The 55,689-nt window shown below is 74.5% G+C and carries 54 protein-coding genes (2 of these 54 running past the window's edge); 20 read left to right on the top strand and 34 right to left on the bottom strand.

Features of this window, described 5'->3' with window-relative positions:
• The 5 genes in view from ACVCAH_RS03650 to ACVCAH_RS03630 are tightly spaced (at most 47 nt apart) and all read right to left on the bottom strand, a layout consistent with a single transcriptional unit that may run on beyond the window.
• A protein-coding gene (locus tag ACVCAH_RS03650) for a complex I subunit 1/NuoH family protein (protein WP_447134597.1) crosses the window boundary here: on the bottom strand, positions 1 to 923 show its 5' portion. Its footprint begins 40 nt before the window's first position; only the first 923 of its 963 coding nucleotides appear in the window; the start codon lies at positions 921 to 923; the stop codon falls past the left edge of the window.
• Positions 923 to 3,364, bottom strand: a complete 2,442-nt coding sequence (locus ACVCAH_RS03645; protein ID WP_447134596.1) for a hypothetical protein — start codon at positions 3,362 to 3,364, stop codon at positions 923 to 925. The genes ACVCAH_RS03650 and ACVCAH_RS03645 overlap by 1 nt, the downstream gene beginning before the upstream one ends.
• Before the next feature lie 47 nt (positions 3,365 to 3,411).
• On the bottom strand, positions 3,412 to 3,729 hold the full coding sequence (gene cutA, locus ACVCAH_RS03640; protein ID WP_447134595.1) for a divalent-cation tolerance protein CutA: 318 nt from the start codon (positions 3,727 to 3,729) through the stop codon (positions 3,412 to 3,414).
• 9 nt (positions 3,730 to 3,738) lie between these two features.
• Entirely contained in the window at positions 3,739 to 4,755 is a 1,017-nt protein-coding gene (locus tag ACVCAH_RS03635) for a 1-acyl-sn-glycerol-3-phosphate acyltransferase (protein ID WP_447134594.1), read from the bottom strand.
• Positions 4,755 to 5,588 carry a patatin-like phospholipase family protein gene (locus tag ACVCAH_RS03630; RefSeq protein ID WP_447134593.1) on the bottom strand — a complete coding sequence of 278 codons (834 nt, stop codon included), beginning with the start codon at positions 5,586 to 5,588 and terminating at the stop codon, positions 4,755 to 4,757. The genes ACVCAH_RS03635 and ACVCAH_RS03630 overlap by 1 nt, the downstream gene beginning before the upstream one ends.
• 130 nt (positions 5,589 to 5,718) lie before the next feature.
• Between ACVCAH_RS03630 and ACVCAH_RS03625 the strand changes: the two genes are divergently transcribed.
• Positions 5,719 to 7,179, top strand: coding sequence for a protein kinase domain-containing protein (locus ACVCAH_RS03625; protein WP_447134592.1), 1,461 nt, complete (start codon positions 5,719 to 5,721; stop codon positions 7,177 to 7,179).
• A 21-nt stretch (positions 7,180 to 7,200) separates the two neighbouring features.
• Here the strand turns inward: ACVCAH_RS03625 and ACVCAH_RS03620 are convergent, their stop codons facing one another.
• The 9 genes from ACVCAH_RS03620 to ACVCAH_RS03580 form a co-directional block, all read right to left on the bottom strand.
• Entirely contained in the window at positions 7,201 to 8,262 is a 1,062-nt protein-coding gene (locus ACVCAH_RS03620; RefSeq protein WP_447134717.1) for a glycosyltransferase family 4 protein, read from the bottom strand.
• Positions 8,263 to 8,437: 175 nt separating this feature from the next.
• Positions 8,438 to 9,109 carry a BON domain-containing protein gene (locus tag ACVCAH_RS03615; RefSeq protein WP_447134591.1) on the bottom strand — a complete coding sequence of 224 codons (672 nt, stop codon included), beginning with the start codon at positions 9,107 to 9,109 and terminating at the stop codon, positions 8,438 to 8,440.
• 112 nt (positions 9,110 to 9,221) lie between these two features.
• Positions 9,222 to 10,853, bottom strand: coding sequence for a trypsin-like peptidase domain-containing protein (locus ACVCAH_RS03610; RefSeq protein ID WP_447134590.1), 1,632 nt, complete (start codon positions 10,851 to 10,853; stop codon positions 9,222 to 9,224).
• 62 nt (positions 10,854 to 10,915) lie between these two features.
• Positions 10,916 to 12,478 carry a sensor histidine kinase gene (locus ACVCAH_RS03605; RefSeq protein ID WP_447134589.1) on the bottom strand — a complete coding sequence of 521 codons (1,563 nt, stop codon included), beginning with the start codon at positions 12,476 to 12,478 and terminating at the stop codon, positions 10,916 to 10,918.
• Positions 12,475 to 13,176 (bottom strand): response regulator transcription factor, encoded by a 702-nt coding sequence (locus ACVCAH_RS03600; RefSeq protein WP_447134588.1) that lies wholly within the window; start codon positions 13,174 to 13,176, stop codon positions 12,475 to 12,477. The genes ACVCAH_RS03605 and ACVCAH_RS03600 overlap by 4 nt, the downstream gene beginning before the upstream one ends.
• Positions 13,177 to 13,274: 98 nt before the next feature.
• On the bottom strand, positions 13,275 to 13,889 hold the full coding sequence (locus tag ACVCAH_RS03595; protein ID WP_447134587.1) for a PadR family transcriptional regulator: 615 nt from the start codon (positions 13,887 to 13,889) through the stop codon (positions 13,275 to 13,277).
• On the bottom strand, positions 13,886 to 14,716 hold the full coding sequence (locus tag ACVCAH_RS03590) for a DUF4097 family beta strand repeat-containing protein (RefSeq protein WP_447134586.1): 831 nt from the start codon (positions 14,714 to 14,716) through the stop codon (positions 13,886 to 13,888). The genes ACVCAH_RS03595 and ACVCAH_RS03590 overlap by 4 nt, the downstream gene beginning before the upstream one ends.
• Before the next feature lie 91 nt (positions 14,717 to 14,807).
• Positions 14,808 to 15,692, bottom strand: a complete 885-nt coding sequence (locus tag ACVCAH_RS03585; protein ID WP_447134585.1) for a lysophospholipid acyltransferase family protein — start codon at positions 15,690 to 15,692, stop codon at positions 14,808 to 14,810.
• Positions 15,689 to 16,462 (bottom strand): GNAT family N-acetyltransferase, encoded by a 774-nt coding sequence (locus ACVCAH_RS03580; protein ID WP_447134584.1) that lies wholly within the window; start codon positions 16,460 to 16,462, stop codon positions 15,689 to 15,691. The genes ACVCAH_RS03585 and ACVCAH_RS03580 overlap by 4 nt, the downstream gene beginning before the upstream one ends.
• A 183-nt stretch (positions 16,463 to 16,645) precedes the next feature.
• Here ACVCAH_RS03580 and ACVCAH_RS03575 point away from each other — a divergent pair, with 183 nt between their 5' ends.
• The 7 genes from ACVCAH_RS03575 to ACVCAH_RS03545 all read left to right on the top strand — a co-directional run bounded on the left by ACVCAH_RS03575 (position 16,646) and on the right by ACVCAH_RS03545 (position 26,735).
• Positions 16,646 to 17,302, top strand: a complete 657-nt coding sequence (locus ACVCAH_RS03575) for a hypothetical protein (RefSeq protein WP_447134583.1) — start codon at positions 16,646 to 16,648, stop codon at positions 17,300 to 17,302.
• Positions 17,303 to 17,437: 135 nt separating this feature from the next.
• Complete coding sequence (locus tag ACVCAH_RS03570) at positions 17,438 to 18,370, top strand: ABC transporter ATP-binding protein (RefSeq protein WP_447134582.1); 933 nt, start codon at positions 17,438 to 17,440, stop codon at positions 18,368 to 18,370.
• Complete coding sequence (locus tag ACVCAH_RS03565; RefSeq protein WP_447134581.1) at positions 18,367 to 19,179, top strand: ABC transporter permease; 813 nt, start codon at positions 18,367 to 18,369, stop codon at positions 19,177 to 19,179. Before ACVCAH_RS03570 ends, ACVCAH_RS03565 begins: the two co-directional genes overlap by 4 nt.
• Before the next feature lie 244 nt (positions 19,180 to 19,423).
• On the top strand, positions 19,424 to 23,164 hold the full coding sequence (locus tag ACVCAH_RS03560; RefSeq protein ID WP_447134580.1) for a multifunctional oxoglutarate decarboxylase/oxoglutarate dehydrogenase thiamine pyrophosphate-binding subunit/dihydrolipoyllysine-residue succinyltransferase subunit: 3,741 nt from the start codon (positions 19,424 to 19,426) through the stop codon (positions 23,162 to 23,164).
• A gap of 116 nt (positions 23,165 to 23,280) precedes the next feature.
• A complete protein-coding gene (locus ACVCAH_RS03555; protein ID WP_447134579.1) occupies positions 23,281 to 23,460 on the top strand; it encodes a DUF6104 family protein in 180 nt (59 codons plus the stop codon).
• A 67-nt stretch (positions 23,461 to 23,527) separates the two neighbouring features.
• On the top strand, positions 23,528 to 25,594 hold the full coding sequence (pta, locus tag ACVCAH_RS03550) for a phosphate acetyltransferase (RefSeq protein WP_447134578.1): 2,067 nt from the start codon (positions 23,528 to 23,530) through the stop codon (positions 25,592 to 25,594).
• 22 nt (positions 25,595 to 25,616) lie between these two features.
• Entirely contained in the window at positions 25,617 to 26,735 is a 1,119-nt protein-coding gene (locus tag ACVCAH_RS03545; RefSeq protein ID WP_447134577.1) for an acetate/propionate family kinase, read from the top strand.
• An 8-nt stretch (positions 26,736 to 26,743) separates the two neighbouring features.
• Here the strand turns inward: ACVCAH_RS03545 and ACVCAH_RS03540 are convergent, their stop codons facing one another.
• Positions 26,744 to 26,914, bottom strand: coding sequence for a hypothetical protein (locus ACVCAH_RS03540; RefSeq protein WP_447134576.1), 171 nt, complete (start codon positions 26,912 to 26,914; stop codon positions 26,744 to 26,746).
• Positions 26,915 to 27,072: 158 nt separating this feature from the next.
• On the opposite strand from ACVCAH_RS03540, the gene ACVCAH_RS03535 reads away from it, so the two are divergent.
• The 3 genes from ACVCAH_RS03535 to ACVCAH_RS03525 all read left to right on the top strand — a co-directional run bounded on the left by ACVCAH_RS03535 (position 27,073) and on the right by ACVCAH_RS03525 (position 29,844).
• Positions 27,073 to 27,960 carry an alpha/beta hydrolase family protein gene (locus tag ACVCAH_RS03535; RefSeq protein ID WP_447134575.1) on the top strand — a complete coding sequence of 296 codons (888 nt, stop codon included), beginning with the start codon at positions 27,073 to 27,075 and terminating at the stop codon, positions 27,958 to 27,960.
• A gap of 359 nt (positions 27,961 to 28,319) precedes the next feature.
• Positions 28,320 to 28,853, top strand: a complete 534-nt coding sequence (locus tag ACVCAH_RS03530; protein WP_447134574.1) for a nucleotidyltransferase domain-containing protein — start codon at positions 28,320 to 28,322, stop codon at positions 28,851 to 28,853.
• A 22-nt stretch (positions 28,854 to 28,875) separates the two neighbouring features.
• The gene (locus ACVCAH_RS03525) at positions 28,876 to 29,844 is read left to right on the top strand and encodes an alpha/beta hydrolase family protein (protein ID WP_447134573.1); all 969 of its coding nucleotides are present in this window, start codon (positions 28,876 to 28,878) and stop codon (positions 29,842 to 29,844) included.
• A gap of 23 nt (positions 29,845 to 29,867) precedes the next feature.
• Here ACVCAH_RS03525 and ACVCAH_RS03520 read toward each other — a convergent pair whose 3' ends face one another.
• From ACVCAH_RS03520 to ACVCAH_RS03510, 3 genes are all read right to left on the bottom strand, one after another.
• Positions 29,868 to 30,830: a zinc-binding dehydrogenase gene (locus ACVCAH_RS03520; protein WP_447134572.1), complete on the bottom strand. Its 963-nt coding sequence runs from the start codon at positions 30,828 to 30,830 to the stop codon at positions 29,868 to 29,870.
• 85 nt (positions 30,831 to 30,915) lie between these two features.
• Positions 30,916 to 32,094, bottom strand: coding sequence for an NAD(P)-dependent malic enzyme (locus ACVCAH_RS03515; protein WP_447134571.1), 1,179 nt, complete (start codon positions 32,092 to 32,094; stop codon positions 30,916 to 30,918).
• Between the two features lie 141 nt (positions 32,095 to 32,235).
• On the bottom strand, positions 32,236 to 32,601 hold the full coding sequence (locus tag ACVCAH_RS03510; protein WP_447134570.1) for a S24/S26 family peptidase: 366 nt from the start codon (positions 32,599 to 32,601) through the stop codon (positions 32,236 to 32,238).
• Positions 32,602 to 32,670: 69 nt separating this feature from the next.
• On the opposite strand from ACVCAH_RS03510, the gene sodN reads away from it, so the two are divergent.
• The 3 genes from sodN (at position 32,671) to ACVCAH_RS03495 (ending at position 34,030) form a co-directional block, all read left to right on the top strand.
• Entirely contained in the window at positions 32,671 to 33,075 is a 405-nt protein-coding gene (sodN, locus tag ACVCAH_RS03505; RefSeq protein WP_357051482.1) for a superoxide dismutase, Ni, read from the top strand.
• Between the two features lie 62 nt (positions 33,076 to 33,137).
• Positions 33,138 to 33,590, top strand: coding sequence for an N-acetyltransferase family protein (locus ACVCAH_RS03500; RefSeq protein WP_447134716.1), 453 nt, complete (start codon positions 33,138 to 33,140; stop codon positions 33,588 to 33,590).
• A 32-nt stretch (positions 33,591 to 33,622) separates the two neighbouring features.
• Positions 33,623 to 34,030 (top strand): ATP-binding protein, encoded by a 408-nt coding sequence (locus ACVCAH_RS03495; protein WP_447134569.1) that lies wholly within the window; start codon positions 33,623 to 33,625, stop codon positions 34,028 to 34,030.
• Here the strand turns inward: ACVCAH_RS03495 and ACVCAH_RS03490 are convergent.
• Positions 34,024 to 34,476, bottom strand: coding sequence for a hypothetical protein (locus ACVCAH_RS03490; protein ID WP_447134568.1), 453 nt, complete (start codon positions 34,474 to 34,476; stop codon positions 34,024 to 34,026). The two genes, ACVCAH_RS03495 and ACVCAH_RS03490, sit on opposite strands and share 7 nt — an antisense overlap.
• On the opposite strand from ACVCAH_RS03490, the gene ACVCAH_RS03485 reads away from it, so the two are divergent.
• Positions 34,475 to 35,425, top strand: coding sequence for a diacylglycerol/lipid kinase family protein (locus ACVCAH_RS03485; RefSeq protein WP_447134567.1), 951 nt, complete (start codon positions 34,475 to 34,477; stop codon positions 35,423 to 35,425). The genes ACVCAH_RS03490 and ACVCAH_RS03485 overlap by 2 nt on opposite strands.
• 446 nt (positions 35,426 to 35,871) lie before the next feature.
• Entirely contained in the window at positions 35,872 to 36,129 is a 258-nt protein-coding gene (locus ACVCAH_RS03480) for a WhiB family transcriptional regulator (RefSeq protein WP_007072794.1), read from the top strand.
• A 119-nt stretch (positions 36,130 to 36,248) separates the two neighbouring features.
• Here the strand turns inward: ACVCAH_RS03480 and ACVCAH_RS03475 are convergent, their stop codons facing one another.
• Genes ACVCAH_RS03475 through ACVCAH_RS03460 form a run of 4 tightly spaced genes read right to left on the bottom strand, consistent with a single transcriptional unit; the run spans position 36,249 to position 39,629 of the window.
• Positions 36,249 to 37,019 (bottom strand): sirohydrochlorin chelatase, encoded by a 771-nt coding sequence (locus ACVCAH_RS03475; protein ID WP_447134566.1) that lies wholly within the window; start codon positions 37,017 to 37,019, stop codon positions 36,249 to 36,251.
• Positions 37,001 to 37,762 carry a phosphoadenylyl-sulfate reductase gene (locus ACVCAH_RS03470; RefSeq protein WP_447134565.1) on the bottom strand — a complete coding sequence of 254 codons (762 nt, stop codon included), beginning with the start codon at positions 37,760 to 37,762 and terminating at the stop codon, positions 37,001 to 37,003. The genes ACVCAH_RS03475 and ACVCAH_RS03470 overlap by 19 nt, the downstream gene beginning before the upstream one ends.
• A complete protein-coding gene (locus tag ACVCAH_RS03465; RefSeq protein ID WP_447134564.1) occupies positions 37,759 to 37,920 on the bottom strand; it encodes a hypothetical protein in 162 nt (53 codons plus the stop codon). The genes ACVCAH_RS03470 and ACVCAH_RS03465 overlap by 4 nt, the downstream gene beginning before the upstream one ends.
• On the bottom strand, positions 37,917 to 39,629 hold the full coding sequence (locus tag ACVCAH_RS03460) for a nitrite/sulfite reductase (RefSeq protein WP_447134563.1): 1,713 nt from the start codon (positions 39,627 to 39,629) through the stop codon (positions 37,917 to 37,919). Before ACVCAH_RS03460 ends, ACVCAH_RS03465 begins: the two co-directional genes overlap by 4 nt.
• 357 nt (positions 39,630 to 39,986) lie before the next feature.
• On the opposite strand from ACVCAH_RS03460, the gene ACVCAH_RS03455 reads away from it, so the two are divergent.
• Entirely contained in the window at positions 39,987 to 41,465 is a 1,479-nt protein-coding gene (locus tag ACVCAH_RS03455) for a glycosyltransferase family 39 protein (RefSeq protein ID WP_447134562.1), read from the top strand.
• A gap of 32 nt (positions 41,466 to 41,497) precedes the next feature.
• Here ACVCAH_RS03455 and ACVCAH_RS03450 read toward each other — a convergent pair whose 3' ends face one another.
• Entirely contained in the window at positions 41,498 to 43,045 is a 1,548-nt protein-coding gene (locus ACVCAH_RS03450) for a histidine kinase N-terminal domain-containing protein (protein WP_447134561.1), read from the bottom strand.
• A 25-nt stretch (positions 43,046 to 43,070) separates the two neighbouring features.
• Positions 43,071 to 44,102 carry an SIS domain-containing protein gene (locus ACVCAH_RS03445; RefSeq protein WP_447134715.1) on the bottom strand — a complete coding sequence of 344 codons (1,032 nt, stop codon included), beginning with the start codon at positions 44,100 to 44,102 and terminating at the stop codon, positions 43,071 to 43,073.
• A 188-nt stretch (positions 44,103 to 44,290) separates the two neighbouring features.
• On the opposite strand from ACVCAH_RS03445, the gene ACVCAH_RS03440 reads away from it, so the two are divergent.
• Entirely contained in the window at positions 44,291 to 46,123 is a 1,833-nt protein-coding gene (locus ACVCAH_RS03440; protein ID WP_447134560.1) for a tetratricopeptide repeat protein, read from the top strand.
• Between the two features lie 52 nt (positions 46,124 to 46,175).
• Here the strand turns inward: ACVCAH_RS03440 and ACVCAH_RS03435 are convergent, their stop codons facing one another.
• The 3 genes from ACVCAH_RS03435 to ACVCAH_RS03425 form a co-directional block, all read right to left on the bottom strand.
• Positions 46,176 to 47,186 carry a hypothetical protein gene (locus ACVCAH_RS03435; RefSeq protein WP_447134559.1) on the bottom strand — a complete coding sequence of 337 codons (1,011 nt, stop codon included), beginning with the start codon at positions 47,184 to 47,186 and terminating at the stop codon, positions 46,176 to 46,178.
• A 16-nt stretch (positions 47,187 to 47,202) separates the two neighbouring features.
• Positions 47,203 to 49,398 carry a hypothetical protein gene (locus tag ACVCAH_RS03430; RefSeq protein WP_447134558.1) on the bottom strand — a complete coding sequence of 732 codons (2,196 nt, stop codon included), beginning with the start codon at positions 49,396 to 49,398 and terminating at the stop codon, positions 47,203 to 47,205.
• Between the two features lie 368 nt (positions 49,399 to 49,766).
• Positions 49,767 to 51,356, bottom strand: a complete 1,590-nt coding sequence (locus ACVCAH_RS03425) for an MDR family MFS transporter (protein ID WP_447134557.1) — start codon at positions 51,354 to 51,356, stop codon at positions 49,767 to 49,769.
• Between the two features lie 112 nt (positions 51,357 to 51,468).
• On the opposite strand from ACVCAH_RS03425, the gene ACVCAH_RS03420 reads away from it, so the two are divergent.
• Positions 51,469 to 52,032 carry a TetR/AcrR family transcriptional regulator gene (locus tag ACVCAH_RS03420; protein ID WP_447134556.1) on the top strand — a complete coding sequence of 188 codons (564 nt, stop codon included), beginning with the start codon at positions 51,469 to 51,471 and terminating at the stop codon, positions 52,030 to 52,032.
• 63 nt (positions 52,033 to 52,095) lie between these two features.
• Here the strand turns inward: ACVCAH_RS03420 and ACVCAH_RS03415 are convergent, their stop codons facing one another.
• Both ACVCAH_RS03415 and ACVCAH_RS03410 read right to left on the bottom strand, forming a co-directional pair.
• Positions 52,096 to 52,608 carry a GNAT family N-acetyltransferase gene (locus ACVCAH_RS03415; protein WP_447134555.1) on the bottom strand — a complete coding sequence of 171 codons (513 nt, stop codon included), beginning with the start codon at positions 52,606 to 52,608 and terminating at the stop codon, positions 52,096 to 52,098.
• Positions 52,605 to 52,820, bottom strand: coding sequence for a biotin/lipoyl-binding carrier protein (locus ACVCAH_RS03410; RefSeq protein ID WP_088992101.1), 216 nt, complete (start codon positions 52,818 to 52,820; stop codon positions 52,605 to 52,607). Before ACVCAH_RS03410 ends, ACVCAH_RS03415 begins: the two co-directional genes overlap by 4 nt.
• Before the next feature lie 272 nt (positions 52,821 to 53,092).
• Here ACVCAH_RS03410 and ACVCAH_RS03405 point away from each other — a divergent pair, with 272 nt between their 5' ends.
• A complete protein-coding gene (locus ACVCAH_RS03405; RefSeq protein WP_369700219.1) occupies positions 53,093 to 53,167 on the top strand; it encodes a 50S ribosomal protein bL37 in 75 nt (24 codons plus the stop codon).
• A 114-nt stretch (positions 53,168 to 53,281) separates the two neighbouring features.
• Here ACVCAH_RS03405 and rsrA read toward each other — a convergent pair whose 3' ends face one another.
• From rsrA to ACVCAH_RS03385, 4 genes are all read right to left on the bottom strand, one after another.
• A complete protein-coding gene (gene rsrA, locus ACVCAH_RS03400; RefSeq protein ID WP_447134554.1) occupies positions 53,282 to 53,569 on the bottom strand; it encodes a mycothiol system anti-sigma-R factor in 288 nt (95 codons plus the stop codon).
• A 1-nt stretch (position 53,570) separates the two neighbouring features.
• Positions 53,571 to 54,395: a sigma-70 family RNA polymerase sigma factor gene (locus ACVCAH_RS03395; protein WP_447134553.1), complete on the bottom strand. Its 825-nt coding sequence runs from the start codon at positions 54,393 to 54,395 to the stop codon at positions 53,571 to 53,573.
• A gap of 237 nt (positions 54,396 to 54,632) precedes the next feature.
• Positions 54,633 to 55,247 (bottom strand): alpha/beta hydrolase family protein, encoded by a 615-nt coding sequence (locus ACVCAH_RS03390; protein ID WP_447134552.1) that lies wholly within the window; start codon positions 55,245 to 55,247, stop codon positions 54,633 to 54,635.
• Positions 55,248 to 55,366: 119 nt separating this feature from the next.
• Positions 55,367 to 55,689, bottom strand: partial view of a WhiB family transcriptional regulator gene (locus ACVCAH_RS03385; RefSeq protein WP_447134551.1) — the 3' portion only. It continues 70 nt past the right edge of the window; the window shows 323 of its 393 coding nt (coding positions 71–393); the start codon falls outside the window, past its right edge — the gene reads right to left on this strand; its stop codon occupies positions 55,367 to 55,369.

The following is a 55,689-nucleotide window of genomic DNA, read 5'->3' as shown; positions in this document are numbered from 1 at the left end:
GCCAGCGCGGCCGGGACCAGGACCAGCCAGCACAGCCGCTGCAACTGGTCCTCGCGCAGCCGCGGGAACGCCACCCGCAGCCAGATGACCAGGAACGACACGGCGAAGACCTTCAGCAGCGTCCAGAGCCAGCCGAGCTGGGCGTCGGCGAACGGGCCGTGCCAGCCGCCGAGGAAGAGCACGGTGGTCAGCGCGGCGATCACCACGATCCCGACGTACTCGGCGAGCAGGAAGAAGGCGAACCGCAGGCCGGTGTACTCGGTCATGTAGCCGAACACCAGCTCGGAGTCGGCGATCGGCATGTCGAACGGCGGCCGGCGGATCTCGGCCAGCCCGGCCACGAAGAAGATGATCATCGCGGGCGCCTGCCAGAGCAGCCACCAGGGCTGCCACGCCTCGACGATGCCGGGCAGGCTGAGCGTGCCCGCCGCCATCGCCACCGACGCCGCCGCGAGCACCAGCGGCAGCTCGTAGCCGAGCAGCTGGGCGGCGCCGCGCAGCCCGCCGAGCAGGCTGTACTTGTTGGCCGACGCCCACGCCGACATCAGCACCGCCACCACGCCGACGCCGACCACGGCCAGCACGAAGAAGAGGCCGATGTCCAGCGGCTGCCCCACCAGGTCGCCGGGGCCGAGCGGGATGACCAGCAGGACGAGCAGGTAGGGCACCAGGGCGACGGCCGGGGCCAGCCGGAAGACCGCCCGGTCCGCCTCGGCCGGGGTGACGTCCTCCTTCTGCACGAACTTCACCCCGTCGGCGATCAGCTGGGCCCAGCCGTGGAACGCGCCCGCGTACATCGGGCCGAGCCGGCCCTGCATGTGCGCCATCACCTTGTGCTCGGCCTGCCCGACGAGCAGCGGCAGGGTGAGGAAGGCGACCAGCACGCCGCCCACCCGGATCACCAGCTCCAGCCAGAGGGGCATCAGGCCGTACCTCCGTCGTCGTCGGCCCGCTCGGTCGCGGCCGGCCCCTTCTCGGACGGCCGGTCCGCCGGCGGACCGGAGCGGGCGGTCCCCGCGCCGCGGCCACCGGGCGCGCCCGGCAGCGGTCCGGCGTTCGTGGCGGCGGAGTCGGCCGGCGGCGGGCCGTCGGCGGGCCGGGCGGCGCGGCGGGGCCACAGCTGCGCCGCGGCGGCGAGTGCCAGCACGGCCAGCGCCAGGCCCGCCGGCAGGGCCGCCGGGTCGGGCTCCGCGGCGGGCCGCCCCGACCACGGCGCGGGCGGATCGCCGTACGGGGCGACCAGCGCCGTCAGCAGTACCGGCGCGACGGCGAGCACGGCCACCGTCAGCAGCACCGCCCCGGCGATCCGCCGGGCCAGTTCGCCCGCCGGCAGCGGCACCCCGAACCGGGCCCGGGACCCGCTCAGCGCCACCAGCAGCACGGCCACGGCGGCGTAGAACGCCACCGGCTCGTCGGCCGGTACGGCCAGCGGCCCCAGCCCGACCAGCCCGGCCGCCACGGCCAGCCCGGCCGAGGCGTACCCGGACAGATCCGGCCAGTGGCGTCGGACGGCGAGCAGCACGGCCGGCAGCAGCGCGGCGGCGCCGAGCGCGGCCCGCGCCTGCCACCAGGCCGGCGCTCCGGCGCCGATCAGCGCCACCGCCCCGCCGGCCGGCACCGCGAGCAGCGCGGCGGCGAGCGCGAACCCGCCCACCGCGCGCTGCACCGGCGTGCCGCGCCGCCCGGCGGCCGCTGCGGCCACCCCGGCGACCAGGGTCACCGCGAGCGCCGCGCCGGCTCCGGCGGGAGCGGCCAGCCCCACCAGCAGGCCGTGCCCGAGCAGCACCGCGCCGGCCGCCGCCGTGGTCAGCACGGTCCACGAGCGGGCCGGCCGGGTGGCCGCGGCGACCAGCAGCGCCGCCCCCAGCGCCAGGTCCGCGACCAGCACCACCGGCCAGGGCGCCGGCCCGGCGGCGGGCAGGGCGAGCGCGATCGACGCCACGCCCGCCGCGGCCAGCGCCGGCCGCGCCGCCGCGGGCAGCAGCACCGCCACGGCGACCACGGCGAGCGCTACCGCCACCGGGAGCTGCCAGCCCCAGGCGAGGTCCGGCCCGGGGGCGGCGCCCCGCCACGGCGGCACCGACCGGGCGACAGCACCGCCGGCGAGCACGACGGTGATCAGCACGGTCAGCTGGGCCGTCCCACCGGCCACCACGAGCGCGCCGGTCCGCGGACCGCGGCGCCACCCGGCCGGAAGCAGCCGCACCGCGCCGGCCAGCCCGGCCGCGACCAGCGCCGCCGCCAGCAGCAGCAGCGAGGCCCGCAGCTCGGCCACCGGGCGGAGCAGGGCGGCAGCCAGCACCGGCACCAGCAGTCCGGCGGCCTCCGCGCGGAAGACCACCCCGCCGGCGAGCAGCGCCGCGCCCAGCAGGGTCAGCGCCGCCAGCAGCAGCGGCAGCCCGGCCAGCAGCGGCGTCCCGGCCGCCCGACCGAGCAGCAGCGGCAGCAGCGCGCAGCCGGTCGCCACGACCAGCGCGGCGGCGTAGCCGACCCAGGCGGCGACCCGGCCGGCGAGCGCCGCACCGGCCGGCCGGCCGCGCAGCGCGACGAGCACGGCCAGGTCGAGCAGCGCCACCCCGACGAAGACCACCGACCAGCCTGCCGCCTCCGGTCGGGTCCCGGCGGCGAGCAGCGGCAGCACCGGCTGGGCGGCCAGCAACGCCGCGAACCACGGCACGGTGAGCCCGCTGAGCCGGGCATATCCGGCGGCGGCCGCCGCGCTGGCCCCCCCGACCAGCGCGGCGTACCGGGTCTCCGGCCAACCGGCCACCCCGAACAGGTCCACCGACCAGGCGGCGTAGCCGTCCAGCACCACCAGCAGCAGCCCCACCGCGGCGAACGTCTCCGCGGTGCCCCGCAGCCCGCGCCGCACCGCCGCGAGCGGTGCGGCCAGCGCCAGCGCGGTGACCGCGGCCAGGATCAGCGCCCGTCCGGCCACCCCGACGGCGGCCCAGGCCACCGCGGTGAAGACCACCGCCGCGGTGCCGAGCAGCAGTCCACCGAGGACGAAGAGCAGGCCCTGCACGGTGCGGGTCGAGGTCTCCGCCACGCCGGCCACGGCGGGCGGGGCGGGCCGCTGCGGCACGCCGACCACGGCGGGCGGTCGCGCCCCGGGCGGCGGGAACTCCGCCCGGATCGCGACGGCCAGCCGGTCCCGCCGCTGCCGGGCCGTCGCCAGCCGGTCGACCAGGCCCTGGTACGTCTGCCGGGCGCGCTCCGCCTCGGCGCCGAGCGCGACGATGTCCCGGTCGAGGCGGGTCACCTCGGCGGCGGGCGGGTACGGCGGCCGGCCGCAGCCGGAGCAGCCGGAGCCCAGGTCGGCGGGCGCGCCGCAGGCCGGGCAGGGGTAGCCGGTGTTCTCCACGCGGCCATCATCGACGGCCGGGGCTCAGCCGCCCAGAGTGCGCGTACTCAGGGCCGGGTCTGCTCGCGCACCCACGCCGCGTACGGCGGATCACTCTCCACCCTGGTCACCAGGATCTCCGGCACCTCGTACGGGTGGCCGGTCCGGATCTGGTCGACCAGCGCGGCGAGCCGGTCCGGCGCGGTCTTGAACTGCACCGACCACTCGGTCTCGGTCTCCACCGCGGCCCGCCACCAGTAGGTGCTGTCCACCTGGCCGCCCACCTGCGCGCAGGCCGCCAGCCGCCCGTCGACCGCCGCGCCGGCCAGCGCGTCGGCGACCGACCGCGCGTCCACCACCGTCGTCACCACGCAGATCTGGTCCACGACCGCACCCTACGCGGGTCCGTCCCGGTTGACCGCGATCCACTCGTCGATCCGGCTCCACCAGTCGAAGAGCCAGTCGATGCGCTCCTGCCGGCCGGTCGGCACCTCCTCCGGCGGCACCGACCAGAAGCGCATCACGATCCGCTTGTCCATCGGCAGTTCCCGCCAGACGTCGGCGACGGTGAGCATCCGGTCGAGCCCGGTGTGCGCCACGAAGATCACCCCGGCCTCGGGGGCGGCGTCCAGCGCGGCCAGCAGCCCGCCGGGCTGCGGGGCGAGCACGTGCTGCATCCGTTCCGCCCGCAGCGCCATCCGCTCCAGGCCCAGGGAGCGCAGCCGGGCGATCGCCCGGAGCCGGCGTTTCGGGGTGAAGTTGCCGCCCTCCGGGAAGATCACGAACGCGTCGTCGTCGTCCAGGTCGGTGGCCAGGTGTCCGATCTGGTCGGTGACCGACCCGCGCCCGTTCGGCCCGGGCGCGAGGAACCGGTTCGGCAGCCGGTTGAGCAGCACGTCGATCGCCGGGTCCCACTGCAGGGTGTCCTTCAGCACGATCCGCGGCTCGCGGCGGAACCAGTTCACCAGGGCGTGGATGAGGATGAACGAGTCGCCCGGCCCGGCGTGCCGACAGAGCACCAGCTCGGGCCGGCCGGGCAGGGCGGTGTCCGGGTCGGTGCCGACCACGTCGATGCGCAGCCGCAGCGTCCACCGGGCCTGCCAGAACAGCAGTCGCAGGAACCAGCCGGCGAGCAGGTAGTGCGCGCGCTGGAAGCCCGGGGCGCGGGCCCGCCAGCCGCAGCCGGAGGCGAGCCAGAGCAGGAAGAGCGCGAGCAGCGCGGCGGCGTCCCAGACCAGGTAGACGCAGCCGAACCAGAGCAGCCGCAACGGACGCAACCGGCCCGGGACCAGCGGCGACGCGGCCGCCGCGAGCAGCGCCCAGACCGGCAGCGTGGTCACCACCGTGAAGGCGAGCAGCACCACTCCCGGTGCCAGCAGCACCCGGCGTACCCACCGCGGCGGCAGCGGCATCAGCGCTCCAGCTGGGTGTTCAGGTAGCGCCGGGAGGCGGTGTACGCCCGGCTGATCCGCCGCCCCACCGCCGCCATGTCCCGGTACGCCCAGGGGGTGTCGTCGCGCGGGTTCAGGCCGCCGGTGGGCAGCACGTGCACCTCCACTCCGGCCGGCAGGGCGGCCATCTCCCGGGCGAACCGGTGCCGGCGGGCGATCTCGAACGCGACCTGCGCGATCTCCCACGGCCGGCGGGGCGGGGTCAGCTCCCGTTCGATCCGGCCGACCTGGAGAACGAAGATCTGCCCGGCGCCGGCGGCGACCGCCTCGCCGATCGGGATCGAGTTCACGATCCCCCCGTCGACGAAATGCTGGTCGCCGATCCGGGCCGGCGGCAGCAGCCCCGGTACGGAGGCGGAGGCGAGCACCGCCGGCACCACCGGCCCGCTGTCGAACCAGTACTCGGCGGCCCGCTCGATGTTCGCCGCGCAGCACCGGAAGGGCACCCGCAGGTCGGCGAAGGTGGTCTCCGCGCCCAGCTCGCTCTCCAGCAGCTTGCGCAGCGGGCGGGGCGAGTGCAGGTGGGTCCGGGCGGCGAACCGGCGCAGCTGCCGGGCCACCGAGTCGCCGTACACCTCGCTGGCCTCGGGGGAGGCCCAGAGCCGGACCAGCCGGTCGGTGACCGCCTCGGACGGGTCGGCGGCGACCAGCGCGCCGTTCACCGCGCCGATCGAGGTGCCGAGCACCAGGTCCGGCCGGATCCCGGCGCGGAACAGCGCGCGCAGCATGCCCACCTCGACCGCGCCGAGGACACCGCCGCCCCCGAGCACGAACGCCACCGGTCCCCGCGACATGTCGTTCATCCTGGCACGCCCGCGCCGGTGCCCCCGCGGAGCGGGTCGGCGCCCACGCCGCCCCACCCGTTGACAGGCCGGACACATTCACGCAACCTGATACCGCTCCCACCCGAGGCAGGTGCGATCCGTGAAGCCAGCGCTGCACCCCGGCCGGTTGCTGGCCCGCCGGTACCGGCTGCTCGACCAGATCGGCGCCGGCGGGATGTCGGTGATCTGGCGGGCCCACGACGAGGTGCTGGACCGGATCGTCGCGCTGAAGGTGCTCGCCCCGTCGCTCGCCGCCGACGCCCGGTTCCGGGACATGGTCCGCACCGAGGCGCGCTCCGCCGCCCAACTGGTGCACCCGCACGTGACCTCGGTGCACGACTACGGCGAGACGGTCGCCTCCGACGGCTCGATCACCTCGTTCGTGGTGCTGGAGCTGCTGGTCGGCGAGGAGCTGGAGCTGCGGCTCACCGAGGGCCCGCTGCCGTGGCCCGAGGCGGTGGAGATCGGCGCGCAGGTGGCGGACGCGCTCGCCACCGCGCACCGGCTGGGCATCGTGCACCGCGACATCACCCCGGCCAACGTGATGATGACCCCGGTCGGCGCCAAGGTGCTCGACTTCGGCATCGCCACCCGGGTCGGCGCGCCCGATGAGGACGAGGACGGCGGCACCTTCGGCACCCCGGCGTACGTGGCACCGGAACGCCTCGACGGGGCGCCCGCGCAGCCGGCCACCGACGTGTACTCCCTCGGTGTGCTGCTCCACGAGGCGTTGACCGGCCGGGTCCCGTACCCCGCCGACACCTGGGACCAGCTCAGCGCCGCGCTGGCCACGGGCGGGCCACCCTCGCTGGCCGGGGTGCCCGGGCTGCCGCCGGAGGTGGCCCGGACCTGCCTGCGCTGCCTGACCGGGGATCCGGCCGGGCGGCCCACCGCCCGTCAGGTCGCCACCGTGCTGCGCGACCACCTGCTTCCGGATCCGCAGGCGGCCGCCACGCTCGCGCCGCCCCTGACCCCGCCCGCGCCCACCGCGGCTCCGACGGCACCGGCGCCCGGCCACGCCCCGACGGCCACCGTCGGCCGCCCCGCGCCGGTACCGGGGCCGGCCCGGCGGGTGCCGCGCCCGGCGCTGGTCGCGGCGGTGGCCCTGCTGGCCTCGGCGGTTCTGGCCGTGCCGGCGCTGTGGCCGGACCGGTCCCCGCCACCGGCGGCGCTGCTCACCACGGAGGCGACCGGGCAGCCGACGCACCGCGTGCCGGAGACCACCCCCCGCACGTCGGCGCCTGCCGCCGAACCCCGGCCCGGCGGGTCGACCGGCGCGGTGCCCGGGCCGGACAGCCTGCTGACGGTGGCCAACCGGCTCGACGGGCTGATCGGCGCCGGGCTGGACGGCGGCGAGATCCGCGCCGACGTGGGCCTGGACCTGCGCAACGAACTCCGCAACCTGACCGCCGCGGTGGGCTCCGGGCCGGCCGACCTGACCGGGCCGGTGGCCCGGCTGCGCGAGAAGGTGGCCACCCGGCTGCGCGAGGGTGGCATCTCCCCCGGGTACGCCGAGCGGCTGGACGTGGCGATCGCGGAGCTGGGTGCCGCGCGGGTCTGAGCGTTCCCGACCGACGGGTGCTCAGCGCGGCGCGGCCCGGACCGGCTCGCGGATGCCCAGGTACGGCACCGCTCCGGCGACGAACCGCCGGTAGACGTCCTCGTAGCCGATCGCGATCCGCTCGGTGGAGAAGTTCTCCGCGACGTGCGCCACGCAGTCGGCCGGGTCGAGGCGCTGCGCCTCGCGCAACGCGTCCGGTAGCTCCTCGGCCCGGTCGCAGACCAGGCCGGTCACCCCCTGCCGGACCAGCTCGGGCACCGCGCCGCGGTTCAGCGCCACCACCGGCGTGCCGGTCGCCATCGCCTCCACCATCACCATGCCGAACGGCTCCTCCCACTGGATCGGCATGATCAGGCAACGGGCGTCGACCAGCATCCGCAGCGCGGCGTCCCGGTCGGCGTCGAGCACCACTGTGACGTCCTCGCCGAGCATCGGCCGGACCACCTCCTCGTAGTACCGGCGTTCCGGCGGCTCGTTGCACTTGCCGGCGAGCACCAGCGGCAGGCCGGCCGCGCGGCAGGCCCGGATCGCCGCGTCCGGCCCCTTGTCCGGGCTGAACCGGGCCAGCCAGAGCACCGGCCCGGTGGCGGGCCTGGTCTTGCGCGGCACGCCCCGCAGGTCCATCGCGTTGTGCACGGTGCCGACCCAGGGCAGCCGGGGATTCAGCCGGCGCTGGGCGTGCGAGATGGCCACCAGCCCCACGCCCTGGTCGGTGTCGCTGAGCACGGTGCCGTACTCGCCCACCGGGTTGCCGTGCACGGTCGCCACCGTGGGCACCGCCCGGCGGCCGGCGACCAGCGGGCCGATGGTGGTGTGGTCGTGGATGACGTCGAAGTCGTCGGCGCTGATCAGCTGGTTGACCCGGGCCAGGTGGGCCAGCTCGGGCAGCGCCTCGCCGAGCCGCTCGTACTGCAGGTCCGGACCGGTCGGGACGACGTCGGCGGCGGTGCCGTGCTCCCCCCCGGCGCCGAACAGGGTCACCGCGTGCCCGCGGGCGACCAGCGCGTCCACCAGCACCGCGACCACCTGTTCCAGGCCGCCGTACCCAGGCGGGGGCACCGACAGCCACGGCGGGACCACCATGGCGATCCGCAGCGGCCGCGCCGGCGAGCGGTCGCCCGGCAGGTCGTTCACGGCCACGAGTCCTCCCCCGTCCGTCGCGTCGGTGGGCGGGCGGTCCGCCGGCCGGCGTCCGTCCCGACCCGCCCGCTCAGGATCGGCGGCGCTTTCCCGGCGGCGACCCGGCTAAACCGGGCGCTCAACCGCCCACCAGGAGGTGGACGCGCACCGCCCCCACGCCCTCGGCGGACCACGCCGTCCGTTCCGCCTGATCCCGTTCCCACCAGGAGCGGACCACGCCCTCGAGGGTGACCGTGTCGCCGTCCACCGTGACGGTCACCCGCTCGGTGCCGATCCCCCGCGCCAACGCCCGCTGGATGTCCCGTCGGGTGCGCTCGCCGTCCGGGCGGGCGGGGGGCCGCACGTCGACCAGGTTGGTCACGCCGCGGACACCCCGCAGCCGCCGCACCTCGTGCTCCGCGGTGCGCCGCTGCCAGCCGAACTCCACCTCGCCACGGAGCATCACCCAGCCGTTGGCGACGGTGACGTCCAGCCGCTCGGCCGGGACGAAGCTGTCCCACTCCAGCGCCCGGCTGACCGCGATCGCGATGTCCTCGTCGGTCCGCTCGGCCGAACCGGGCAACCGGACCTCGACGTCGTCGGCCACCACCCGCACCCCGCGGACGCGCTGCGCGCAGCGCTCGGCCGCCCACTTCGCCGCGGTGCTGTCCACCCAGCCGGTGAGCGTCACCACGCCGTCATGCACGGTCACGCCGACCTCGTTCGGCTGCACCCGGACGTCCCAGGCCAGTTCCTCGAGCACGTCCCGCTGGATCTGCGCGTCGGTCCGGACGGTCGCTGCCGTGGTCATCGCACCCTCCCACTGCCGGGTCTCCTGCCGACGGTGCCCGCGGGGCGGGTGACGGTGGTTCACCCGGTCCGGGTGAACCACCCGGAAAAGGAGGAGGCAGGCTCGGTACGGATTAGGACGCTTCGGCGAGCGTCACGGTTGCCGTCGATTCGGATCCGTTTCGCTGGTACGTCACCTCGACCCGGTCCCCGACCCGGCCGGCCTGCACGGCGCCGACCAGATCGTTGGAGTCGTTGATCACCTTGTCGCCGAACCGGGTGATCACGTCGCCGCGCTGCAGGCCGGCCTTCTCGGCGGCGCTGCCCGGGGTGACCGAGGCGACCAGCGCGCCACCGTCCGGGGCGGCGTTGACGCTCACGCCCAGCGACGGGTGGCTGACCTTCTCGCCGCGCTGGAGCTTGCCGGCCACGTCCTTGGCCTTGTTGCTCGGGATGGCGAAGCCCACCCCGATGTTGCCGCTGCCCTGCCCGGCGGTGGCGATCGCGGTGTTGATGCCGATCACCTCGCCGCGGGTGTTGACCAGCGCGCCGCCGGAGTTGCCCGGGTTGATCGGCGCGTCGGTCTGCAGCAGCCCGGAGATCGAGCTGGCCCCCTGGCTCGGGTCCTGCCGCTGCTCGGCGCTGCCGGCCTGGATGGTGCGGTCCCGGGCGCTGAGGATGCCGGCCGTCACCGAGCCCTGCAGCCCCAGCGGGCTGCCCAGGGCGAGCACCTGGTCGCCGACCTGCATGGCATCGCTGTCGCCCAAGGTGGCCGGCTTCAGGCCGCTGACCCCGGAGGCCTTCACCACGGCCAGGTCGGTCTTCGGGTCGGTGCCGACGATCCGGGCCTGGGCGCTCTTGCCGTCGGCGAAGACCACCCGGACGCTGTTTCCGCCGGCCGCGGCGACCACGTGGTTGTTGGTGAGCACGTAGCCGTCGGCGCTGAGGATCACGCCGGAGCCCTCGCCGCTGTCGGTGTTGATCGAGACGACGCTGTCCTGCACCGAGGCGGCGATCCGCGGCAGGTCGGCGCCGTTGATCACCGGTGCGGCGGAGTAGGTGCGGGTGATCCCGCCCGAGTCGCCGTCCACGGCGAGCGCGAGGGCGCCGCCGGCGACGCCGGAGCCGAGCATCAGCGCCAGCACCGCGACGCCCGCGCCGGCGAACTTGGCGATCCGGCCGGGGCGCGGCGCGGGGGGCGCCGGGGCCCAGGCCGGGGCCGGCTGCTGCTGCGGGAAGACCGGACCGGTCGCGCCCGGCTGCCCCCCGCCGGCCCAGCCGGAGTGCTGCCCGGAGTACCAGGGGCCGCCCGGGTAGCCGCCCTGCGGCTGGCCGGGCCCGCCCGGGTAGGGGTAGCCGCCGGCCTGCGGGTGACCGGAGACCGGGTAGGGCGGGGCGGACGGGGTGGCCGCGGCCGGCTGGCCGGCGGGCACGGTCCCCAGCGGCACTGTCGGCTCGGTGGCCGGAGCGCCGACGGGCGGGCTGGGGGCGCCGGCCGGTTCCGGGGTACGGGCCGCGGCGTCGGCGTCGGTCCGGGTCGGCTCGGCGGTGCCCGGGTCACCCGGGGCCGGGCCGGTCGAGCCGCCGGCGTTCGTCGTGGCCGCGGTCGCGGCGGTGGGCTGCTCGACGGCCGGCGCGGCGCCGGCCTCGGTGGTCGGGGAGTCGGACTGCGCGCGCTCGACGTGCGGCAGCTCGGCGGTGGGGTGCGACGGCTCGGCGTCGGTGGGGGCCGGCCGGCGCTGCGGGTCGGACTCGTACTCGGTCATGGCTCCACCTTGCCCCGGGGCTCTGCGACCAGCCTGGAACCGGCCTGAAGGTTCGCTGAAAGTCATTCGCCGTCAGCCTCCGCGTCGGGCACCAGCGGCAGCCGGACCCGGAAGGTGGCTCCCCCGCCCGGGGTCTCGGCCACCTCCACCGTGCCGTGGTGGGCGCTCACCAGCGCGGCGACGATGGCCAGGCCGAGCCCGGTGCCGGTGTTGCCGCCGGCCCGCCGGGTACGCGCGGCGTCCGCCCGGTAGAAGCGCTCGAAGACGCGTTCCGCCTGCTCCGGGGAGAGACCGGGGCCGGTGTCGGCCACCTCCACCACGCCCAGGTTGCCCGGCTCGGCCCGCAGCCGCAGGGTCACCGCCGCGTCCGACGGGGTGTGGGTCAGCGCGTTCGTCATCAGGTTGCCGATGATCTGCCGGAGCCGGGCGTCGTCGCCGTAGACCACCAGCGGGCCGGAGCCCGGTTCGATCTCGAGCTCGATCCGGCGGTCCGGGTCCACCACCCGGGCGGCCTGCACCGCGTCGCTGGCCAGCACCGGCAGCTCGACCGGGGCGAGGGACAGCGGCCGCTCCCGGTCCAGCCGGGCGAGCAGCAGCAGGTCCTCCACCAGCAGGCCCATCCGGGCCGCCTCGTCCTCGATCCGGCGCAGCAGGTCGGCGGTCTGCTCCGGGGCGCGGGCCGCGCCCTGCCGGTACAGCTCGGCGAAACCGCGGATGGTGGTCAGCGGGGTACGCAACTCGTGCGAGGCGTCCGCGACGAACTGCCGCATCCGCTCCTCCGAGCGGCGGGCGCGCGCCTCGGACGCCTGGGCCGCGCCGGCCGCGTCCCGGGCGCTGGCCTCGGCGGCGCGGGCGGCGGTCTCCGAAGCGGCCCGGGCGGTGAACGCCGCCTCGATCTGGGTGAGCATCGCGTTCAGCGCGCGGGACAGCCGGCCCAGCTCGGAGGTCGGGCAGGGCTGGCCCTCCTCCGGGTCGGGCACCCGCCGGGTGAGGTCACCGCCGGCGATGGCGGCGGCGGTCTGCTCCATCTCCACCAGTGGCTTGAGGCTGGTCCGGACGATCGCCGCGCCGATCGAGGCGAGCAGGATCAGCACCGCCCCGCCGACCAGGACGTCGATCCAGACCAGCCGGGTGACCGCCCGGTCGACGTCGGTGAGGTGCTGGCCGAACGCCAGGATCCGGCCGTTGTCCAGCTGGGTGTAGAGCATCCGCCAGCGGGTGTGGCCGTCGACGGACCGGACGGTGAACGGTTCGCCGACCTCCTCGGCGAACCCCTGGTAGCTGGTGGGCATCGGGGGCAGTTCCCCGGGGCGCAGCCCCGAGTAGTACGCGGTCGGATCGACGCTGGCCGGCGGAAACGCCTGCGCGGCCACGTAGTCGCTGGGGATGCCGACCGAGATCTCGTTCCCCTCCCGCCGGGCCCGTTCGAGCGCCTGCGCCACCCCGGCCGTGCCGCCCCGCAGCTCGCCGTCGACCTGGTCGACCAGGTAGCTGCGGAGGAAGAAGGCGGTCAGCGAGCTGATCACCAGCAGCGCGAGCGCCACCAGGGCGAGGACGGAGGTGACCAGCTTGACCCGGAGCGGGACGCCTCGGAGCCTTACCTTCGCCTGCTGGTACGGGTTCACGCCGCCGGCTTGCGCAGCACGTAACCGACACCCCGCAGGGTGTGGATCAGCCGGGGCTGGGTGTTGTCCACCTTGCGGCGGAGGTACGAGATGTAGGACTCGACGATGTTGTCGTCGCCCCGGAAGTCGTAGTTCCACACGTGGTCGAGGATCTGCGCCTTGGACAGCACCCGGTTGGCGTTGAGCATCAGGTAGCGCAGCAGCTTGAACTCGGTCGGCGAGAGCTGCACCCGCTGGCCGGCCCGATGCACCTCGTGGGTCTCCTCGTCCAGCTCCAGGTCGGCGAAGGTGAGCCGGGACGGGGCCTGCTCGCCGGTGCTGGTACGCCGGAGCACGGCCCGGATCCGGGCGGTCAGCTCCTCCAGGCTGAACGGCTTGGTGACGTAGTCGTCGCCGCCCAGGGTGAGCCCGCGGATCTTGTCGTCGGTGGCGTCCCGGGCGGTCAGGAAGACCACCGGGGTGCGGGTGCCGCCCTCGCGCAGCATCCGGATCACCTCGAAGCCGTCCAGGTCGGGCAGCATCACGTCGAGCACCACCAGGTCGGGCCGGTGGTCCTTCGCGGCGCTCAGCGCGGCGCTGCCGCTGGTCGCGGTGGCCACGTCGAAGCCCGCGAACCGCAGGCTCGCGGAGAGCAGCTCGAGGATGTTGGGATCGTCCTCGACGACGAGCAGGCGCGCCTCGGTCTGGGTAGCGGGCATGTGCCCATCATCCGCGTTTTCGCTGCGTCCGGGCTGGGCGCTCGCTGGAAAAATCCTGTGAGCCGGCCGCCCCGGACGGGCGGGTGACCGCCGGCGGGTCAGCGCAGCAGCCGGCGCAGCCCGTCCAGGGCACCGTCGAGCAGCCGGATCGCCGTGCGGAGCTGGGCGTCGCTGAGCCGGCGGGCCCGCACCAGCGCGGCCACCTCGCCGGTGAAGGCGGCCAGCCGCTGGTCGAACTCGGCCTGGGCGGCCGGCTCCGGCCCGGGCCGCGGCCCGGTGGCGGCGGGCGCGGGAGCCGGCGGCCCCCACCGGCCGCGCCGGGTCTGCCGGGTCGCCTCGCGCAGTTCCCGCTTGAGATCGCGGACCGACCCGCTCACCTCGCTGCGGATCTCCCCGGCCAGGGTGGAGAGATCCTCCACCGAGGCGACGATGTCCGATTCCAGGGCGGCCAGTTCGCCGGCCCGCTGGCGCAGCTCGGCCCGCCCGGCGTCGGTGATCTCGTAGACCTTGCGGCCGCCGGCGGCGGTGTGGCTGACCCGGCCGTCGGCCTCCAGCCGCTGGAGCCGGGGGTAGATGGTGCCGGCGCTGGGCGCGTACAGGCCGAGGAAGCGCTCCTCCAGCAGCCGGATCAGCTCATAGCCGTGCTTCGGGCCGTCGTCGAGGAGCTTGAGCAGGTAGAGCCGGAGCCGCCCGTGACTGAACACGGCGGTCACGGCAGCTCCTCCTCGTCGTCGTCCACCGGGCGGGCGAGCAGCGCGATGCTGCCCGACGTGGCGGACGCCGAGAGCCTACCCTCGCCGGTGCCGAGCACCCCCTCGCTGTCGAACACCGCGCCGAGCGCGGCGTTGCCGCGCACCGCCGGGAAGCCGCTGGTGATCCGCCCGGACGAGGTGTGCAGCCGGACGGCGAGGTCGCTGTCCTCCCGGACCCGGACGGTGATGCTGCCGGAGATCGTGCTCAGCCGGATGTCGCTCCGCCGCGGGTTGTCGAAGTCGCAGGTGATGGCCCCGGAGACGGTCTGCGCGCGGACCTGGCCGGCGGCGCTGTCGGCGAGGATCACCTCGCCGGAGACCGTCTCCACGTCGAGGTCGCCGGTCACCCCGAGCGCCTCCACCGGACCCGACACGATCTTCGCGGCGGTCCGGCCGCGCAGCCCCATCAGGGTGATCTGGCCGGCGGTGACGTCGGCCCGGGTCTGCCGGCGCAGGCCCGAGGCGACCAGCGAGCCCTCGATGAGGTTGAGGTCGGCGAGCACGTCGGCGGGGACCGCGACCGAGACGTCGACCCGGGGCAGCCGGGCCAGCGGCCCGACCCGGAACAGCAGGTCCCACCACCGGTCGCCGCGCTGCTGCCGGACGGAGAGCCGGCCGTCGCGGTGCTCCACCCGGACCGGCCGGCGGCCGACCCGGGTGACGTCCAGCCGGGCCGGACCGTCGGTGGCCACCACGTTCAGCCGGCCACTGACCAGGTGGACGTCGAGCTGGGTGACCGGCCCGTCCAGGGTGAGCCGCTGCGGGCTGTCGACGGTCCACTCGGTCATGGTTCCTCCCCTCGGCGGAACGCGGCGCGATGCGTCCGACGCTGAGGAGACTAACGCGATACATCGCGACAGGACAAGTAGCCGTGGCGGCTCAGGCGGCCAGGTCCACCTCCCGCTCCACACCGCGCCATCCAGCCGGTACCGGGCGGGCGACCGCCGGCCGGAGGTGCACGGCCGACTCCGCGGCCCGGGCCAGCAGCCGACGGTCCGCACCCGGGGCCGGGTGCAGGGCGGCCGTCACGGTGACCGTGAGCACGAGGTCCCGGGCGGCCAGCACCCGGCGCAGCGACCGCCACAGGTTCTCGTCGCCGAGGAAGGCCGGCGCGGTCGTCGCGTCGCCGGTCGCCGCGTGCCGGTAGCCGATCCGCACCGGCACCACCGGCGCGCCGGCGTCGACCGCCGCCTGGAACACCGCCGGCCGGAACCCGCCGGCCGGCCGGCAGCCCGCCGCCGCGCCGCACCAGGTGGTCCCCTCCGGGAAAACCGCCACGGACCGGCCCGCCCGCAGCACGGCCGCCACCCGGTCCACCGTGGCCGGCAGGTCACGGGGGCGGGCACGGTCCACGAAGAGGGTGCCGGCGGCCCGGGCGAGCCAGCCGAGCAGGGGCCAGCCGCGCACCTCGCGCTTGGCCAGCAGCCGGGCCGGCGCCACGGCGAGCACGGCCAGCACGTCCAGCCAGGACACGTGGTTGGCGACCAGTAGCGCGCGCCGCCGGGGCGGCCGGCCCCGGACCACGAGGCGCACCCCGAGCGCCCGGGCGGTGCCCCGGGCCCAGCCGCCCAGCAGCGCCCGCCGTTCCGGCGCGGGCAGCAGCGGCAGCAGCACCGCCAGGCCCGCGCCGAGCACCAGCATCCCGAGCAGCCCGGCCAGCCGGCCGGCCCGGCGGGCGACCGGCACGCCCCGGACCTCACCCGGCGCCGGCAGGCAGTCCGGGCCGCAGCCGGAGACCGGCCGGAACAGGTCGCGCCCGCTCACCGTTGCGCCCCGGCCAGGAAGTGCCGCAGGTAGCGCGGGTTCATCCGGTCCAGGGAGAACAGCACGTAGAAGTCCGCGACGCCGAAGTCCGGGTCGTACGCCGGCTCGCCGCAGATCCAGGCGCCCAGCCGGAGGTATCCGCGCAGCAGCGGCGGCACCTGGGGCCGGCCGGCCGCGCCCGCGTCCGGGGCCGATGTCGGGGCGCCCGGCTCGGCGAACCAGGACCGCAGCGGGCGGACCCGCAGCGGCGGCGGGGCCAGGTGCCGGGCCTGCGCCTGGGCCCAGACCTCGGCCGCGGTGCGCCCGCCGTCCGCGACCGGCACCGAGGCGCAGCCCCCGAGCCAGCGGGAGCCGCGCAGGTGCAGGTAGCGGGTGATGCCGGCCCACATCAGGTTGATCACGGCGCCGGACCGGTGGTCCGGGTGCACGCAGGAGCGGCCCGCCTCGACCAGAGCGCCCCGCAGCGGGGCGAGCGCGGTGAGGTCGAACTCACCCTCGGCGTACCAGCGGGCGGTCCGTCCGGGCGGCAGCAGCCGGTACGTGCCGACCACCTCGCCGGTACGCTCCTGCCGCACGACGAGGTGGTCGCAGTACGGGTCGAGGTCGTCGGCGTCCAGGCCGGCGGTGCCCGGGACGGTGGCCCCGAGTTCGGTGGCGAACACCTCGTGCCGGAGGCGTTGCGCGGCCGCGACCTGGGTCGGGTCGTCGGCGATCAGCAGGGTGTAACCGCTGGTCGTCAGGGGTGCGCCAGCGGCGGACAGGACAGCCATGGGAACTGTGTAGGCGGCCCGGGTGCCGGTCACGGTGACCAGGAGTGTCGATCCGGTGAACGCCGCCCGGCGGCCCGTGGCGGCGCCGCGGTGCGGGGCGCGGGGCTGCCGGGACGCCGGCCGTGCGAGGCTGCCGGGGCGCCCGGCGACGACGCCGGAACCGCGACCGTCCGGAGGTGTCTGATGATCATCGAGTCGCGCTTCAACGGGCCGCCCGGCTCGGGCAACGGCGGCTGGAGCGCCGGGCTCTTCGCGGCGGCGTACGGCGGGCCCGGGCCGGTCGAGGTGACGCTGCGCCGGCCGCCGCCGCTGGAGACCCCGCTGGCCCTGGCCGACGGCGAGGTGCGGGACCCGGACGGGCTGCTCGTCGCCGAGGTCCGCCCGACCGGGGAGGTCGACGCGGTGGTGCCGCCGGTGGACCTGCCGGCCGCCCGGGCGGCCGCGGCCGGCTACCCCGGCCTGGTCGACCACCCCTTCCCCGGCTGCTACGTGTGTGGGCCGCAGCGGGCGGACGGGTTGCGGATCTTCCCGGGGCGGCTGCCGGACGGCCGGACGGCCGCCCCGTTCCGGGTGCCGGCCGAGGTCGACGCGGCGACCGTGTGGGCGGCGCTGGACTGCCCCGGCGGCTGGTCGGTGATCGCACCCGGCCGCCCGTACGTGCTGGGCCGGATCGCCGCGACGGTGCACGCGCTGCCGACGCCCGGCGAGGTGTGCGTGGTGACCGGCGCGACCGTGGGCGGCGAGGGCCGCAAGGCGCTCGTGCACACCAGCCTGTACGGCCCGGCCGGGCAACTGCTCGGCGCGGCCCGGGCCACCTGGGTCGCGCTGCCGACCGGCTGAGGTCGTCCCGGAGGATGACCCGCCTCCTGCCCGGGGTGGAGACGAAACTACGGACCGCGCCTGATTGACCTTGTTGCGCCGGCCCGTCACGCTGTGCCACGGCGTACCCCGACGCCATCGCACGGAGGGAGAGTAATGACTGACGGGCAGCGAAGCCCCACCGACGGTCAGATCATGGTGTCCGGCCTGACGAAGCAGTACAAGAACGTGACGGCGGTCAACGACCTGTCGTTCACCGTCGAGCCGGGGCGGGTGACCGGCTTCCTCGGCCCGAACGGGGCCGGCAAGACCACCACCCTGCGCATGCTGCTGAACCTGGTCACCCCCACCGCCGGCGTGGCGACCATCGGCGGGCGCCGGTACGCCGACCTGACCGACCCGCTGCGGCACGTCGGCGCGGTGCTCGAGGCATCCAGCGCGCACAAGGGCCGGACCGGGATCAACCACCTCCGGGTGATCTGCGCGGCGGCCGGGCTGCCGACGAGCCGGGCCGACGAGGCGCTGGCCCTGGTCGGGCTGACCCCGGCGGCGAAGCGCAAGTTCAAGGGCTACTCGCTGGGCATGAAGCAGCGCCTGGGCATCGCCGCCGCGATGCTCGGCGACCCGCGGGTGCTGATCCTCGACGAGCCGGCCAACGGGCTCGACCCGGAGGGCATCCGGTGGATGCGCGGGTTCCTCAAGGGCCTGGCCCAGCAGGGCCGCACCGTGCTGGTCTCCAGCCACCTGCTGTCGGAGATGCAGCTGCTGGCCGACGACGTGGTGATCATCGCCGCCGGCCAGCTGGTCCGGCAGGGCCCGGTCGACCAGGTGATCGGCTCGATGGCGCAGGGCGTCCGGGTGCGGGTCCGCACCCCGCAGGCCGAGGCGCTGACCACGGCGCTGAAGGCGGAGCCGGCCACGGTCGACGTCGACGAGCACGGCACCCTGCTGGTCGGCGGGGTGGACGCGCCGACGGTGGGCCGGATCGCCCTGGCCGCCGGCGTGGAGCTGCACGAACTCACCACGGAACGGCCCGACCTGGAGCGGGTCTTCCTGGAGCTGACGGCCGGAAAGGCGGACATCCGATGAACCTGGTCCGATCCGAGCTGCTCAAGATCCGTACCACCAGCACCTGGTGGTGGCTGGCGATCGGCGCGTTCCTGGCGATCGCGATGGCCTTCGCGTTCAACGCCTGGGCGGCCAGCGAGGTGTTCAAGGGCAACGGCGAGAACCTGGGCTTCAGCCCCGACCAGGCGACCGCCGCGGCGCAGGCGGCGAACATCTACACCTCCGGCCAGTACCTCGGCCTGATGTTCGTGATGCTGATCGGCATCCTGATGGTCACCAACGAGTTCTTCCACCAGACGGCGACCACCACCTTCCTGGCCACCCCCCGGCGCACCTCGGTGATCGCCGGCAAGCTGGTCGCGGCCAGCCTGCTGGGCTTCCTGTTCTGGCTGGCGACGACCGTGATCGACCTGGTCGCCGGCGCGGTCTTCCTGAACCTGCAGGACCAGGGCGCCATGCTCGGCGAGTGGGCGGTGCAGCGGGCGCTGCTGTTCAACCTGCTGGCGTACGCGATCTGGACGATCCTCGGGGTCGGCATCGGCACGCTGATCACCAACCAGCTCGGGGCGGTGATCACGGCCGCGGTGCTCTACCTGGTCGGCACCCAGGTGATCGGGCTGCTCTTCCTGCTGCTGTCGAACGCGCTGGACAACCCGGCCGTGGTCAAGTGGCAGGTGATCTGGCCGGCGGTGGCCTCCACGGTGATGATCTCGGAGGGCCAGTCCGAGTTCACCCCGGCGTGGTGGGTCGGCGCCCTGGTGCTGATCGGCTACGCGGTGGTCACCGGCACCTTCGGGGTGCTGATCACCCGGCGGCGGGACATCTCCTGACCGACGCGGTTCCGCGGGGGTGCCGCCGGCCGGCAGCACCCCCGCGGCTACCAGGAGTCGTCGGCACCCGCAGCGTTTACCCAACTTCTGGCATCTTCTGTGAAACCGACCACGCCGCGGAGGCGGAAATGCCTGCGGCATCCGTACGGCGTAGCCTGGGAGCCGTCTCGTGCGCGCCCGATCGGCGGGCGTCGCCGGGCACCGCGTGACACACAAACCCGCGTGAAAGAGGCGATTACCGGCCGTGTCGACCCAGCAGACTTCGCAGGAGAACCCACTGGCGGGTTTCGGCCCGAACGAGTGGATCGTCGAGGAGATGTACCAGCGGTTCCTCGCGGACCCCAAGAGCGTCGACCCGGCCTGGCACGACTTCTTCGCCGACTACCGGCCGGCGCCGGGCGCCGCCACGCCGCGTGACGGCCAGCCGACCACGCCCGCCGTCCGGCCGGAGCCCGACGGCCAGCCGGAGGCGGCGGCCAAGGTCGCCCAGCCGCCCGCGGCGAAGCCGGCGGCGGCGCCGAAGCCGGCCGCCAAGCCGGCCGAGCCGAAGCCGGCCGCGGCCAAGCCCGCCCCGGCGAAGCCGGCCCAGCCGAAGGCGGCTCCGGCCAAGGCGGCCCAGCCCACCGCCGCCGGCCCGCAGACCACCCCGCTGCGTGGCGTCGCGGCCCGGATCGTGCAGAACATGGACGCCTCGCTGAGCGTGCCCACCGCCACCAGCGTGCGCGCCGTCCCGGCCAAGCTGCTGGTCGACAACCGCATCGTGATCAACAACCACCTCGCCCGCGGGCGCGGCGGCAAGGTCAGCTTCACCCACCTGATCGGCTACGCGCTGGTCCGGGCGCTGGCCCAGCACCCGGAGATGAACAACTCCTTCGCCGAGGCCGACGGCAAGCCGGCGCTGGTCCGCCCGGAGCACGTCAACCTGGGCATCGCCATCGACCTGGTCAAGCCGGACGGCAGCCGCAACCTGGTGGTGCCGTCCATCAAGGCCTGCGAGCAGATGGACTTCCGGCAGTTCTGGCAGGCGTACGAGGACGTGGTCCGGCGGGCCCGCCGCAACGAGCTGACCATGGAGGACTACGCCGGCACGACGATCTCGCTGACCAACCCGGGCGGCATCGGCACCGTGCACTCGATGCCCCGGCTGATGCAGGGGCAGAGCGCGATCATCGGCGTCGGCGCGATGGAGTACCCGGCGCCCTACCAGGGCATGAGCGAGGCCACCCTGGCCGAGCTGGCGGTCAGCAAGGTCATCACGCTGACCAGCACGTACGACCACCGGATCATCCAGGGCGCGCAGTCCGGCGAGTTCCTCAAGGCCATGCACGAGCTGATCCTCGGCGAGCACGGCTTCTACGACGAGATCTTCACCTCGCTGCGCATCCCGTACGAGCCGGTGCGCTGGATGCGCGACGTCGCGGTCGACAGCGAAGGTCAGATCAACAAGACCGCCCGGGTGCACGAGCTGATCCACGCCTACCGGGTGCGCGGGCACCTGATGGCCGACACCGACCCGCTCGAGTTCAAGATCCGCAAGCACCCCGACCTGGACGTGCTCCAGCACGGGCTGACCCTGTGGGACCTGGACCGGACCTTCCCGGTCAACGGCTTCGCCGGCAAGCAGCGGATGAAGCTGCGCGAGATCCTCGGCGTGCTCCGCGACTCGTACTGCCGCCGGGTCGGCATCGAGTACATGCACATCCAGGACCCGGAGGAGCGGCGCTGGATCCAGGAGCGGGTCGAGCGCAAGTACGAGAAGCCCTCCCCCGAAGAGCAGAAGCACGTGCTCAACCGGCTCAACGCCGCCGAGGCGTTCGAGACCTTCCTGCAGACCAAGTACGTCGGCCAGAAGCGCTTCTCGCTGGAGGGCGGCGAGTCGCTGATCCCGCTGCTCGGCGAGGTGCTGGAGGCGTCCGCCGAGGGCGGGCTCGACGAGGTCGTCATCGGCATGGCCCACCGCGGCCGGCTCAACGTGCTGGCCAACATCGTCGGCAAGCCGTACGAGAAGATCTTCTCCGAGTTCGAGGGGCACCTGGACCCGCGCTCCACCCAGGGCTCGGGCGACGTGAAGTACCACCTCGGCCAGAACGGCAAGTTCACCACCCCCGGCGGCGAGCACTCGGTCAAGGTCTCGGTGGTGGCGAACCCGTCGCACCTGGAGGCCGTCGACCCGGTGCTGGAGGGCATCGTCCGGGCCAAGCAGGACCGGATCGACCTCAAGCTGGAGGGCTACACCGTGCTGCCGCTGGCGGTGCACGGTGACGCCGCCTTCGCCGGCCAGGGCGTGGTGGCCGAGACGCTCAACCTGTCCCAGCTGCGCGGCTACCGCACCGGCGGCACGGTGCACGTGGTGGTCAACAACCAGGTCGGCTTCACCACCGCGCCGGAGTACTCCCGGTCCAGCCTCTACAGCACCGACGTGGCCCGGATGATCCAGGCGCCGATCTTCCACGTCAACGGCGACGACCCCGAGGCCGTGGTCCGGGTGGCCCGGCTGGCCTTCGAGTACCGCCAGGCGTTCAACAAGGACGTCGTGATCGACATGGTCTGCTACCGGCGGCGCGGGCACAACGAGGGCGACGACCCGTCGATGTCCAACCCGCAGATGTACAAGATCATCGACTCGAAGCGCTCGGTCCGCAAGCTCTACACCGAGGAGCTGATCGGCCGGGGCGACATCACCGTCGAGGACGCGGAGGAGCTGCTGCGCGACTACCAGGCGCAGCTGGAGCGGGTCTTCAAGGCCACCCGCGACGCGGCCACCACGCCACGCCACCTCGGCCGCCCGAAGCGCGAGGACGAGCCGGAGCCGCAGGTGGACACCGCGACCGACGCCGCCGTGGTCAAGGCGATCGGCGAGGCGCACGTCAACCTGCCGGAGGGCTTCACCCCGCACAAGCGGATCCAGCAGCTGCTCGACCGGCGGGCCAAGATGTCCGTCGAGGGCAACATCGACTGGGGCTTCGGCGAGATCATCGCGTTCGGCGCGTTGCTGCACGACGGGGTCACCGTCCGGCTCGCCGGGCAGGACTCCCGCCGGGGCACCTTCGTCCAGCGGCACGCCTCGATCCTGGACGCGCGGACCGGCAAGGACTACCTCCCGCTCCAGTCGCTGACCGGCGACGGTGAGCGCTCCCGGTTCTTCGTGCACGACTCGCTGCTCAGCGAGTACGCCGCGATGGGCTTCGAGTACGGCTACTCGGTGGAGAACGTCAACGCGCTGGTCTGCTGGGAGGCCCAGTTCGGCGACTTCGTCAACGGCGCCCAGTCGGTGATCGACGAGTTCATCTCCTCCGGCGAGGTGAAGTGGGGCCAGCGCTCCGCGGTGACCCTGCTGCTGCCGCACGGCCACGAGGGTCAGGGCCCGGACCACACCTCCGGCCGGCCGGAGCGGTTCCTGCAGATGTGCGCCGAGGACAACATGCGGGTGGCCATCCCGACCACCCCGGCGAACTACTTCCACCTGCTGCGCCGCCAGGCCCTCTCGCCGAAGCGCAAGCCGCTGGTGGTGTTCACGCCGAAGTCGCTGCTGCGGCACAAGCTCTGCGTCTCGTCGGTCGAGGACTTCACCACCGGCACCTTCCAGCCGGTGCTGCGCGACTCGGCCGCCCCGGCGCCGGAGGCGGTGAAGCGGGTGCTGCTCTGCTCGGGCAAGGTCTACTACGACCTGCTCCAGGCCCGGCAGGAGCGCGGCATCACCGACACCGCGATCATCCGGCTGGAGCAGCTCTACCCGATGCCGGTCGAGGAGGTCCGCGCCGCCCTGGCGGAGTACCCGAACGCGGAGGACTTCGCCTGGGTGCAGGAGGAGCCGGCCAACCAGGGTGCCTGGTCGTTCGTCGCGCTCAACCTGCTCGAGCACCTGGCGGACGTCCGGCTGCGCCGCATCTCCCGCCCGGCGGCCGCCGCGCCGGCCGTCGGCTCCGCCAAGATGCACGAGGTGGAGCAGAACGCCCTGATCGAGGCGGCGCTGCCCCGCCCGTGACCTGACCGCACCGCCGAGCAGCGGGGCAGAGCCGTCACCATGACGGCTCTGCCCCGCCTCGCGTCGGGCCCACCCACCGACCGGCCGCACGCCGGACGACACCATGAGGACGAACCATGTACTTCACCGACCGCGGCATCGAGGAACTGGTCGAGCGCCGGGGCGACGAGCAGGTCACCCTGGAGTGGCTCGGCGAGCGCCTGCGCGACTTCGTCGACCTCAACCCCGAGTTCGAGACCCCCGTCGAGCGCTTCGCCACCTGGCTGGCCCGCCTCGACGACGAGGACGACGAGTAACCCCGGCGACAGCCCCCGGGGGCGGAGGACCCGGGCGGGAGATCGCGCGGTCTTCTAGGGTGGGATCGTGGCCCGGAGTGTGTACGTCACCAGCGTGGGGTCCGGCGGGGGGAAGTCGACCATCGCGCTCGGGCTGGCCGAACTGCTCTCCCGGCAGGTCGAGCGGATCGGCGCGTTCCGGCCGCTGGTCGGCGGCACCGGCCCCGACCCGATCCTCGCCCTGCTCAGCGACCGCTACCGGATCGAGCCGCCGCTGACCGACCTGGCCGGCACCACCTACGCCGAGGCGACCGCCCTGGTCGCCGACGGGCGGCGGGAGGAACTCATCTCCCGGATCGTGGAGCGCTACCGGGACCTGGAACGGCGGTGCGCGGCGGTGGTCGTGGTGGGCAGCGACTTCGCCGACGGCGGAGAGGGCGCCGGCCCGCGCGAACTGGCCTTCAACGCCCGGCTGGCCACCGACTTCGGCAGCGTCGTGGTGCCGGTCGTCGACGGCTTCGGGCAGGAACCGGAGGCGATCGCGGCCGCGGTGCGCGGGGCGTACCACGACCTGGCGGACCTGGGCGCCACGGTGCTGGCGGTGATCGCCAACCGGGTGCCCGAGCCGATGCCCCTGCCCGACCTGCCGGTTCCCGCGTACGCCATCCCCGAGGTGCCGAGCGTGTCGGCGCCGACGGTGGCCGAGGTGGCGGCGGCGCTCGGCGCCACCCTGCTCGCCGGGGACGACGCCGCGCTCGGCCGGGACGTGCTCGACTACGTGGTGGGTGCGGCGCACGTGCCGACCCTGCTGGACCACCTGACCGAGGGCGCCCTGGTGATCACCCCCGGCGACCGGGCCGACCTGCTGGTGGCGGCGAGCGCCGCGCACGTGGCCGGGCAGGTGTCGGTGGCCGGGCTGGTGCTCACCCTCGGCGAGCAGCCGGACCCGCGGGCGATGCGCCTGGTCGAGAGGTTGAACACCGGCCTCGCCGTGCTCTCGGTGACCAGCGACAGCTACGACACGGTGGCCGCGTCCAGCCGGATCGAGGGCCGGCCGAGCGCCGGCAACCCGCGCAAGGTCGAGGCGGCGCTCGGCGCCTTCGAACGCTGCGTGGACACCGACGACCTGGCCCGCCGGCTGCGGGTCAGCCGCTCCGCCCGGGTCACCCCGCTGATGTTCGAGTACGACCTGATCGACCGCGCCCGGGCGCAGCGCCGGCACCTGGTGCTGCCGGAGGGGGCGGAGGAGCGCATCCTGCGCGCCGCGGAGATCCTGCTGCGCCGGGGCGTCGCGGACCTGACCCTGCTCGGCCGGCCGGACGACATCGCCCGACGTACCCGGGAGCTGGGCATCGACATCGGCGGGGCACGGGTGGTCGACCCGGTGACCAGCGAGTGGCGCGACGGGTTCGCCACCGAGTACGCGAAGCTGCGCGCCCACCGGGGCGTCACCGCCGAACTGGCGCACGACGTCGTCGCCCAGCCGAACTACTTCGGCACGCTGATGGTGCAGACCGGGCACGCCGACGGCATGGTCTCCGGGGCGACCCACACCACCGCCGCCACCATCCGCCCGGCCTTCGAGATCATCCGGAACGTGCCGGGGGTCTCGGTCGCCTCCAGCGTCTTCTTCATGCTGCTGGCCGACCGGGTGCTGGTCTACGGCGACTGCGCGGTCAACCGCGACCCGGACGCCAACCAGCTCGCCGACATCGCGATCTCCTCGGCCGACACCGCCGCCCGGTTCGGCATCGAGCCCCGGGTCGCCATGCTCTCCTACTCCACCGGCAGCTCCGGCGCGGGCGCCGACGTGGAGAAGGTCGCGGCGGCCACCGAGCTGGTCCGGGAGCGCCGCCCCGACCTGCTGGTGGAGGGGCCGATCCAGTACGACGCGGCGATCGACCCGGCGGTGGCGGCGACGAAGCTGCCGGGCAGCGAGGTCGCCGGCCGGGCCACGGTCTTCATCTTCCCGGACCTGAACACCGGCAACAACACGTACAAGGCGGTGCAGCGCTCGGCCGGGGCGGTGGCCGTCGGGCCGGTGATGCAGGGCCTGCGCCGGCCGGTCAACGACCTGTCCCGCGGCGCCACCGTGGCGGACATCGTCAACACGGTGGCGATCACCGCCATCCAGGCCACCGCGGAGGTCCCATGAGCGAGCGAAGCGGAGTGCCGGCATGAGCCAGGTTCTGGTTCTCAACTGTGGGTCGTCGTCGGTGAAGTACCGCCTCTACGACGGCGACGAGGTCCGCGACAAGGGCACCGTGGAGCGGGTCGGCGAGCCGGGCGGCGGGCCGGCCGACCACGAGACGGCGGTCCACGACATCCTCGGCCGGCTCGACCTGGCCGGGCTGACCGCCGTCGGGCACCGGGTGGTGCACGGCGGCCGGCGGTTCACCGAACCGACCCTGATCGACGACGCGGTGCTGGCCGCGATCCGCGACCTGGTCCCGCTCGCCCCGCTGCACAACCCGGCGAACCTGGCCGGCATCGAGGTCGCCCGGGCGGCGTTGCCGGACGTCCCGCAGGTGGCCGTCTTCGACACCGCGTTCCACCACACCATGCCGGAGGCCGCCGCGCTCTACGCGATCGACCGGGACACCGCCGAGCGGTACGGCATCCGGCGGTACGGCTTCCACGGCACCTCACACGCGTACGTCTCCCGGCGCACCGCCGAGCTGCTGGGCCGCCCGTACCACGAGCTGAACACGATCACCCTGCACCTGGGCAACGGAGCCAGCGCCTGCGCGGTGGCCGGCGGGCGCAGCGTGGCCACCTCGATGGGGATGTCGCCGTTGCAGGGCCTGGTGATGGGCACCCGCAGCGGCGACCTGGACCCGACGGTGATCTTCCACCTGCGCCGCGAGGGCGGGCTCTCCGTCGACGAGATCGACGACCTGCTCAACCACCGGAGCGGCCTGCTCGGACTGACCGGCGCTAACGACATGCGTGAGGTGCTCCAGCGCCGGGCGGACGGCGATGCGGCGGCGGCGCTGGCCTTCGACGTCTACCGCCGCCGGATCACCGGGTACGTCGGCGCGTACTACGCGATGCTCGGACGAGTGGACGCGGTCACCTTCACGGCGGGGGTGGGCGAGCACGCCGCCCCGGTCCGCGCGGCGGCGCTGGCCGGCCTGGACCGGCTCGGCATCGCCGTGGACCCGGCGCGCAACACCGGCAGCGGCGACCGGGTCATCTCACCGGAGGGCGCCGAGGTGGCCGTCTGCGTGATCGGCACCGACGAGGAGCGCGAGATCGCCCGCGCCGCCCGCGACCTGGCCGCCCCGACGCGCTGACGCACCGCTCAGCCCAGGGCCAGCCAGGCGACCAGGGCGACCAGGACGACCACGACCACCGCCGCGCCGACGAGCAGCGGCGTCCGGGACGGGGCGGCCGGTGCCTCGGCCTCCGGGGTGTTGGCGAAGGCGCGGAACGCCTCGGTGTTGCCGCTCGGGTCGGTGTAGTTCTCAGGCATGCCGGTGACCCTAGCGAAGCCGGTCGAGGGGCACCGCCCCGCGCGCGGCCGCCCCGGCCAGGTCGGGCCGGCCGGTGGAGCGGCTCCGGCCGGGTGGTGGGCGGAGCCGGTCCGGACGGCGGGGCCGCTCGGGGCGGCACGGCACCTACCGTGGAACCGTGGGGGTCAAGCGGCTGGTCGCCGCGCTGCTGACGGCGCTGCTGGCCGGCTGTGGGACGGCCACCGCCGCGCCCGGTGCACCGCAACCGGCCCGCCGGGCGCCCGTCGGGGCGTACGCCGTCGGCGTGCGTACGCTCACCGTCGACGCGGCCTCCGCGCGCCCACTGCCGGTCACCGTCTGGTACCCGGCGGACGGGGGCGTGGTAGCCGCGGGGCGGTTCCCGGTGGTGGTCTACAGCCACGGGCTGGACAGCCTGCCCCACCTGCACGCCGGGCTGACCTCCCGGTGGGCCGCCGCCGGCTTCGTGGTGGCCGCCCCGGCCTATCCGCACACCCGGCGCGGCGCGCGCCGGTTCGACCGGGCCGACGTCCGGCACCAGCCGGCGGACGGCTGGCGGGTGATCCGGCACCTGGTCCGCCTCGACGCCCGGGCCGGCGACCCGCTGGCCGGCCACCTGGACGTCACCCGGTTCGCCGCCGCCGGCCACTCGGCCGGTGGCTTCACCACCGCCGGCATGTTCACCTCGGGGCGCTCGGCGCGGCTGCGGGCGGGCATCGTGATCGCCGGCGGTGGGATGGCCGGGAGCTTCGCCGCGCCGGCCGCGCCGGTGCTCTTCGTGCACGGCACCGCCGACCCGGTGGTGCCGCTGGCGGTCGGCCAGGCGGCCTACCGGCGCGCCGGCGGCCCGGCCGCCTTCCTCAGCATGCTGGGGCAGGGCCACGGCGAGTACCTCACCCCGGGCCGGCCGGGCTTCGCCGAGATGCTCGCCACCACCACCGACTTCCTCCGCTGGACCCTCTACGGCGATCCGGACGCCGCCCGCCGCCTGCCCGCCGGCGCCAGCGCCCCCGCCCTCACCCGCTACGAGACCCGGCACGCCCCTTGACCCCGCCGCGCCGGGATGGTGGCCGAACCGCGCACCGGCTCGCCGGGGGTGCCCGGTCCCGCGGGCCGGCGGTCAGGCCGTCGCGTGGCAAGCGCCCGGGTGGCCAGGGGCAGCATCGGGAACGAACTGATACCGGAGAGTCATCAAGATGACTCTCCGGTATCGCGCTTGCCGGGCACTATGCCGCGCCGCCGCGACACGCCCGCCCTCACGCCCGCCCGCACGCCCGTCCGTAACGCCGGTCGGCGTCAGGACGGCCTCGGCCGGGCACCAGCGACGGCCGGAAACGGCGGTGCGGGGAGCCGGGTCCGCGGTTACGGTCGGCGCGTGGAGGGCGTGCGGGGCTCGCGGAGCGGCAGTTGGCCAGCATCGGCGAGGTGGTCGAGGTGGCCGACGCCGCCGGCATCGAGGTGTGGCTGCGCGGCGGCTGGGCGGTCGACTTCCACCTCGGCGAGCTGACCCGGCCGCACGTGGACGTCGACTGGTACTGCTGGCGCGTCGACGCGGAGCGGCTGGCCGCCCTGCTGCGCGGGCGCGGTTGGCGCCCCGATCCGCGGCTGCCGGTCGAGGTGCAGCTGGACCTGTTCCGCGACGACGTCGAGGTGAGCTTCGCTTACCTTGCGCGGGACACCGCCGGGCGGATCACGGTCGGCGGCGGCCCGTGGGCCGGCACGCCGCTGCCGGCGGGGATGCTGGACGGCCCACCCGGGCGGATCGGCCCGCTGACCGTCCCGGTCATCGCGGTCGCGGCACAGATCGAGTTCAAGCGGATGTACCCGGTCTGGATGCCGGAGCGCCCCCGGCGCGCCAAGGACGCCGCCGACCTGGCCCGCCTCGGCGCCGCTGCGTCCGGCGCCGGGCACGGTCCGTCGATGTCCGGCGGGCCTCCCTGAACGGCAGGGCACAATCGGATTCATGTCGCGCCGCCGCACCCCTGCCCTGCTCGCCTGCGCCCTGCTCACGGCCGGTCTGGTCGGCTGCTCCGGGGACACCCGGCCAGCCGGGCCGCAGACCGTCCCGACCCAGGCCCCGGCGGCGGCCACCCCCGCGCCGCGGGTACCCGCCGGCACCGCGCCGGAGCGGTCCTTCGCGGTGGGCGTACGCCAGCTGAAGCTGAACCGCGACGGCGACCGGTCGCTCCCGGTGACCGTCTGGTACCCGGCGGCCGGGACGGCCGGCGGGGAACCGGAGCGCTCCGCGCGGGCCGCCGACGGCAGGTTCCCGGTGGTGATGTTCAGCCACGGCCTCGGCGGGCGACCCGCCGACTACGAGACGCTGCTCACCCGGTGGGCGTCGGCCGGGTTCGTGGTCGCCGCGCCGACCTTCCCGCACACCTCCCGTGGTGCCGACGGCAACGTGCTGGACGTGCTCAACCAGCCGGCCGACGTGTCGTACGCGCTGACCCGGGTGCTCGCCCTCGACGGCACGGCGGGTGACCCGCTGCGCGGCCGGCTGGCCGCCGACCGGGTGGCCGCGGCCGGGCACTCGGCCGGCGGGGTGACCACCATCGGCCTGTTCACCGCCGGCCGGGACGAGCGGCTGGACGCCGGCGTGGTGTTCGCCGGCACCGCGCTCGGCGTGGGCACCGCGTTCGCCGGCGCCGCCGCACCGCAGCTGTTCGTACACGGCGAGGCCGACGAGGTGGTCGAGTACGCCGCCGGCAAGGCGGCGTACGACCGGGTGCCCTGGCCGAAGGCGATGCTGAGCCTGCCGAAGGGCGACCACGGGCGGGCGCTGCTCAGCGACGGGGCCGCGCTGCGGGTGGTCTCGGACACCACGGTCGAGTTCCTCCGCTGGACGCTCTACGGCGACGAGGCCGCCAAGCGGCGCATCCCCACCGGCGCCGCCCGCGGCGACATCGCCACCCTCGACAACCGCCTCTGACCAACCTCCGGCCCCGGGCCGGGTCAGGCGGTGTGGTCGACGACCACCTTGCCGAAGACGTCGCCGGAGTGCAGCCGGGCGAACGCCTCCTGCACCCGGCTGAACGGGACCACGCTGTCCACCACCGGGCGCACCCGGTGCTCGGCGCAGAAGGCGAGCAGGGCGGCCAGCTCGTCCGGGGTGCCCATCGAGGTGCCCAGGATCTCCAGCTGCATGGCGAAGACCCGGCGCAGGTTGACCTTGGGCTCGTGGCCGGCGGTGGCGCCGGAGACGACGATCCGGGCCATCGGCGCGGCGGACTTCAGCGAGTGGTCGAAGGTGGCCGCACCGACCGTCTCGATGACCACGTCGACCCGCTCCGGCAGCCGGGCGCCCGGCTCGACGGCGGTCGCGCCCAGGTCGGCGATCCGCTCCCGCTTGGCGGCGTCCCGGCTGGTCGCGTACACCCGCTTGCCCATCGCCGCGGCGAGCGCGACGGCGGCCGTGGCGACGCCGCCGCCGGCGCCCTGGACCAGCACCGCGTCGGCCTCGGCGACCCGGCCCTTGGTGGTGAGCATCCGCCAGGCGGTCAGCCACGCGGTGGGCAGGCAGGCCGCGTCGGTGGCGGCCAGGCCGGCCGGCAGCGGGACCAGGTTCGACCGGGGTACGGCCACCCGCTCGGCGAGGGTGCCGGGGAAGTGCTCGGAGAGGATCGAGACGCCGCGCGGGTCGCCCGGGGTGGGCACCACGGGGTAGACGACCACCTCGGTGCCGTCCGGGTCGACGCCGACGGCGTCGCAGCCGAGGATCATCGGCAACTGGTCGCCGGTGAGCCCGACCCCGCGCAGGGACCACAGGTCGTGGTGGTTCAGGGAACTGGCCCGGACCTGCACGGTGACCCAGTCGTCGTCCGGGTGGGTCGGCTCGGGCCGCTCGCCCACGGTGAGCGCGGCGAGCGGGTCGGCGTCGTCGAGGCGGGAGGCGAAGGCGGCACGCATGATCGGCACGGTAACAAGCGGGACGGTCCGGAAGAAGGGCTCCGCCCTGTGCGACTGGCGACAGGACGGGGCCCGCTTCGGAACGGGCCGGGTGTCAGGCCCGGGCGACACCGTCGCGGCGGGCGGCCTCGGCGACCGCCGCGGCCACCGCGGGGGCGACCCGCGGGTCGAGCGGGGACGGGACGATCGCCTCCGGCGTGAGCGACTCGGCCACCACCTGCGCGATGGCGTCGGCGGCGGCCACCTTCATGCCCTCGGTGATCCGGGTCGCCCGGGCGTCCAGCGCCCCCCGGAACACGCCGGGGAAGGCCAGCACGTTGTTGATCTGGTTGGGGTGGTCGCTCCGGCCGGTGGCCACCACCGCGACGTGCCGGGCGGCCACCTCGGGGTGCACCTCCGGGTTCGGGTTGGCCAGCGCGAAGACGATCCCGCCGGGGGCCATCCCGGCCACCGCGGCCTCCGGGATCTGCCCGCCGGAGACGCCGATCAGCACGTCCGCGTCGCGCAGCGCCTCGGTGATGTCGCCCTGCCGGCCGTCGGCGTTGGTGACGGCGGCCAGTTCGGCCTTGGTGTCGGTCAGGCCGGTGCGGTGCGGGCCAAGGATCCCCTTCGAGTCGCAGACCACCACCCGGGCCGGGTCCACTCCCCCGGCGAGCAGCATCTTCGTCACCGCCACGCCGGCCGCGCCGGCGCCGCTGACCGCCACCCGCAGGTCGCCGAGCTTGCGGTTGAGCAGCGTGGCGGCGTTGCGCAGCGCGGCCAGCACGACGATCGCGGTGCCGTGCTGATCGTCGTGGAAGACCGGGATCGGCAGCGCCTCGTCCAGCCGGCGCTCCACCTCGAAGCAGCGCGGCGCGCTGATGTCCTCCAGGTTGATCCCGCCGAACGAGGGCGCCAACGCCCGCACCACCGCCACGATCTCGTCCACGTCCTGGGTGTCCAGGCAGATCGGTACCGCGTCCACCCCGGCGAACTGCTTGAACAGCACCGCCTTGCCCTCCATCACCGGCAGCGCCGCGCGCGGGCCTATGTTGCCCAGCCCGAGTACGGCCGAGCCGTCGGTGACGACCGCGACGGTGTGCGACACCCAGGTGTAGTCGTCGGCCAGGGTCTCGTCGGCGGCGATCGCCTCGCACACCCGGGCCACCCCAGGGGTGTACGCCAGGGAGAGGTCCTCCCGGCTGGTCAGCGGGACCGTCGAGGTGACGGCCATCTTGCCGCCACGGTGCAGCCGGAAGACGGGATCAGCGGGGTCCACGGTGGACGGTGACATGGTGACTCCAGGATCTGTCGAGCAGATGGACCGGCCGGTCGGGGCGCGTGGTGAGGCGACGAGCGGCGGCGCGCGGTGCGGGGGGTCACCCGGGCACTTTCCGAGCATAGTGTCGCCGGGGCCCCGCCGATGTGAGCAGGGTCATAACGGACGCCGGGGCAGCCGACCGGGCCGGGGCCAGTAGCGGGCCACCACCCGGCCGTGGACGTCGGCCACCCCGTACGCCCGGGAGTCGTCGGCGACGAACTCGTTGTCCCCGTACAGCCACCAGCCGCCGTCCTGGGCGCGGGCCGCGCGCTTGACCACCAGCAGGTCGGGACGGCTGCGGAAGACCGCGACCACGACGTCGCCGGGGCGGACCGGCCGGCCGCCCCGGCGGACCAGCACCGCGTCGCCGTGGCGCAGGGTCGGCGCCATGGACGGGCCGCTGACCAGCACGGCCGTCAACGGCCAGCGCAGCCGGCGGGCGGCCGCCGGACGGTCGGCGGGCATCGGTTTCACCTCCACCGGCTTGGGGGAGCCACTCCAGGAGTAATGTCGGCTTGGATCATCGCAAACTTCCCATGGAGGATCCCGATGCGACTTCCACGCATCCTTACGCCCCGCGTGACCGCCAGCGCCCACTGCGACCTGCCGTGCGGCGTGTACGACCCGGCGCAGGCCCGGATCGAGGCCGAGTCGGTCAAAATGATCTGCGAGAAGTACCAGGCGAACACCGACCCGGAGTTCCGCACGCGGGCCGTCATCATCAAGGAGCAGCGCGCCGAGCTGGTCAAGCACCACCTGTGGGTGCTCTGGACCGACTACTTCAAGGCGACCCACTTCGAGAAGTACCCCCAGCTGCACCAGCTGTTCAACGAGGCCACCAAGCTCGCCGGCTCGGGCGGCGTCAAGGGCAGCCTCGACCCGGCCACCGCCGACCAGCTGCTGCAGAAGATCGACGAGATCTCCAAGATCTTCTGGGAGACCAAGAAGGCGTGACCCTCGCGGTCCCGCCGACGATCCGGCCGGCACGTCCCGCGGACGTGCCGGCCGTCGTCGCCATGGTGCACGAGCTGGCCGAGTACGAGCGCGCCCCCGACCAGTGCCACCTCACCGCGGCGCAGCTGACCGCCGCGCTGTTCGGCCCGGCGCCGGCGCTCTTCGGTCACGTGGCGGTCGACGCGGGCGACGAGCCGGTCGGCTTCGCCCTCTGGTTCCTCAACTTCTCCACCTGGGCCGGCGTGCACGGCATCCACCTGGAGGACCTCTACGTCCGGCCGGCGGCCCGGGGCACCGGAGCCGGTCGGCTGCTGCTGGCCACCCTCGCCGAGCTCTGCGTACGGCGGGGCTACCAGCGGCTGGAGTGGTCGATGCTCGACTGGAACCCGGCCGCCGGCTTCTACGCCGCCATCGGCGCCGAGCAGCTGACCGAGTGGGTCCCCTACCGGCTCGACGGCGCCGCCCTGGCCGGCCTCGCGGCCCAGGCGGCCACCCCCACGCAACCCGCCGCCTGAGCGGGTAGAGTCCCCGACCGGGGGGATGAGTGGTGACTCAACTGACCGGCCAGCCGACGACCGACGACGACGTCGTGCACCTCACGGTGCCCGCCGACGGCGGCTACCTCGGGGTGCTGCGCACCGCCACCGCGGGGCTCGCGGCGCGGCTGCAGTTCGCCCTCGACGAGATCGAGGACCTGCGCATCGCGGTCGACGAGGCCTGCGCCATGCTGCTCGCGATCGCCACCCGGGACGCCGAACTCGACTGCCGGTTCGCGGTGACCGAGGACGCGCTCACCGTCGAGGTGACCGTGCCGACCGTGCGCGGCGCCGGGCTGCCCGCCGAGTCCTCCTTCGCCTGGAAGGTGCTCACCGCGCTGACCACCTCGGCGTCGGCGAACGTCACCGACGGGCGGGCCACCATCTCGCTGCTGACCCGGCGCGCCGCGGGCTACTGACCGCCCCCGGGCGCACCGAAGCCGAGCGCCCGGCTGGTCGGCGGGCTCACCAGCAGCCAGGTCACCCCGACACCGAGGGCCATCAGCGGCACCCCGAGCCAACCCATCCCGCCCTCGACCATGAACCAGCCGATCGGCAGCAGCATGAGCTGGAGCACGATCGCCGGCGCCCGCGCACCGGCCCGGCGCCGGTCCAGCGCGCCGCCCAGGGCCCAGAGCGCGGCGGCGGCGCCGACGGCGAACGCGGTCACCAGCCACGCCGACAACCGGTCGGTGCTGTCGGCGGTGAGGTCGGCCCAGAGCAGCCAGGCGGCGACCAGGCCCACCGCGACCGCCTCGCCCCGCAGCAGCCGGACCGCCCAGCGGAGCGTGACGGGAATCGAGTCGGAGTCGAGCGTCACGCGCGCCACGATACCCGTGCTACTCCGGGGTACAGTGCCGCCCATGCGGGCCGTCCTGGTGGTCAATCCGAAGGCCACCACCACCAGCGAACGCAGCCGGGACGTCCTGGTCCGGGCGTTGCGCAGCGAAGTCGACCTCCACGTGCGGTACACCCGGCGGCGGGGGCACGCGACCGCGCTCGCCCGGGAGGCGGCCGAGGATGGCGTCGACCTGGTGGTCACCCTCGGTGGTGACGGCACCGTCAACGAGGTGGTGAACGGCCTGATGACGGCCACCCCGCCGACCGTGCCCGCCGCCACCACGCCGGCCGAGCGGCTGCCGGCGCTGGCCACCGTGCCGGGCGGGTCGACCAACGTCTTCGCCCGGGCGCTGGGGCTGCCCCGCGAGTGGCCGGAGGGCACCAGCATGATCCTGGAGGGACTCCGGCTGGGTCGGCACCGCACGATCGGGTTGGGCCGGGCCGACGACCGCTACTTCACCTTCTGCGCCGGCTTCGGCATCGACGCGGCGGTGATCCACCGGGTGGAGCGGGCCCGCCGCCGCGGCCGGGTCTCCACCCCGGGGCTCTACCTGCGCTCCACGGTGAGCCAGTACTTCGTCGGCTCCGACCGCCGACACCCGGCGATCAGCCTGGAGCGCCCGGGCGAGCCGGCCGAGAGCGAGCTGGCCACGGTCATCATCCAGAACACCGCGCCCTGGACGTACCTCGGCGACCGGGAGATCAACCCCAACCCGGAGGCCTCGTTCGACCTGGGGCTGGACGTGCTGGCGCTGCGGCGGCTGCGGGTGGCCAGCACCACACGCACGGTGACGCAGTTCTTCTCCCGGCGCCCCGACCCGCACGGCAAGCAGGTGCTGCGGTTGCACGACCTGGCGGAGTTCACCCTGCTCGCCAGCCGCCCGCAGGCCTTCCAGCTGGACGGCGACTATCTCGGCGAGCGGGAGAAAGTTAGATTCACATCCGTTCCCGCGGCACTGAGAGTAATCTGCTAGGTCTCGGGTACTGCCCTAGGTCGACGCGGTTCGCGGCACCGCATCGACGCGGCGCCGCCACACCGAGAGGCAGGTGCCGGAAATGTCAGCAATGTCACGCGGACTGTACTATATTGATCCTCGACTGTGGTACGGCGGGTAACCAGAGCGCTCTGGAACCCGGACAAATGGGTTGTGGGCTTGCTCACCGCGCGGAGTTTTTCCGAGCGGCACCCTTGACATCGCGAGAGTTCGTGAAAGTATTCACAAGCGAACTTGAGTTACCGGGACATTGCCTGGATATGCTCGGCAGGTTGAGCTGTTCCAGCAGGTCCGCGGGGCCAGCAGCCTGCTCACGCACTGCCGAATAGTCGGACGCGAACCGTCACGATCGGCGCTGCGGATGCATATAGGAAAAGCACCAAAGCAATATCTGCCACCCATCCAGAATGAGGAGTGTTGCCGCCATGGACTGGCGTCACCATGCTGTCTGCCGCGACGAGGACCCGGAGCTGTTCTTCCCGATCGGGACGTCCGGACCGGCTCTCCTGCAGGTCGAGCAGGCCAAGGCCGTCTGCCGGCGCTGCTCCGTGACCGACCAGTGCCTGCAGTGGGCGCTCGAGTCCGGTCAGGACGCTGGCGTCTGGGGCGGGATGAGCGAGGAGGAGCGGCGCGCCGTGAAGCGTCGCGGTGGCCTCCGGGTGCTGCGCGCTCACTCCGCCTGATCCACGCACCAAGCTTCACGCCCCGGCCGGGTTCACCCGCCGGGGCGTTCTGCTGCCCGGGGCACGCAGGCGCGGTACACGCGCTCGATGTCGCCCCGCACCGCCGGTCGCCGGCGACGTCACGCCGCCCCGGCCATGGCGGGCCGGGCGTCGACCCGGCGCAGGACCAGGTCGGCCAGCTCCGGGGCGTCGGTCAGCGGGTCGGCCACCGCCACCGCCCCGGCGTCCCGGGCCGCCGCCGCCACCGCGTCGTGGAACAGCCCCGGTGCCAGGAAGTAGGCGGACACCGCCACCCGGCGGGCGCCGCCGGCCCGTAGCCGGGCCACCGCCGAGGCGGTGTCCGGAGGAGCCGCCGAGGCGTACGACACCCGGGTCGGCACACCGAGCCGGTCACCCAGCGCGGCGGCCACCCGGCCCACCGAGCACCGGGCCGCCGCGTCCCGGGTGCCCGCCGCCGCCAGCACCAGCGCGTCGAACCGCCCCGGCCCGGCCCCGCCCAGCCGCCGGCCGAGGGCCGCCAGCAGGCCACCGTCCACCTCGCCGTGAGCCGGGCCGAGCACATCGGTCACCCGTACCGCCATCGGCGGGCCGGCCTCCCGGGCGGCCGCGACCGCCGCCGGGATGTCCACCCGCCGGTGGTACGCGGCGGTGAGCAGCAGCGGCACCAGCACCGCCCGGGGATGCCCGGCGGACGCCAGCGACCGGAGCACCTCGGTCGGCCCCGGCTGCGTGTGGTCCAGCCAGCTGGCCAGCACCGGGGTGCCGGGCCGGGCGGCCGACACCGCCCGGACCAGCGCCCGGGTCGCCGCGGCAGCCCGCGGATCACGGCTGCCGTGCGCGACCAGGACCACGGGGTCGGCACCCGACCCGGTCAGACGTGCAGCCCGCACTCGGTCTTCTCGAACATCGCCCAGCGACCGGCCCGCGGGTCCTCCCCCGCCTTGGTGCGCCGGGTGCAGGGCCAGCAGCCGATCGAGCCGTAGCCCTGCTTGAACAGCTCGTTGACCGGCACGTTCCAGCGGGCGACGTAGGCGTCCACGTCGGCCGACGTCCAGGCCGCGATCGGGTTCACCTTCACCTTGCCGCGCCGGGCGTCGAAGGTCACCACCGGCGTGTTCGCCCGGGTCGGCGACTCGTCCCGGCGCAGGCCGGCGGCCCAGGCGTCGTAGCCGGACAGGGCCCGCTCCAGCGGCTCCACCTTGCGCAGCTGGCAGCAGTCGTCCGGGGACCGGTTGAACAGCCGCGGGCCGTACTCGCCGTCCTGCTGGCCGACGGTCAGCCGGGGGCGGATCGACCGCACGTTCACCGGCAGCGTCCGGGCCACCTCGTCGCGGACCCGCAGGGTCTCGGGGAAGTGCAGCCCGGTGTCGAGGAAGACCACGTCCACCCCGGGCGCGACCCGGGAGACCAGGTGGGCCAGCACGGCGTCGGCCATCGAGCTGGTCACGCAGAACCGGTCGCCGAAGGTCTCCGCCGCCCACCGGGCGATCTCCAGGGCGGGCGCCCCCTCCAGCTCCCGGCCGGCCCGCTCGGCCAGCGCGCGCAGCTCGTCGGGGTCCCGCCGGGCCGCGTCCGCCGGCCGCGGGCCACCGACGCCGACCAGTCCGAGGTTCGCCGCGGACACCAGGCTCATCGGGTCACCGCCGTCGACAGCAGGCCGGTGAACCGGACCGTGAACACCCGGGCGCAGGCGTGGCACTCCCAGGCCCCATGGCCCTCCTCGCTCGGCCGCAGGTCCTCCTCGCCGCAGTATGGGCAGTACAGGGGTGCCGCTCGGTGCTCGCTGCTCATCGCAGTTCCTCCTCGTCGACTCTGATCACCCACTGGGCGAACGCCTCGCCCTCGTGCCGGCCGTCCAGGTAGCGGCGGGCCAGCCGTTCCACGTACGCCGGAAGCTCCTCGGCGGTGGTCTTGAGACCGCGCAGCTTGCGCCCGAAGCCGGCGGTCCGCCCCTCGGCCATGCCGAGGCCGCCGCCGAGGTGCACCTGGAAGCCCTCCACCTGCCGGCCGTCCGGGCCGACCACCAGCTGCCCCTTCAGCCCGATGTCGGCGACCTGGGTGCGGGCGCAGGCGTTCGGGCAGCCGTTGAGGTGGATGGAGATGTCCGCGTCGAAGTCGCGCAGCCGCTCCTCCAGCCGGGCCACCAGCTCCTCGCCGCGGGCCTTGGTCTCGACGATGGCGAGCTTGCAGTACTCGATGCCGGTGCAGGCCATGGTGCCCCGCCGCCAGGCCGACGGGCGGGCCTCCAGGCCGATCTCCCGCAGCCTGCCGACCAGCGACTCGGTTTGCTCCGCCGGCACGTCCAGCACCAGCAGCTTCTGGTACGGGGTGAGCCGGATCCGGCCGCTGCGGTGCGCCTCGACCACGTCGGCGAGCCGGGCGAGCTGCGTGCCGGAGACCCGGCCGACCACCGGGGCGGCGCCGACGTAGTGCCGGCCGTCGCGCTGGCGGTGCACGCCGATGTGGTCGACCGGCTTCTCCGGCAGCTCCGGGGCGGGACCGTCGAGCAGGGCGCGGCCCAGGTACTCCTTCTCCAGCACCTCGCGGAACTTCTCCACGCCCCAGTCGGCGACCAGGAACTTCAGCCGGGCCCGGTTGCGCAGCCGGCGGTAGCCGTAGTCACGGAAGATGCCCACCACGCCGGCCCAGACGTCCGGGACCTCGGCCAGCGGCACCCACACCCCGAGCCGCTTGGCCAGCATCGGGTTGGTGGAGAGGCCGCCACCGACCCAGACGTCGAAACCGGGGCCGTGGTCGGGGTGGTCGACGCCGAGGAAGGCGACGTCGTTCGCCTCGTACGGGGTGTCGACCAGCCAGGAGATCGAGGTCTTGAACTTGCGCGGCAGGTTGGAGAACTCCGGGTTGCCGACGTACCGGCGGACGATCTCGTCGATCACCGGGGTCGGGTCGACCAGTTCGGTCTCGGCCACGCCGGCGACCGGGCTGCCGAGCACGATCCGCGGGCAGTCCCCGCACGCCTCGGTGGTCTGCAGGCCCACCGCCTCCAGCCGGCGCCAGATCTCCGGCATGTCCTCGACCCGGATCCAGTGGTACTGGATGTTCTGCCGGTCGGTGATGTCAGCGGTGTCCCGGGCGAACTCCCGGGAGATCTCGGCGACGGTGCGCAGCTGGGCGAGGTCGAGCTGGCCGCCGTCGACCCGCACCCGGAGCATGAAGTGCTCGTCCTCCAGCTCGTGCGGCTCCAGCACGGCGGTGCGCCCACCGTCGATGCCGGCCTTGCGCTGGGTGTAGAGCCCCCACCAGCGGAACCGGCCGCGCAGGTCGGCCGGGTCGATGGAGGCGAAGCCCCGGTGGGCGTAGATGTTCTCGATCCGGGCCCGCACGTTGAGCGGGTCGTCGTCCTTCTTGATCCGCTCGTTGGCGTTGAGCGGCTCGCGGTGACCGAGCGCCCACTGGCCCTCGCCGCGCGGCCGGCGGGGGGCCCGGGCGGGTCGCGCCGTCGGGTCCCCGGGCCGGGCCGGGATGCTGCTGACCGCCATCGCGGCGTCCTCCGTTGTCTGCAATGCCTCGGTGGGGAGCGCGGGACGCGACGGCCGGCCCGTGCGTACGGGCCGTGGACGGCATTGTCGGAGACGGCCGGCGCGGAAGCGCGCCCGAGACGGATGGGTCGGGCGTCGTCAGTGGGCCGGACAGATCGCGCTGCGCACGCGGCCGTAATCGACGTGGCGGCGGGCCACGAAGCGGCGGACGACAGCGGCGGTCATGGGCTCATGCTGCCACACCCCGGGCAGGCCGACCAATGAGCGCGTGCGGGATCCCACATCACGGGCTGGGGTGGGTGGGCGTGTGGGAGGCTCGGGCCCGTGGGCAGATTGTCCGAAAAGTGGCGACCCCGCATGGTCGGTACGGAGCGCGAGCGCCCCCGGCCGGAGCGCTCCGGCCAGCCCCTGCCGGTCTGGCCGTGGCCGGCGCTGCTGACCCTGCTGGTCACCGTCACCGGGATCGACCGGGCCCAACTGTGGCGGGACGAGCTGGCCACCTGGAGTGCGGCCACCCGATCGGTGGGCGACCTGGCCCGGCTGGCCGGCACCATCGACGCCGCGACCGGTCCGTACTACCTGCTCATGCACGGCTGGCTGGCGGTCTTCGGCGACTCGGTGACCGCGCTGCGGCTGCCCGCCGCACTGGCCATGGCCGCCGCGGCCGGGCTGACCGCGCTCCTCGGCCGGCGGCTGGTCGACGCCCGCACCGGCCTGCTCGCCGGCCTGCTCTTCGCGGTGCTCCCCGGCACCTCCCGGTACGGCCAGGAGGCCCGGCCGTACGCGCTGGCCACGTTCTTCGCGGTGCTGGCGACGCTGCTGCTGGTCGAGGCGCTGCGCCGGCCGGGGTGGGCGCGCTGGGCCGGGTACGCCGCCGCGGTGGCCGCGCTCGGGTTGACCCATCTGATCGCCTTCACCCTGCTCGCCGCGCACGCGGTCGGGGTCCTCGCCGCCGGCCGCGCCCCCGGGGCGGCCGGCCGGGGCGCGGCCGGGAGCTGGCGCCCTCCACTGTGCTGGCTGCTCGCCCTGGTGCCGGCCGCGTTGCTGGTGACCCCGCTGGTCCTGATCGCCGGTGGGCAGCGGTCCCGGCAGTTGGACTGGGTGGACACCGCCCGCCCCGAGGACCTGGCGGCGCTGGCCGGCGGGGTGGCGCAGAGCGGCGTCGTGGGCGGGCTGCTGGTCGGCCTCGCCGCGCTCGGGGCGGCCCGGCTGGGCCGGCGCGCCCTGCTGCCCGGGTGCGCGGTGCTGCTGCCGGTGCTGCTGGTCTTCGCCGCCGGCCTCGCGGTGCCCCTCTGGGTGCCCCGGTACCTGGTCTTCGTCGTGCCGTTCGGCTGCCTGCTGGCGGGGGCGGCGCTGGCCGCGGTGCGGCTGCCCGCCGCGCTGGCCGTGGTGGCGCTCGCCGGACTGCTCGGCCTGCCGGACCAGGCGGCGCTGCGCAGGACCCACGAGTGGCCGCGCAGCGCCCCGGTCGACTACCGGGGTGCCGCCCGGGTGGTCGCGGCACAGCAACGCCCCGGCGACGTGGTCGTCTACTCGCCCCGGGAGAGCTGGCTCTTCCTCGACCTGGGTCTCGCCTACCACCTCGGCGACCGGCGCCCCAACGACGTGCTGGTGACGCAAGACCAGGCCCGCCGGGATGACCTGTGGGCGGCCGAGTGCGCGCGGCCGGCGGAGTGCCTGGCCGGCGCGGAGCGGGTCTGGCTGGTGGTGGCCGGGCGGCGGGCCGACCCGGTGGCCGCCGTGCCGGGCGCGAAGGGGGACGCGTTGCGCGGCAGCTTCAGCGTCGAGCAGGTCTGGCCGCGCCCCGGCCTCACCGTCGCCCTGCTCACCCGCTGACCGGACGCCCCGGCCCCCGGGCCGACGGCGGCTCAGCTGGGGGAACGGGGGGCGCTGCGGGCCAGCGGGACGACCAGCACCGCCTCGGTGCCGCCCTGCGCGCCGTCGCGCAGCTCGATCGTGCCGCGCAGCTCGCCGGTGACCAGCGCCCGGACGATCTGCAGCCCGAGCCGCCCACTCTGCTCGGCGTCGAACCCGGGCGGCAGCCCGCGCCCGTTGTCGGTGACCGAGACGTGCAGCTGCTTGCGGAACCGGTGCGCCGAGACCACCACCTCGGGCGCGGCCACCGGGGCCGGCGCCTCCGCCGCGTCCGCCGTGTCGGCCGGTGGGAAGCCGTGCTCGACGGCGTTGAGCAGCAGCTCGTTGAGGACCATCACCAGCGAGGTGGCGATCTCCGCGGGCAGCACGCCGAAGCTGCCCTTGCGCCGCATGCCGACCGTCGACTCGGCCGCCGCCACCTCGGTCGCCGCGCTGGCCACCCGGTCGACGATGCCGTCGAACTCGACCGCCTCGTCGCTGGACATGGAGAGCGTCTCGTGCACCAGGGCGATCGAGGCGACCCGGCGTACCGACTCCTCCAGGGCGACCCGGGCCTCGGGCATGGCCACCCGGCGGGCCTGCAACCGCAGCAGCGCGGCGACCGTCTGGAGGTTGTTCTTCACCCGGTGGTGGATCTCCCGAATGGTGGCGTCCTTGGTGATCAGGGCCCGGTCGCGGCGGCGTACCTCGGTGATGTCGCGGACCAGCACCAGCGCGCCGATCGGCACCCCGGCGGGCATCAGCGGCAGCGCCCGGGTGAGCATGGTCGCGCCCCGGGCGTCGATCTCGCGGCGGGGTGGCGCCTCGCCGCGCAGCGCGGCCAGGATGCCGTTCGCGGCGTCGGTGCCCTCCAGCGGGTCGCCGGCCAGCCGGCGGTGCAGCGCCGCCAGGTCCTCCCCCACCAGGTGCGAGGCGTAGCCCAGCCGCCGGTACGCGGACTGCGCGTTCGGGCTGGCGTAGGTGACCTTGCCGTTGGCGTCCAGCCGGACCAGCCCGTCACCCACGCGGGGCGCGGACGTGGTCTCGCCCGGATGCCGGGGCGGCGGAAAGGTGCCGTCGGCGATCATCTGGGCCAGGTCGTCGGCGGTGGTGAGGTAGTTCAGCTCCAACTGGCTGGGGGTACGCGCGGTGGAGAGGTTGGTGTCCCGGCCCACCACGGCCACCACCTCGCCGGCCGCCCCGTCGGCGGTGCGCAGCCGGACCGGGATCGCCTCGTGCCGGGCCGGCACGTCGCCGTACCAGACCGGGTCGCCCTCCCGCCAGATCCGGCCCTGCCGGTAGGCCACCTCCAGGTGCGCCACCTCCGGCCCGCCGACGATCCGCCCCACCTGGTCGTCGAGGTACGCGGTGGGCGCGGTCGTCGGTCGGACCTGGGCCACGCAGAGGTACGTCCCGTCACCGTCCACCGGCACCCAGAGCAGCAGGTCGGCGAAGGACAGGTCGGACAGCAACTGCCAGTCGCCGGCGATCCGGTGCAGGTGGTCGATGTCGGCCGGGCGGAGGCGGGTGTGCTCCTCGGCGAGGTCGCGCAGCGTGGACACGCTGACCAGCGTGCCACGCCGCGCCTCACATCGTCGCGGTGACCTTCTTGAGCCCCCGGGGGGCGTCCGGATCCTCGCCCCGGGCCAGTGCCAGCGCCAGGGCCAGCCGCTGCAGGGGCAGGATGTCCAGCAGCGGGGCGTACCGCTCGTCGACCTCCGGGACGGCGATCCGGGTGGCGCCCTCGACATCGGCCGAGCCGACCACCACCACGTCGGCGCGGCGCTCGCCGAGCCGGGGCAGCACCTCGCCCATCGACCGGCCGCCGGGCCCGGTGCCGACCACGGCCAGCACCGGCACGTCCGGGTCGGTCATGGCCAGCGGGCCGTGCAGCAGGTCGGCGCCGGAGAAGGCGAGCGCCGGCAGGTACGAGGTCTCCATCAGCTTCAGCGCCGCCTCCCGCGCGGTGGGGTAGGCGTACCCGCGGCCGGTGGTGACCAGCTGGGCGGCGAACCGGTAGCGCGGCGCGAGCTGGGCCGGGGTGGGGTCCTCCAGGGTGCGGGCGGCCAGCTCGGGCAGGGCGGCCAGCGCCGCCCGCTCGGCGGCGGGCAGCGCACCGTCGCCGGCGTGGATCCCCTCCACCAGCATCAGCAGGGCGAGCAGCTCGGCGGTGTACGTCTTGGTGGCGGCCACCGCCCGCTCGTGCCCGGCGGCGATGTCGACGCTGAGCTCGGCGACGCCGGCCAGCGGGGAGTCCGGCGCGTTGGTGACCGCGAGGGTGAGCGCGCCGGAGGCGCGGGCCGCCCGGAGCACCTCGGTGAGGTCGGGCGAGCCGCCGCTCTGGCTGACCCCGACCACCAGCGCGTCGGAGAGGTCGGGCCGGGCGCCGTAGACGGTGACCGCGCTGGGCGAGGCGAGGCCGGCCGGCAGGCCGAGCCGGATCTCGGTCAGGTACGCCCCGTAGAGCGCGGCGTGGTCGGAGGTGCCCCGGGCGGTGAACACCACGTGCCGGGGCCGACGCTCGGCGATCACAGCCGCCACCCGGGCGATCGCCCCGGCGTGTTCGGCGGAGAGCAACCGGTCGTAGCCGGCCGGCTGCTCGTCGATGTCGGCGGCCATCCCGGCCCCTGCACGCGTCACGGAAGCTCCCCCCACTGCGCGTTTGCCGCGCGTTCGCTGCTCAGTCTTGCACGTTTGATCTGGCCTGAGCAATGTAACGAGCACTAGTGCGCAGTCGATCACCACCCCGGTCCAACATCACCTAGGCTTGCCCGACCTCACCGACCAGAAACGACCGAGAGGACGCCGTGTCCGAGGACGACCGCCCGCTACCCGCGGCGGAGGAGCTGGCCCTGGCCCGGCTGGCACTGGAGGCCGGCGACCTGCCGCATGCCGCCAGCCACCTCGCCGGCGCGCTGGCGCAGGCGCCGACCCTGCCCGAGGTGCACGAGATCCTGGCCCGGTTGGCGGCGGCCAGCGGGGACGGCGGCGTCGAACTCTTCCCGCTCGGCCACCGCGCGTTCGTCGGCGCCGTGGTCGCCCGCGCTCACCTGCTCGCCGCCGCCGGGCGGCCGGCCGAGGGGCTGGACCTGCTCGTCGCGGCCACCGGGCACGTGCCGGGCACGGACTGGGCCGGGGTGCCCTGGGTGACCGCGCCGGAGCTGGCCGAACGGCTCGAGCCGGAGCGGACCGCCCGGATCCTCATGCAGGTCTGCGCCGTGGTGCCCGACCCGGTGCCGCAGGCCGGCCGGCCGGCGCTGGCGCCGTACCTGACGCTGGCCCGCAACGCGGTCACCGTGCACCCCGAGCACGCCCTGCTGCTGGGCGCGGCGTCCGCGCTGGCCCGGCGCCTCGACGAGATCGCGCTGGCGATCCGCTGGGCCGCCCGCGGGGTACGCGCGCAGCCGTCGAAGATCGGCGAGGTCTGGCTCGGGTACGCGTACCGCAGCGCCGGGCGCACCCGGGAGGCGCTGGCGGCGCTCGGCCGCGCGGTCGAGCACGACCCCGACGACCTCGCCGTGTACGCGGACATCGCCGGCACGCTGGCCGACAACGGCCGCCTCGACGAGGCGCTGGACTGGATCGACCGCGCCCTGGCCCGCGACCCCACCTTCGACTGCGCCGTGCACACCGCGCACCGGCTGCGGTTCCAGCGCGACGGCGACGTGGCGCACCTGGTCGGGCTCGCCGACTTCGTCCGCGAGCACCCGGACGACTCGCACGAGCACGCCGACCTGGCCGAGTGCTGCCGGAGCCGGCCCTGGCTGGGGCAGGTCACCCCGGCCGGCGGGGCGGTGGTCGACGCACTGCGGCTGGCCCTCGCCGGCGACCCGGTCGGCCCCGGCGCCGCCGTACGGCTGGACGCGCCGGCGCCGCCGAGTGCGATGCGTACGGTCGCGACGGCCGTGCCGGGCCTGCGGGTCGAGGTGGCCGACGTGGCCGACCCGGACCCGCGCGAGCCACGGCGGGCCGACACCCGGCAGCTCTGGCGCTACGACGGCAGCACCGCCGCGCCCGCGGTGCCGGCGCCCTCGACGGAGGCGGCGGAGCGGCTCGCGCAGCTCGCCCACCCGGCCTGGCCGCACCCGCCCGCGGCGTACGACGCGGCGGTCGGCCTGGCCACCCTCGACCTGGCCGACCTGCTCGGCCTGCTGGTGCACCCGCCCGACCCGCCGTCCACCGCGCTGGGCCGGGTGCTGGGCGGCCAGGACCCGTCGCTCTGGGTGCGCTGCGTGCAGGTGTGGGCCTGCCTGGGGCTGCTGCACCACCGCACCGACGAGCCGTGGGCGGAGTCCACCCGGCGCCGGGTGCTGCTCGACCTGGTCTGGGGCGTCGAGGACTGGATCACCGAGGCGGCGCTGTTCGCCCTGGTCACCGCCGCCTGGGTGGACCCGCTGGTCCGCCCGGACGTGGCCGCGGTGGTGGCCGAGCGGCTGGCCGACGTGGCGGCGGTGGCCCGGGTCCGCCCGGTGCCGATCGCCACCTCGCTGGCCCACCTGGCCCTGGCCACCCCGGCGCTGGACCGGGAGACGACCGCCCTCGCCGCCGGCCTGCTCCGCGCCGGGACCGCCGTCCCCCGCCCGCGCAACCCGCTTCACCGCCTCTGGCGCCGCCTCACCCGATCCCTCCGCCGCCCCTGAACACCGGGAGTGCCCGGGCTGGCGCTTCCACCGCCGGCCGGCCCCTACGCGGTCATCGGCCGCTTGTCAGGCGCTCTGCCACGGCGGCGTCGAACCAGTCCCGCAGGTCCTCGGCGGCGGGCGGGGTGCGCGGGTTCCCTGGGTCGGGGTTGCGCAGGTAGTAGACCTTCCCGAGGAGGGGCTTCAGCGCGGTGACCGGCTCGAGGTCGCGGCCCCGCCCGGCCAGCACCGCCTGGCCTTCGTACAGGTATCCCCGGGTTTCTCCGCGCCCCACCTGCCAGCCCAGCTCGGGCACGGCGTGGCGCACACACTCCACGGCGTAGAACGAGACCGCGTCGATCAGCGCGAGGGACTCGTCCGACCAGATGTGCGGCGCGAGGAGCGGGCTGCGTCCGTACCACATCGGCAGGACGGCGTCCGTCGGGCGCTGGAAGACACTTCCGTCCTCGAGTATGACCTTCTCCCGGGGAGCGTCGGCGGGGCGCGGTTGGAGCCGGCCGATGGCCCAGCCCCAGAGCGGGGCCAGGCTTTCGCGGGAGAAGTCGAGCCGTTGCGGGCCAGCGGTCCGGGCGGCCTGGCCGTGCAGCCAGGCGAGCCGCTGGTCCCCGGCGGCGAGGTAGCGCCGCATGTAGTCCTCGGCGGACTCGGCGATGCTGCCGAGGACCATCCCGGTGGGCGTTCGGCCGTCCTCGTCGGGGGAGATCATGTCGAGCACCTGGCGGAGCGGCGCGCCCGTGACATCGCCCTCCTCGACGACGAAGCGGCCGCCGGTCGCCCGCGCCAGCTCCTGCAGCACCTCGACGACCGGGGTCACCGCGGCCCGGAGTCCCGCGGCCGGCCGGAGCGGGTGAGCGTCCCAGATCGAAACCACCAGCTCGCTCACTCCCGTCTCGCCGGGGTGGACGAACCATTGCATGCTGATTCGCTCGCCGTCCCGGACCAGTTCGGCGAACTCCCCGGCGGCAACACCCTCGTGTAGCTCCGGATCGTCGCCGAGCAGCCTGCTGAGCAGGGCGACCACCGTCGCCCTGCTCAGCTCGGCCCCGGACGGGACAACGCCCATCTCCAGGCTCACTGCACTACGCCTCGCTGGGTGCGTGGATCGTAAAATCGATGTTGTTGTTCTTCAGGCACTCCAACAGCGGGGGGTGGATACCGATGCTGTCGAAGGCGGCGCTCGCGAAGAAGTGCCAATGTACCCGCTTGACGTCCTGCCCGTGGACCTGCCTGCCCTCGTCAGTGGTGATCCAGGCGTCCTTGAGGCACTCGTCGATCAGGCTTTCGGTCCAGGTGGGAACACCGGTCTTGACCTCGTGCAACGTCAGCGAGCCGTCGGCGGCGTCCTCCTCGGCGCAGTCGGCCTTCCGCCACTTCGACCCCGCCCGCGGGTAACCCGGCGTGTTCACCTGGTGCTGTGGCTTGCAGTTGCTCAGGATCGTCTTCAGGTACTCCTCGCCGGCGGTGAAGTTCCACTGCGGCGGGACCGCCACGCCCGGCTTGTGGTTGGGCAGCTTCATCGCCTCCTCGATCGACTTCCACTTGGTGCGGTCCCCGCGGGACAGCTGGCGGATGTCGGCGTCACTGAAGCGTGAGCTGCCGGCCAACGCGGTGAAGTTGAAGGTGGTGTCACCGCTCTGGAGGTAGTTGTAGGTCTCGCCGAGGATCAGCTCGAGAGCCAGGTCCTTGACCGCGTCGGAGAGCTCGTCGTAGCGGGTGACGAACCGGACCACGGCGTCCATGCGGTGCAGGTACCGGAGCGCGAACTTGGCGACCTTGGCCGGGATCGCGACAGCGTCGCCCGCGTACGGGATCAGGCCCACGACGCTGAACCCGGCGCTGACCCAGTCGCCGCGAATCGCGGCGGCCACGGCGTCCCGGATGTCGGTGACCGCGCCGACGATCCAGCCGACGACGGGGATGAGGCTCAGGGCTCCGGAGCAGACGTTGCCCGCCAGCCACGCCATCGAGTCCCGCATCGCGAACTCGCCCGCGACCAGGCCGAGCGCGAAGTCGGAGACGTACGTCCATTTGCTGATCTGCTCGTCCGGGCGGCCCGGGTCCAGGCCCTGGGACGCGGCGTTGGCGACCTCGTAGTCGTCGCGCAGACCATCGCCGTCGGAATCCTGGCTGAGGGCGTTGATGGCCCAGTCGTTGACCTCCGTGCCGTCGGAGAGGCCGTCGCCGTCGCTGTCCACGTTGTTCTTGTCGGTGAGGACCTCGTCCTCCGCGATGTCGATGAGGCCATCGCCATCGGTGTCGCTGAGGTTCGGCGCCGGGACGATCGGTGGCACGTCGCCGGGGGCCGGCGGGGCACGCGGCTGGTCGGCGACCAGCGGGTTGCTGCCCCGCGCCACCTCGGTGCCGTCGTTGACGCCGTCGCCGTCGGTGTCGGGGTTGGTGGGCGAGGTGCCGAGGTCCTGCTCCTGGAGGTTGGAGAGGCCGTCGTTGTCGATGTCCTCGGCGCCGTCGGCGATCGAATCCTTGTCGGTGTCGACCGTGTTCGGCAGGGTCCAGCCGGCGAGCTCGGTGATCTCGAACTTGTCGGTCAGGCCGTCACCGTCGGAGTCGACCAGCAGCGGGCTGGCGCCGAACCGCAGCTCCACCACGTCCACGACCCCGTCGTTGTCGTGATCGCCCTCGTAGGTGATGCCGAGGCGGGTCAGCACGTGGAAGCCGTTGCGCCAGGCGTTGCCGGCCTGGATCGTCGCGGGTTCCGGGTTGGCCTTGTAGAGCATCTCGTCGGCCTTGGCCAGGTCGACCTTCGCCGCCGCCAGGTCCGCGAACGCCTCAGTCAGCCCAGCCGGGGCGGGCGCGGGTGGCGGGCTCGCCCGGAACGGGCCGATGGTCGCCTCGGCGTCCTGGATCGCCGCGTCGGCGAGCAGCCGTACGCCGGTGAGCGTCTCCACCAGCGCCCGGACGTGCGCCTGCTCGGCCTCGCCGTTCGGCGGGCTGGCGCCGGTCATCCGGCTCTTGAGGAACGACTCCAGGTGTTGGAGGTTGTCGAACGCGACCTCGCCGTTGGCGTCGCCGTCGAGCCGGGCACCGTCGAAGTAGCGGTTCCCGACATCCGCCAGCACCGGGTCGATCCGGCTGTCCCCGAGCCCGTCACCGACGTACGGGCGCAACGCCTCGGTGGCCTCGGTGATGTACAGCCGGGCGTCCCGCGTGTACTCGGTGGTGGGGATCTTCGCGACCTCCACCTGCCACAGCGGCGTTTCGCTCGCCGTCGCTTCACCGCCGAAGATCGCCAGCTGTGCGACGACGGCTGTCGCCACCGCCGCAGCCAGACTCCTTCGTCGTAACCGCGCATGGATGCGCATAGACACTCCCGCCCATCGGTTGTGGAGCATGGTGACGGGAAGCGCAGTAAAGAAGATCGATGTCGTGTGCCCTGCCAACGCCGCGCTATCGCATTAGCCAGTGTCAATTCGGGCTGTACCGGGCCATAAATAGATTCGTTGATATCTACGTCACCCCGGGGGCCGCTGGAACAGCCATCCGAGCGGCCGGCGGGCGGCCAGCCGGACGACGACGGACAGTCGCGGCACCCGCCGCCCACGAGATGACGGCAACGGTAGGGGCGGGGTGGAAAGGAGGGCGCCGCGCCGGGACTGGCCCGGCGCGGCGCGGAGGTAGCCCGGGGTCAGGCGACCGGGGCCTTGCCGAGGGCGGTCTCGGCCTGGTCGTCGCCGGCGCCCTGGGGTGCCGGGGCGTCGTTGGCCGTCCGCAGCGGGATCTCCTTGATGAACCAGGCCAGCACCGGCACCGCCACGGTGAACAGCACCGCCCACCAGAAGACGTGCGAGATGGCGTCGGCGAGGCCGCCGAGCACCGCCTCCCGGGCCTGTGCCGGCAACTCCCTGAGCTTCGCCAGGTCCATCCCGGCGCCGGCCTCGCCACCGCCGGTGAACGCCCCGCCGGCCGCGGAGTCGGCCAGCCGGTTGGCGAAGATCGCGCCGAACAGCGAGATGCCGAACGAGCCGCCGATCGAGCGGAAGAAGGTGGCCGCGCCGCTGGCCGCGCCCAGGTCCTTCTGCTCCACGCTGTTCTGCGCGATGAGCATCGAGGTCTGCATGAGGAAGCCCATGCCGACGCCGAGCACGACCATGTAGAGCGAGGACTCCACCTTGCCGGTGCGCACGTCGAGCAGGGTCAGCAGCGCCATGCCCGCGGTCATCACCACACCGCCGACGATCGGGTAGATCCGGTAGCGTCCGGTCCTGGTGATCGCCCGGCCGATCAGCAGCGAGACCACCAGCATGCCGAACATCAGCGGGAGCAGCAGCAGCCCGGAGTTGGTCGCCGAGGCACCCTGCACGGTCTGCTGGTACAGCGGCAGGAAGTTCATCGCGCCGAACATCGCGAAGCCGAGCAGGAAGCCGATCACCGAGATCAGCGCGAAGTTGCGGTTGGCGAAGAGCCCGAGCGGCAGGATCGGCTCGGCCGCCCGCCGCTCGACCAGGCCGAAGACGGCCAGCGCGACCAGGGCGAGTGCGGCCAGGCCGAGGATCTGCGGCGAGACCCAGTCGTAGGAGTTGCCGCCCCAGGTGGTGATGAGCACGATCGCGGTGATGCCGACCGACAGCAGCCCGGCGCCGAGCCAGTCGATCCGGTGCTCGGTGCGGTACTTCGGCAGGTGCATGGTGGTGGCGAGGACCAGCAGCGCGACGCCGCCCAGCGGCAGGTTCACGTAGAACGCCCAGCGCCAGGAGAGGTGGTCGGTGATGAAGCCGCCGACCAGCGGGCCGGCCACCATGGCGATGGCCATGATGCCGGCGATCATGCCCTGGTAGCGGCCCCGCTCCCGGGGTGGCACCAGGTCGCCGATGATCGCCATCACGCCGACCATCAGGCCGCCCGCCCCGAGGCCCTGGACCGCCCGGAAGGCGATCAGCTCGACCATGCCGTCGCCCGGGCCGCCGAGGAGGTCGGAGCCGGCCATGCCGCAGAGCGCCGAGCCGACCAGGAAGATCACCACGGAGGTGAGGAAGACCGACTTGCGGCCGTAGAGGTCACCGAGCTTGCCCCAGATCGGGGTGGAGACGGTGGTGCCCAGCACGTACGCGGTGACCACCCAGGTGAAGTGGTCCAGCCCGCCGAATTCGCCGACGATCCGCGGCAACGCGGTGCTGACGATCATGTTGTCGAGCATCGCCAGCATCATGGCGATCATCAGGCCGAAGAGCACGACCCGCACGTTGGGTCGCGGCACGGCCTGGGCTGCCTGAGTCATGGGTAAGCTCCCCCCGAGAAGTTGCGCACTTACTTGCCGCCCGGCTAGTTTCCTTACTAGCCGCACGGTAAGTTGGGTACGAGAGCCGGGTCAAGCGGATTGGGGTGTCTGGGTGAGGGAGAGCACAGGCGGCACGCGGGAGCGGATCAAGGCCGTCGCGCTGGAGCTCTTCACCGAGCAGGGGTACGAGAAGACCTCGCTCCGGGAGATCGCCGAGCGGCTCAACGTGACCAAGGCGGCGCTCTACTACCACTTCAAGAGCAAGGACGAGATCGTCACCAGCTTCGTCGAGGACCGGCTGGAGCAGATCGACGCTCTCATCTCCTGGGCCGAGGCGCAGCCCGCCACGGTGGAGACCCGGCGCACCCTGATCGCCCGCTACGCCGACGCGATGTTCGCCAGCGAACAGCCCTCGGTGATGCGCTTCTTCGAGCAGAACCAGACCGTGCTGAAGAGCCTCTCCGCCGGGCAGCAGATGCGCGGCCGGATGCTGAAGCTGGCCGAGGCGCTCTTCCGGGGTGACGACTCACCGGAGGCCCAACTGCGCGCGGCGCTGTCGCTCTTCGCCGTCCACAGCAGCTGGTTCGCCGTCCGGACCCCGGGCATCAGCGACGAGGAGCGGCGCCGGATCGCGCTCAAGGTGGCCGACGAGCTGCTCGCCTCGATCGGCCGGTAGTCCGGACCCACCCGGTGGCCGCGGCCGGTACCCCCGACGCACCCGCCGGGCGGTCGGGCCCGATCAGCCGGCTGGGGTGAGATCGAGGCGCAGGCCGTGCAGCTCCACGCCGGCCACCGGCGACCAGTCCAGCTCCGGGGTGCGGACGAAGCCGCGGCGCTGGTAGAGGCGGTGGGCCGCGGTGGCGAAGCCGCTGCGGACACAGATGACCAGCGCCGTGCAGCCCAGCTCGGTGGCGCGCGCCACGCAGGCGTCGACCAGGGCGGCCCCCACGCCCCGGCCCTGGGCGGCCGGGTCCACGGCCAGCATCCGGAACTCCGCCTCACCGGCGGCGGAGAGCTCGGCGTACGGGGTGCCGGGCAGCACGAAGGTCACCGAGCCGAGTACCTCCCCGGTGGCCTCGTCGACGGCGACCAGCACCTCCCCGTGCTCCGCCCGGGTCGCCACGTCGGCGAGCGTGGCGGCGTAGCCGTGCTCGCCCTTGAGCTGCCCGTCGGCCTCGTACGCGGCCACCGTCAGCCGGGCCACCGCCGCGAAGTCGGCCGGGGTGGCCCGGCGGACCAGCAGGCCGGTCAATCGATCACCGCGATCAGGTCGCCGTCCTGCACCACGTCACCCTCGTTCACGGCGAGCTGGCGGACGACGCCGTCGGACTCGGCCACGACCGGGATCTCCATCTTCATCGACTCCAGGATCACCAGGGTGTCCCCCTCGGACACGGTGTCCCCGGCCGACGCGACGACCTTCCAGACGTTCGCCACCATCTCGGCGCGGATCTCCTCGGCCATCTGCCCGGCCCTCCCTCTCGCGGTTACCTGCCGACGTATCCAATCATGCGGCGGGGCGCCGGCGGGCGGGAGCGGCCGGCACCCACCCGCGGTCCACTCCGGATCGGCGCCGGCCCGGCGGCGGCGGGTGCCCGCCGCTTCCGGCCCGGCGACGGCGGCGGGCACCCGCCGCACTAGCATCAGCAGGTCGGACCCGGCGCCGGGCGGACCGGTGCGCGCACCGGCGCCGAGGTCATGCGCAGGCGGATCCGGCCCATCACGAGGAGGTCACCATGGCGAAGAAGGCCCGCAAGAAGAAGGCCCGCAAGAAGAGCGGCGCGAACCACGGCAAGCGCCCCAACTCCTGAGGCGGCGTGCCGGACGACGTCCGGCGTGGCACCGCCCCGGCCCTGGCGCCGGAGACACCGGTGGCCCGGGTCGGTCTCGACCCGGGCCACCGGTGTTACGTCGTCGGGCCGCGCTCAGTCGGCCAGCTCCCGCGACTCGCTGCTCTCGAAGACCACCAGCTCGGCGATGCGCACCCGGAGCCGCTCGCGCAGCTGGTCGGGCGCGGTCTCGTTGCCGCAGCAGCGGGCGACCAGCGCCTTGACCTCCTGCTCGATGCCGTACTCGCGCAGGCAGGGGCCACACTCGTCGAGGTGGTACCGGATCAGCGTGCGCCGCTCCTCGGCGCACTCGAGGTCGAGGTAGAGGTAGACCTCCTCGAGCACCTCACGGCAGTCCGTCTCGTGCGGCTCTCCACAGCTCACGTCACACCTCCCGGCCGGCGGCAGCGGTCGAGCCCTTCGACGACGAGGCGGAGCTGAAACCCCGCTCGGCCGCGTACTGCTCGAGCAGCTTGCGCAGATTACGACGGCCGCGGTGCAACCGCGACATCACCGTGCCGATCGGCGTGCCCATGATGTCGGCGACCTCCTTGTAGGAGAAGCCCTCGACGTCGGTGAGGTAGACCGCCAGGCGGAACTCCTCCGGCAGCTGCTGGAGGGCTTCCTTGACGTCGCTGTCCGGCAGCCGGTCCAGCGCCTCGGTCTCCGCCGAGCGCAACCCGCTGGAGGTGTGCGACTCGGCCTCGGCCAGCTGCCAGTCGGTGATCTCGTCGGTCGGCGCCTGGATCGGCTGGCGCTGCCGGCGGCGGTAGGAGTTGATGTAGGTGTTGGTCAGGATCCGGTAGAGCCAGGCCTTCAGGTTGGTGCCCTGCTCGAACTGGTGGAAGGCGGCGTACGCCTTCAGGTAGGTCTCCTGGACCAGGTCCTCGGCATCCGCCGGATTGCGGGTCATCCGCAGTCCGGCAGCGTAGAGCTGATCGACGAAGGGCATCGCGTCCCGCTCGAAGCGGGCCCTGCGCTCGTCCGTCTTCTCGGTGGTCAACCGCACATCCCCTCGCGTCGGATGCTTACCCGCCGAGGATACGCGCACGGAGGTGCCGGCAGATTCACTTCCGTCGGGTGTGCCGGTGCTCACCACCGTCGAACCGGCCGGCGGCACCGCCGCGTGCCAGTCCGGGCCGCCCAGCAGTTGCCGCAGCCGCCGTGCGTCCCGCTCGTCCCGCTCCCGGGCCCGTGTCTCGGTCGGCACCGGTCACCCCTCTCGCCAGAAATGTCGTCCGGGGGGTGCAACGCGAACCGCCGGCCGGATCATTCCGACTCCGGTCCCCGTTCCTGGCCCCGGCCCCGGCCAGGGGCCGGCGCTGGGACCAGGAAGGGCCTGGGAGGACCGGTGCCGCCGCCCGAACCGGGCGAACGGCACCAACCGGTGCAACGACCCGCCGCCGCCGCCGGAAACGGCCCGTCCGGCGCGCCGGGTCGGGCCCGGTCAGGCCCGCGCCCAGCCCCGCTCGCGCAGCCAGTCGAGCACCACCGCGGCCGTGCCGGCCGGATCGCCGCGCAGGTCGTGCCGCTCCCCCGGGCGGGTCACCACCCGCACCGCCGGCCCCGGCCCGGGCACCCCGAACGGGTCGCGGTCGCCGTTGACGACCAGCGTCGGCAGGCCGGTCGCCAACTCGGCCGCCCGGGACCGCTCCGGCCGCCCGGGCGGATGCAGCGGGAACGCCAGCGCCACCACGCCGGCGGCGGCCGCCGCCCGCGCGGTGCGGCAGGCCACCCGCGCGCCGCTGGACCGGCCGCCCACCAGCAGCGGTACGTCGGGATGCCGCTCGCGCAGCGCGGCCAGCACCGCGGTCCACGCCTCGTCGAGGTGGCCGGCCGGGGCCGGCGCGCGCCGGCCGGCGACCCGGTAGGGCTGCGTCACCCGGGACACCACCAGCCCGGCGCCGACCGCCGCGTCGCGGAGCGCCAGCAGGTCCGGCGCGTCGACCCCGCCGCCGGCACCGTGCCCGAGCACCAGCAGGGCGGCCGGCGGCCCGGCGGGCAGGTCGGTGTCCACCCGGGCCGGGCCCCGTGGGGTGGCGATCTCGTCGCTCGTCGGCACCGGCCCATTCTGCGCCCCGCGCCGCCGCCGGGCCGCGGACTCCCGCCCGACCCGCCCGGCGGTACGACGAGCGACCGGCCCGTGGTTCACGGGCCAGTCACGGTCGACTCAGTCGGCGGTCAGCTCAGCGGCACCAGGGTGAGCAGGCGGTCCCGCACCGGCGGCCCGGCCTCGTCGGCGGCGTCCGGATCCGGCTGCACCTCCGAGCGCCAGGCGACCAGCATGGCCCGGCGTTCGCGCGGGGTGGTGCCGCCCCACACCCCGTGGCAGTCACCCACCTCCAGCGCCCAAGCCAGGCAGGAGCCCTGGACGTCGCAACTGCGGCAGAGCGCGATCGCGGCGTCCGCCGGCTCGTTCGGCGCCGGAAAGAACGTTTCCGGATCGACGCTCTGGCAGGTCCCTCTGGTCCGCCATGCGTCGTCCTGTCGCCGCTCCCGCAACG

Source organism: Micromonospora sp. LZ34 (assembly GCF_052981855.1).
This window is presented reverse-complemented; position numbering and strand designations above follow the sequence as displayed.

Coding starts and splice junctions, on each gene's coding strand:
- ACVCAH_RS03410 (WP_088992101.1), bottom strand. CDS start 52,820: ATGGCCGAGGAGATCCGCGCCGAGATGGTGGCGAACGTCTGGAAGGTC.
- ACVCAH_RS03500 (WP_447134716.1), top strand. CDS start 33,138: ATGGTGCACGAGCTGGCCGAGTACGAGCGCGCCCCCGACCAGTGCCAC.
- ACVCAH_RS03570 (WP_447134582.1), top strand. CDS start 17,438: ATGACTGACGGGCAGCGAAGCCCCACCGACGGTCAGATCATGGTGTCC.
- ACVCAH_RS03435 (WP_447134559.1), bottom strand. CDS start 47,186: ATGGGCGTTGTCCCGTCCGGGGCCGAGCTGAGCAGGGCGACGGTGGTC.
- ACVCAH_RS03465 (WP_447134564.1), bottom strand. CDS start 37,920: ATGAGCAGCGAGCACCGAGCGGCACCCCTGTACTGCCCATACTGCGGC.
- ACVCAH_RS03620 (WP_447134717.1), bottom strand. CDS start 8,262: ATGGTGGTCCCGCCGTGGCTGTCGGTGCCCCCGCCTGGGTACGGCGGC.
- ACVCAH_RS03580 (WP_447134584.1), bottom strand. CDS start 16,462: ATGGCTGTCCTGTCCGCCGCTGGCGCACCCCTGACGACCAGCGGTTAC.
- ACVCAH_RS03425 (WP_447134557.1), bottom strand. CDS start 51,356: ATGACTCAGGCAGCCCAGGCCGTGCCGCGACCCAACGTGCGGGTCGTG.
- ACVCAH_RS03485 (WP_447134567.1), top strand. CDS start 34,475: ATGCGGGCCGTCCTGGTGGTCAATCCGAAGGCCACCACCACCAGCGAA.
- ACVCAH_RS03555 (WP_447134579.1), top strand. CDS start 23,281: ATGTACTTCACCGACCGCGGCATCGAGGAACTGGTCGAGCGCCGGGGC.
- sodN (WP_357051482.1), top strand. CDS start 32,671: ATGCGACTTCCACGCATCCTTACGCCCCGCGTGACCGCCAGCGCCCAC.
- ACVCAH_RS03460 (WP_447134563.1), bottom strand. CDS start 39,629: ATGGCGGTCAGCAGCATCCCGGCCCGGCCCGGGGACCCGACGGCGCGA.
- ACVCAH_RS03610 (WP_447134590.1), bottom strand. CDS start 10,853: ATGACCGAGTACGAGTCCGACCCGCAGCGCCGGCCGGCCCCCACCGAC.
- ACVCAH_RS03630 (WP_447134593.1), bottom strand. CDS start 5,588: ATGTCGCGGGGACCGGTGGCGTTCGTGCTCGGGGGCGGCGGTGTCCTC.
- ACVCAH_RS03590 (WP_447134586.1), bottom strand. CDS start 14,716: ATGACCGAGTGGACCGTCGACAGCCCGCAGCGGCTCACCCTGGACGGG.
- ACVCAH_RS03615 (WP_447134591.1), bottom strand. CDS start 9,109: ATGACCACGGCAGCGACCGTCCGGACCGACGCGCAGATCCAGCGGGAC.
- ACVCAH_RS03600 (WP_447134588.1), bottom strand. CDS start 13,176: ATGCCCGCTACCCAGACCGAGGCGCGCCTGCTCGTCGTCGAGGACGAT.
- ACVCAH_RS03635 (WP_447134594.1), bottom strand. CDS start 4,755: ATGCCGCTGCCGCCGCGGTGGGTACGCCGGGTGCTGCTGGCACCGGGA.
- ACVCAH_RS03540 (WP_447134576.1), bottom strand. CDS start 26,914: ATGCCTGAGAACTACACCGACCCGAGCGGCAACACCGAGGCGTTCCGC.
- ACVCAH_RS03575 (WP_447134583.1), top strand. CDS start 16,646: ATGATCATCGAGTCGCGCTTCAACGGGCCGCCCGGCTCGGGCAACGGC.
- ACVCAH_RS03565 (WP_447134581.1), top strand. CDS start 18,367: ATGAACCTGGTCCGATCCGAGCTGCTCAAGATCCGTACCACCAGCACC.
- ACVCAH_RS03515 (WP_447134571.1), bottom strand. CDS start 32,094: ATGTCACCGTCCACCGTGGACCCCGCTGATCCCGTCTTCCGGCTGCAC.
- ACVCAH_RS03455 (WP_447134562.1), top strand. CDS start 39,987: ATGGTCGGTACGGAGCGCGAGCGCCCCCGGCCGGAGCGCTCCGGCCAG.
- ACVCAH_RS03490 (WP_447134568.1), bottom strand. CDS start 34,476: ATGGGCGGCACTGTACCCCGGAGTAGCACGGGTATCGTGGCGCGCGTG.
- ACVCAH_RS03545 (WP_447134577.1), top strand. CDS start 25,617: ATGAGCCAGGTTCTGGTTCTCAACTGTGGGTCGTCGTCGGTGAAGTAC.
- ACVCAH_RS03445 (WP_447134715.1), bottom strand. CDS start 44,102: ATGGCCGCCGACATCGACGAGCAGCCGGCCGGCTACGACCGGTTGCTC.
- ACVCAH_RS03525 (WP_447134573.1), top strand. CDS start 28,876: ATGTCGCGCCGCCGCACCCCTGCCCTGCTCGCCTGCGCCCTGCTCACG.
- ACVCAH_RS03480 (WP_007072794.1), top strand. CDS start 35,872: ATGGACTGGCGTCACCATGCTGTCTGCCGCGACGAGGACCCGGAGCTG.
- ACVCAH_RS03470 (WP_447134565.1), bottom strand. CDS start 37,762: ATGAGCCTGGTGTCCGCGGCGAACCTCGGACTGGTCGGCGTCGGTGGC.